This is a genomic window from Microbacterium sp. NPDC019599 (assembly GCF_040632175.1).
Classification (GTDB): domain Bacteria; phylum Actinomycetota; class Actinomycetes; order Actinomycetales; family Microbacteriaceae; genus Microbacterium.
Map to the genome: position 1 here is coordinate 113,110 of NZ_JBEYBL010000011.1, position 55,540 is coordinate 168,649.

The 55,540-nt window shown below is 70.1% G+C and carries 52 protein-coding genes (1 of these 52 cut by a window edge); 12 read left to right on the forward strand and 40 right to left on the reverse strand.

The window, feature by feature from the left end:
- On the reverse strand, positions 1-2,432 hold the 5' portion of the coding sequence (dnaE, locus tag ABZ477_RS17005; protein WP_360135598.1) for a DNA polymerase III subunit alpha. It extends 1,087 nt beyond the left edge of the window; 2,432 of the gene's 3,519 nt are visible here — the first part of the coding sequence; it begins with the start codon at positions 2,430-2,432; its stop codon lies off the left edge, out of view.
- Positions 2,433-2,793: 361 nt separating this feature from the next.
- Here dnaE and ABZ477_RS17010 point away from each other — a divergent pair, with 361 nt between their 5' ends.
- Positions 2,794-3,417, forward strand: a complete 624-nt coding sequence (locus tag ABZ477_RS17010) for a vitamin K epoxide reductase family protein (protein WP_360135600.1) — start codon at positions 2,794-2,796, stop codon at positions 3,415-3,417.
- A gap of 33 nt (positions 3,418-3,450) precedes the next feature.
- Here ABZ477_RS17010 and ABZ477_RS17015 read toward each other — a convergent pair whose 3' ends face one another.
- Complete coding sequence (locus ABZ477_RS17015) at positions 3,451-4,020, reverse strand: GNAT family N-acetyltransferase (protein WP_360135602.1); 570 nt, start codon at positions 4,018-4,020, stop codon at positions 3,451-3,453.
- 62 nt (positions 4,021-4,082) lie between these two features.
- Between ABZ477_RS17015 and ABZ477_RS17020 the strand changes: the two genes are divergently transcribed.
- On the forward strand, positions 4,083-4,565 hold the full coding sequence (locus tag ABZ477_RS17020; protein WP_360135604.1) for an NUDIX domain-containing protein: 483 nt from the start codon (positions 4,083-4,085) through the stop codon (positions 4,563-4,565).
- A gap of 147 nt (positions 4,566-4,712) precedes the next feature.
- On the opposite strand, the gene ABZ477_RS17025 is transcribed toward ABZ477_RS17020, so the two are convergent.
- The 20 genes from ABZ477_RS17025 to ABZ477_RS17120 all read right to left on the reverse strand — a co-directional run bounded on the left by ABZ477_RS17025 (position 4,713) and on the right by ABZ477_RS17120 (position 23,602).
- Positions 4,713-5,636, reverse strand: a complete 924-nt coding sequence (locus ABZ477_RS17025) for an RluA family pseudouridine synthase (protein WP_360135606.1) — start codon at positions 5,634-5,636, stop codon at positions 4,713-4,715.
- Positions 5,637-5,638: 2 nt separating this feature from the next.
- Positions 5,639-6,199 carry a signal peptidase II gene (lspA, locus tag ABZ477_RS17030; RefSeq protein WP_360135608.1) on the reverse strand — a complete coding sequence of 187 codons (561 nt, stop codon included), beginning with the start codon at positions 6,197-6,199 and terminating at the stop codon, positions 5,639-5,641.
- 9 nt (positions 6,200-6,208) lie between these two features.
- Complete coding sequence (locus ABZ477_RS17035; RefSeq protein ID WP_360135610.1) at positions 6,209-6,793, reverse strand: DivIVA domain-containing protein; 585 nt, start codon at positions 6,791-6,793, stop codon at positions 6,209-6,211.
- A 157-nt stretch (positions 6,794-6,950) separates the two neighbouring features.
- Positions 6,951-7,250 (reverse strand): YggT family protein, encoded by a 300-nt coding sequence (locus tag ABZ477_RS17040; protein WP_360135612.1) that lies wholly within the window; start codon positions 7,248-7,250, stop codon positions 6,951-6,953.
- 4 nt (positions 7,251-7,254) lie between these two features.
- Entirely contained in the window at positions 7,255-7,731 is a 477-nt protein-coding gene (gene sepF / locus ABZ477_RS17045; RefSeq protein WP_360135614.1) for a cell division protein SepF, read from the reverse strand.
- A 45-nt stretch (positions 7,732-7,776) separates the two neighbouring features.
- Positions 7,777-8,460 carry a YggS family pyridoxal phosphate-dependent enzyme gene (locus tag ABZ477_RS17050; RefSeq protein WP_360135616.1) on the reverse strand — a complete coding sequence of 228 codons (684 nt, stop codon included), beginning with the start codon at positions 8,458-8,460 and terminating at the stop codon, positions 7,777-7,779.
- A 9-nt stretch (positions 8,461-8,469) separates the two neighbouring features.
- The gene (gene ftsZ / locus ABZ477_RS17055) at positions 8,470-9,609 is read right to left on the reverse strand and encodes a cell division protein FtsZ (protein WP_360135618.1); all 1,140 of its coding nucleotides are present in this window, start codon (positions 9,607-9,609) and stop codon (positions 8,470-8,472) included.
- A gap of 183 nt (positions 9,610-9,792) precedes the next feature.
- Complete coding sequence (locus ABZ477_RS17060) at positions 9,793-10,761, reverse strand: FtsQ-type POTRA domain-containing protein (protein WP_360135620.1); 969 nt, start codon at positions 10,759-10,761, stop codon at positions 9,793-9,795.
- Between the two features lie 4 nt (positions 10,762-10,765).
- Positions 10,766-12,169, reverse strand: a complete 1,404-nt coding sequence (gene murC, locus ABZ477_RS17065) for a UDP-N-acetylmuramate--L-alanine ligase (RefSeq protein ID WP_360135622.1) — start codon at positions 12,167-12,169, stop codon at positions 10,766-10,768.
- A 62-nt stretch (positions 12,170-12,231) separates the two neighbouring features.
- Complete coding sequence (locus ABZ477_RS17070; RefSeq protein ID WP_360135624.1) at positions 12,232-12,639, reverse strand: hypothetical protein; 408 nt, start codon at positions 12,637-12,639, stop codon at positions 12,232-12,234.
- Positions 12,640-12,690: 51 nt separating this feature from the next.
- Positions 12,691-13,794 carry a UDP-N-acetylglucosamine--N-acetylmuramyl-(pentapeptide) pyrophosphoryl-undecaprenol N-acetylglucosamine transferase gene (locus tag ABZ477_RS17075; protein WP_360135626.1) on the reverse strand — a complete coding sequence of 368 codons (1,104 nt, stop codon included), beginning with the start codon at positions 13,792-13,794 and terminating at the stop codon, positions 12,691-12,693.
- A 68-nt stretch (positions 13,795-13,862) separates the two neighbouring features.
- A complete protein-coding gene (ftsW, locus tag ABZ477_RS17080; RefSeq protein WP_360135628.1) occupies positions 13,863-15,128 on the reverse strand; it encodes a putative lipid II flippase FtsW in 1,266 nt (421 codons plus the stop codon).
- On the reverse strand, positions 15,082-16,626 hold the full coding sequence (murD, locus tag ABZ477_RS17085; RefSeq protein WP_360135630.1) for a UDP-N-acetylmuramoyl-L-alanine--D-glutamate ligase: 1,545 nt from the start codon (positions 16,624-16,626) through the stop codon (positions 15,082-15,084). The genes ftsW and murD overlap by 47 nt, the downstream gene beginning before the upstream one ends.
- Positions 16,623-17,732 (reverse strand): phospho-N-acetylmuramoyl-pentapeptide-transferase, encoded by a 1,110-nt coding sequence (gene mraY / locus ABZ477_RS17090; RefSeq protein ID WP_360135632.1) that lies wholly within the window; start codon positions 17,730-17,732, stop codon positions 16,623-16,625. The genes murD and mraY overlap by 4 nt, the downstream gene beginning before the upstream one ends.
- A complete protein-coding gene (murF, locus tag ABZ477_RS17095; RefSeq protein ID WP_360135634.1) occupies positions 17,729-19,144 on the reverse strand; it encodes a UDP-N-acetylmuramoyl-tripeptide--D-alanyl-D-alanine ligase in 1,416 nt (471 codons plus the stop codon). The genes mraY and murF overlap by 4 nt, the downstream gene beginning before the upstream one ends.
- Positions 19,145-19,169: 25 nt before the next feature.
- A complete protein-coding gene (locus ABZ477_RS17100) occupies positions 19,170-20,954 on the reverse strand; it encodes a penicillin-binding protein 2 (RefSeq protein ID WP_360135636.1) in 1,785 nt (594 codons plus the stop codon).
- 4 nt (positions 20,955-20,958) lie between these two features.
- A complete protein-coding gene (locus ABZ477_RS17105; protein WP_360135638.1) occupies positions 20,959-21,555 on the reverse strand; it encodes a hypothetical protein in 597 nt (198 codons plus the stop codon).
- Positions 21,552-22,505 carry a 16S rRNA (cytosine(1402)-N(4))-methyltransferase RsmH gene (rsmH, locus tag ABZ477_RS17110; protein ID WP_360135640.1) on the reverse strand — a complete coding sequence of 318 codons (954 nt, stop codon included), beginning with the start codon at positions 22,503-22,505 and terminating at the stop codon, positions 21,552-21,554. The genes ABZ477_RS17105 and rsmH overlap by 4 nt, the downstream gene beginning before the upstream one ends.
- 108 nt (positions 22,506-22,613) lie before the next feature.
- Positions 22,614-23,045, reverse strand: coding sequence for a division/cell wall cluster transcriptional repressor MraZ (mraZ, locus tag ABZ477_RS17115; protein ID WP_360135709.1), 432 nt, complete (start codon positions 23,043-23,045; stop codon positions 22,614-22,616).
- 191 nt (positions 23,046-23,236) lie between these two features.
- Positions 23,237-23,602 carry a DUF3040 domain-containing protein gene (locus ABZ477_RS17120; protein WP_360135642.1) on the reverse strand — a complete coding sequence of 122 codons (366 nt, stop codon included), beginning with the start codon at positions 23,600-23,602 and terminating at the stop codon, positions 23,237-23,239.
- A 66-nt stretch (positions 23,603-23,668) separates the two neighbouring features.
- Between ABZ477_RS17120 and ABZ477_RS17125 the strand changes: the two genes are divergently transcribed.
- Positions 23,669-24,763 (forward strand): polyprenyl synthetase family protein, encoded by a 1,095-nt coding sequence (locus ABZ477_RS17125; RefSeq protein WP_360135644.1) that lies wholly within the window; start codon positions 23,669-23,671, stop codon positions 24,761-24,763.
- Between the two features lie 33 nt (positions 24,764-24,796).
- On the opposite strand, the gene ABZ477_RS17130 is transcribed toward ABZ477_RS17125, so the two are convergent.
- Entirely contained in the window at positions 24,797-25,147 is a 351-nt protein-coding gene (locus ABZ477_RS17130) for an Rv2175c family DNA-binding protein (RefSeq protein ID WP_360135646.1), read from the reverse strand.
- Positions 25,148-25,298: 151 nt separating this feature from the next.
- On the opposite strand from ABZ477_RS17130, the gene ABZ477_RS17135 reads away from it, so the two are divergent.
- Positions 25,299-26,534: a LysM peptidoglycan-binding domain-containing protein gene (locus ABZ477_RS17135; protein WP_360135648.1), complete on the forward strand. Its 1,236-nt coding sequence runs from the start codon at positions 25,299-25,301 to the stop codon at positions 26,532-26,534.
- Positions 26,535-26,606: 72 nt separating this feature from the next.
- On the forward strand, positions 26,607-28,544 hold the full coding sequence (gene pknB / locus ABZ477_RS17140) for a Stk1 family PASTA domain-containing Ser/Thr kinase (protein ID WP_360135650.1): 1,938 nt from the start codon (positions 26,607-26,609) through the stop codon (positions 28,542-28,544).
- An 85-nt stretch (positions 28,545-28,629) separates the two neighbouring features.
- Here pknB and ABZ477_RS17145 read toward each other — a convergent pair whose 3' ends face one another.
- From ABZ477_RS17145 to ABZ477_RS17160, 4 genes are all read right to left on the reverse strand, one after another.
- On the reverse strand, positions 28,630-29,295 hold the full coding sequence (locus ABZ477_RS17145; protein ID WP_360135652.1) for a hypothetical protein: 666 nt from the start codon (positions 29,293-29,295) through the stop codon (positions 28,630-28,632).
- A 439-nt stretch (positions 29,296-29,734) separates the two neighbouring features.
- Positions 29,735-31,072, reverse strand: coding sequence for a class II 3-deoxy-7-phosphoheptulonate synthase (locus ABZ477_RS17150; RefSeq protein ID WP_360135654.1), 1,338 nt, complete (start codon positions 31,070-31,072; stop codon positions 29,735-29,737).
- Between the two features lie 41 nt (positions 31,073-31,113).
- Entirely contained in the window at positions 31,114-31,815 is a 702-nt protein-coding gene (locus tag ABZ477_RS17155) for a lysophospholipid acyltransferase family protein (RefSeq protein ID WP_360135656.1), read from the reverse strand.
- Positions 31,816-31,857: 42 nt separating this feature from the next.
- On the reverse strand, positions 31,858-32,793 hold the full coding sequence (locus ABZ477_RS17160; RefSeq protein ID WP_360135658.1) for an ROK family glucokinase: 936 nt from the start codon (positions 32,791-32,793) through the stop codon (positions 31,858-31,860).
- Between the two features lie 167 nt (positions 32,794-32,960).
- Between ABZ477_RS17160 and ABZ477_RS17165 the strand changes: the two genes are divergently transcribed.
- Complete coding sequence (locus ABZ477_RS17165) at positions 32,961-34,790, forward strand: long-chain fatty acid--CoA ligase (RefSeq protein ID WP_360135660.1); 1,830 nt, start codon at positions 32,961-32,963, stop codon at positions 34,788-34,790.
- Positions 34,791-34,842: 52 nt separating this feature from the next.
- On the opposite strand, the gene def is transcribed toward ABZ477_RS17165, so the two are convergent.
- The 3 genes from def to ABZ477_RS17180 all read right to left on the reverse strand — a co-directional run bounded on the left by def (position 34,843) and on the right by ABZ477_RS17180 (position 40,397).
- On the reverse strand, positions 34,843-35,334 hold the full coding sequence (def, locus tag ABZ477_RS17170; protein WP_360135662.1) for a peptide deformylase: 492 nt from the start codon (positions 35,332-35,334) through the stop codon (positions 34,843-34,845).
- Between the two features lie 20 nt (positions 35,335-35,354).
- Positions 35,355-36,890: an AAA family ATPase gene (locus tag ABZ477_RS17175; RefSeq protein WP_360135664.1), complete on the reverse strand. Its 1,536-nt coding sequence runs from the start codon at positions 36,888-36,890 to the stop codon at positions 35,355-35,357.
- Positions 36,891-36,989: 99 nt separating this feature from the next.
- Positions 36,990-40,397 (reverse strand): pyruvate carboxylase, encoded by a 3,408-nt coding sequence (locus ABZ477_RS17180; protein WP_360135666.1) that lies wholly within the window; start codon positions 40,395-40,397, stop codon positions 36,990-36,992.
- Positions 40,398-40,472: 75 nt separating this feature from the next.
- Here ABZ477_RS17180 and ABZ477_RS17185 point away from each other — a divergent pair, with 75 nt between their 5' ends.
- Positions 40,473-41,282, forward strand: coding sequence for a ParA family protein (locus ABZ477_RS17185; RefSeq protein WP_133544325.1), 810 nt, complete (start codon positions 40,473-40,475; stop codon positions 41,280-41,282).
- Positions 41,283-41,540: 258 nt separating this feature from the next.
- On the opposite strand, the gene ABZ477_RS17190 is transcribed toward ABZ477_RS17185, so the two are convergent.
- From ABZ477_RS17190 to ABZ477_RS17200, 3 genes are all read right to left on the reverse strand, one after another.
- Positions 41,541-42,086, reverse strand: coding sequence for a MerR family transcriptional regulator (locus ABZ477_RS17190; protein WP_360135669.1), 546 nt, complete (start codon positions 42,084-42,086; stop codon positions 41,541-41,543).
- A gap of 112 nt (positions 42,087-42,198) precedes the next feature.
- On the reverse strand, positions 42,199-42,888 hold the full coding sequence (locus ABZ477_RS17195) for a MerR family transcriptional regulator (RefSeq protein ID WP_360135671.1): 690 nt from the start codon (positions 42,886-42,888) through the stop codon (positions 42,199-42,201).
- Positions 42,888-43,385, reverse strand: coding sequence for an FHA domain-containing protein (locus ABZ477_RS17200; protein WP_360135673.1), 498 nt, complete (start codon positions 43,383-43,385; stop codon positions 42,888-42,890). The genes ABZ477_RS17195 and ABZ477_RS17200 overlap by 1 nt, the downstream gene beginning before the upstream one ends.
- A gap of 169 nt (positions 43,386-43,554) precedes the next feature.
- Between ABZ477_RS17200 and ABZ477_RS17205 the strand changes: the two genes are divergently transcribed.
- A complete protein-coding gene (locus tag ABZ477_RS17205) occupies positions 43,555-43,902 on the forward strand; it encodes a hypothetical protein (protein WP_360135675.1) in 348 nt (115 codons plus the stop codon).
- 22 nt (positions 43,903-43,924) lie between these two features.
- On the opposite strand, the gene ABZ477_RS17210 is transcribed toward ABZ477_RS17205, so the two are convergent.
- Positions 43,925-44,326 (reverse strand): hypothetical protein, encoded by a 402-nt coding sequence (locus tag ABZ477_RS17210; RefSeq protein WP_360135677.1) that lies wholly within the window; start codon positions 44,324-44,326, stop codon positions 43,925-43,927.
- Positions 44,327-44,438: 112 nt separating this feature from the next.
- Between ABZ477_RS17210 and ABZ477_RS17215 the strand changes: the two genes are divergently transcribed.
- Both ABZ477_RS17215 and lpdA read left to right on the forward strand, forming a co-directional pair.
- Entirely contained in the window at positions 44,439-45,206 is a 768-nt protein-coding gene (locus ABZ477_RS17215; RefSeq protein WP_360135679.1) for a copper resistance CopC family protein, read from the forward strand.
- 9 nt (positions 45,207-45,215) lie between these two features.
- Positions 45,216-46,616: a dihydrolipoyl dehydrogenase gene (gene lpdA / locus ABZ477_RS17220; protein WP_360135681.1), complete on the forward strand. Its 1,401-nt coding sequence runs from the start codon at positions 45,216-45,218 to the stop codon at positions 46,614-46,616.
- A 157-nt stretch (positions 46,617-46,773) separates the two neighbouring features.
- Here the strand turns inward: lpdA and ABZ477_RS17225 are convergent, their stop codons facing one another.
- From ABZ477_RS17225 to ABZ477_RS17240, 4 genes are all read right to left on the reverse strand, one after another.
- On the reverse strand, positions 46,774-47,394 hold the full coding sequence (locus ABZ477_RS17225) for a CYTH domain-containing protein (protein WP_360135683.1): 621 nt from the start codon (positions 47,392-47,394) through the stop codon (positions 46,774-46,776).
- A gap of 4 nt (positions 47,395-47,398) precedes the next feature.
- Entirely contained in the window at positions 47,399-47,617 is a 219-nt protein-coding gene (locus tag ABZ477_RS17230) for a response regulator (RefSeq protein WP_360135685.1), read from the reverse strand.
- A 66-nt stretch (positions 47,618-47,683) separates the two neighbouring features.
- Entirely contained in the window at positions 47,684-49,213 is a 1,530-nt protein-coding gene (locus ABZ477_RS17235; protein ID WP_360135687.1) for a CoA-acylating methylmalonate-semialdehyde dehydrogenase, read from the reverse strand.
- Positions 49,214-49,243: 30 nt separating this feature from the next.
- Positions 49,244-50,182 carry an NAD(P)-binding domain-containing protein gene (locus ABZ477_RS17240; RefSeq protein ID WP_360135689.1) on the reverse strand — a complete coding sequence of 313 codons (939 nt, stop codon included), beginning with the start codon at positions 50,180-50,182 and terminating at the stop codon, positions 49,244-49,246.
- A 131-nt stretch (positions 50,183-50,313) separates the two neighbouring features.
- Between ABZ477_RS17240 and ABZ477_RS17245 the strand changes: the two genes are divergently transcribed.
- Complete coding sequence (locus tag ABZ477_RS17245; protein WP_360135691.1) at positions 50,314-51,186, forward strand: LysR family transcriptional regulator; 873 nt, start codon at positions 50,314-50,316, stop codon at positions 51,184-51,186.
- 144 nt (positions 51,187-51,330) lie between these two features.
- Here the strand turns inward: ABZ477_RS17245 and ABZ477_RS17250 are convergent, their stop codons facing one another.
- Positions 51,331-53,772, reverse strand: a complete 2,442-nt coding sequence (locus tag ABZ477_RS17250; RefSeq protein ID WP_360135711.1) for a glycogen/starch/alpha-glucan phosphorylase — start codon at positions 53,770-53,772, stop codon at positions 51,331-51,333.
- Between the two features lie 189 nt (positions 53,773-53,961).
- Here ABZ477_RS17250 and ABZ477_RS17255 point away from each other — a divergent pair, with 189 nt between their 5' ends.
- Positions 53,962-54,696, forward strand: a complete 735-nt coding sequence (locus ABZ477_RS17255) for a glutamine amidotransferase (protein WP_360135693.1) — start codon at positions 53,962-53,964, stop codon at positions 54,694-54,696.
- On the opposite strand, the gene ABZ477_RS17260 is transcribed toward ABZ477_RS17255, so the two are convergent.
- The gene (locus ABZ477_RS17260) at positions 54,681-55,268 is read right to left on the reverse strand and encodes a helix-turn-helix domain-containing protein (RefSeq protein ID WP_360135695.1); all 588 of its coding nucleotides are present in this window, start codon (positions 55,266-55,268) and stop codon (positions 54,681-54,683) included. The two genes, ABZ477_RS17255 and ABZ477_RS17260, sit on opposite strands and share 16 nt — an antisense overlap.
- Positions 55,269-55,540 lie beyond the last annotated feature (272 nt).

The following is a 55,540-nucleotide window of genomic DNA, read 5'->3' on the forward strand; positions in this document are numbered from 1 at the left end:
GAGTCGCCGACGCTTGTGAGGAGGGCTGCCATGTACTCGGCCGGATAGTGGGCCTTGAGGTACGCGGTCCAGTACGACACGAGGCCGTAGGCGGCGGAGTGCGCCTTGTTGAAGGCGTAGTCCGAGAACGGGAGCAGGATCTCCCACAGCTTCTGGACGGCGTCGTCCGAGTAGCCGTTGGCGTGCATGCCCGCCTGGAAGCCCTCGAACTGCTTGTCGAGCTCGGACTTCTTCTTCTTGCCCATCGCGCGACGGAGGATGTCGGCCTGACCCAGGCTGAAGCCGGCGACGCGCTGGGCGATGGCCATGACCTGCTCCTGATAGATGATCAGGCCGTAGCTCGTGTCGAGGATGTCGGCGAGCGACTCCTCGAACTCCTTGTGGATGGGGGTGATCTCCTGCTGGCCGTTCTTGCGCAGCGCGTAGTTGATGTGCGAGTTCGCACCCATGGGACCGGGCCGGTACAGCGCGATGACGGCCGAGATGTCCTCGAAGTTGTCGGGGCGCATGAGGCGCAGGAGCGAGCGCATCGGCCCGCCGTCGAGCTGGAAGACGCCGAGCGTGTCACCACGGGAGAGCAGGTCGTACGAGCCTGCGTCGTCGAGCCCCAGGTCCTCGAGCACGAGGGGCACGCCGCGGTTCGCCTCGATGTTGTCGAGGGCATCGTTGATGATCGTGAGGTTGCGCAGCCCCAGGAAATCCATCTTGATCAGGCCCAGGGATTCGCACGCGGGGTAGTCGAACTGCGTGACGATCTGCCCGTCCTGCTCGCGGCGCATGATCGGGATGATGTCGATGAGCGGCTCGCTCGACATGATGACGCCGGCGGCGTGCACGCCCCACTGCCGCTTGAGGTTCTCGAGTCCGACGGCCGTGTCGAAGACGGTCTTCGCCTCGGGGTCCGTGTCGATGAGCGCCCGGAACTCGGAGGCCTCCTTGTACCGGGGATGCTGGGGGTCGAACATGCCCTCGAGCGGCATGTCCTTGCCCATGACGGCCGGCGGCATCGCCTTCGTGAGCTTCTCGCCCATGCTGAAGGGGAACCCGAGGACGCGACCCGCGTCCTTGAGCGCCTGCTTGGCCTTGATCGTGCCGTACGTCACGATCTGCGCGACGCGCTCGTCGCCGTACTTCTCGGTGACGTACTGGATGACCTCGCCACGACGGCGGTCGTCGAAGTCGACGTCGAAGTCGGGCATCGAGACGCGGTCGGGGTTGAGGAACCGCTCGAAGATGAGGCCGTGCTGGAGCGGGTCGAGGTCGGTGATCTTCATGGCGTACGCCGCCATCGAGCCCGCACCCGAGCCTCGGCCGGGGCCCACCCGGATCCCGTTGCGCTTGGCCCAGTTGATGAAGTCGGCGACGACGAGGAAGTAGCCCGGGAAGCCCATCTGCGCGATGACCCCGGTCTCGTACTCGGCCTGCTTGCGGACCTCGTCGGGGATGCCGTTCGGGTACCGGTCGTGGAGGCCGTTCTCGACCTCCTTCACGAACCAGGACTCCTCCGTCTCGCCGTCGGGCACGGGGAATCGCGGCATGTAGTTGGCGCTCGTGTCGAACTCGACTTCGCACCGCTCCGCGATGAGGAGCGTGTTGTCGCACGCCTCGGGGTGGTCGCGGAAGATCTGGCGCATCTCGGCCGGCGTCTTGACGTAGTAGCCGTCGCCGTCGAACTTGAACCGCTTGGGGTCGTCGAGCGTCGAGCCCGACTGCACGCACAGCAGGGCCGCGTGGCTGTTCGCGTCGTGCTGGTGCGTGTAGTGCAGGTCGTTGGTCGCCACGAGCGGGATGCTGAGATCCTTGGCGATCTTCAGGAGATCGCCCATGACGCGCCGCTCGATGGACAGGCCGTGGTCCATGATCTCGGCGAAGTAGTTCTCCTTGCCGAACAGGTCCTGGAACTCCGCCGCCGCCGCGCGCGCCGCGTCGTACTGCCCGAGGCGCAGCCGGGTCTGGACCTCCCCCGATGGGCAGCCCGTCGTGGCGATGAGCCCATTGCTGTACTTCTGCAGCAGCTCGCGGTCCATTCGGGGCTTGAAGTAGTAGCCCTCCATGCTCGCGAGCGAGGACAGGCGGAACAGGTTGTGCATCCCCGTCGTCGACTGCGAGAGCAGCGTCATGTGGGTGTACGCGCCCGAGCCCGACACGTCGTCGTCGTTCTGCTCCGGCGTGCCCCAGCGCACGCGCGCCTTGTCGGCGCGGTGCGTGCCGGGCGTCACGTACGCCTCGATGCCGATGATCGGCTTGATGCCGGCTTCCTTCGCGTTCTTGTAGAACTCGTAGGCGGCGAATGTGTTGCCGTGGTCGGTCACGGCGATCGCCGGCATCTCGAGTCGCACGGCCTCCTGCACCATGGACCCGATGCGGGCCGCTCCGTCGAGCATCGAATACTCGCTGTGCACGTGCAGGTGTACGAAGGAGTCGGCTGCCACGCTACGAGTCTATGGACGGCTCCGGACACGCCGGTCGCCGAGGCGGCGGGTCTGCCGACCCGGCATCCCGAATCGGCTCACCTTCACCTGAAGGGTGAAGGTCCGGAGTTCTCCAGGCGCCTAGAGCTGGCTGCGTGCGTCCGGGTTGCCGCTCATGTCCACTCCCACCAGTGCCGACAGCGCCATGTCTCACCGAGCCGATGAGGATGCCGGCGACGCTGCTGATGGCCGACATCACCCGGGCGGGTTCATGAAGTCTACGACGCGACCCCTGCCCGCGCGGCGGGCCGGGTGCCTCCGAATCCGATTTCCACGGCCATCCGGAATGCGCCGCGGCGTCGGCGACGAGCACACTGACACAATGACGTCTGCAGCTGCCGTCGCATCACCGGCGACCGTGCGCCCTTCGCGCGGCCTCGCCGTCTTCTGGATCGTCGCGGGACTCTTCGGGGTCGCGACATCCTTCCTGCTCTACCTCGAATACGTCGGTCAGCTGACGGGTGCAGACCCGATCGTGTCGTGCAGCTTCAGCCCGATCGTCACGTGCGGGCCGAACCTGCTCTCCCCTGGCGGCAACCTCCTCGGATTCTCGAACTCGATCATCGGGGTCGTCCTGTTCTGGGGCCCGGTGTACGCCGGCGTGAGTTCGCTCGCGGCCCCGGGCGGCATGCGGCGCTGGTACTGGCGGGTCTACAGCCTCTTCATCGCGGGCGCCTTCCTCTTCGTCCACTTCCTCGCCTACCGCAGCGTCTTCGAGTACGGGTCACTGTGCCCCTGGTGCATGACGGTGTGGCTCGCGACGATCCCGCTGTTCTGGTTCACGGTGAGCTGGACGCTGCGCGAAGGCGTGTGGGGCACGGGCGCGGGGACCCGCCGGGTCGGCGCGGCGGTGTACTCGTGGGCGCTCCTGCTGACCGTCCTCGACTACGCCGTCATCGCGATCGCGGCGCAGCTCCGCCTCGACGTCATCGGCTCGCTCTTCTGACGCAGAGCCATCCGAGCCGCTCCGCGGTCGTCATCAGCGCAGGTCGAGCCGCATGAGGACGCGCGGGAAGCCATTGAGAACCGAGCTCGTGTCGGCGGCGCGGCGGAACCCGGCCTTCTCGAACAGCGCCCGCGTCCCGACGTACGCCATCGTGAGATCGACCTTCGCACCCTTGTTGTCGACGGGATAGCCCTCGACGGCCGGCGCGCCGCCCTCGCGCGCGAACTCGACGGCTCCCTCGAGCAGAGCGTGCGAGATGCCCTCGCCGCGATGGCCCGGCCGCACGCGGATGCACCAGACCGACCAGACGTCGAGGTCGTCGACGTGCGGGATCTTCCGGTTCGTCGCGAACGACGTGTCGGCGCGGGGATGCACAGCGGCCCATCCGACGACCTCGTCGCCGTCGTATGCCAGGACCCCCGGCGGGCCCTGCTTCATGAGCCGCTGCACGGCGCGCCAGCGATCCGTCTTGTGCAGCGCGACGTTCTCCTTCGCGGGGAGCCGGTAGCTGAGACACCAGCACACGTCCGCGTCGGGCCTCTTGGGCCCGACCATGGTCTTCACGTCGGCGAACACCATCGCGGGCTGCACCTCGATCGACATGTCCACACTCTGCCCCCGGCATCCGACATCGGCCACCCCTCCGGCAGCCCTATCGTGAAGGCATGCCGATCCCCGATTTCATCGTCGAGCTGCGCAGCAAGATCGGCGCCCATCCGCTCTCGCTCGCGGGGGTGACCGCGGTCGTGCTGCGCGGCCACGAGGTGCTGCTGGGGCGGCGCAGCGACAACGGGGTCCTCACGCCGATCACGGGCATCGTGGATCCCGGTGAGGAGCCTGCCGATGCCGCAGTGCGGGAGACCCTTGAGGAGGCGGGCGTCGTGTGCCGCGCCGAACGGCTCGCGTGGGTGCACCAGATCCCCCGCGTCGTGCACGCGAACGGCGACCAGGCCGATTACCTCGACCTCACGTTCCGGTGCGAGTGGATCTCCGGCGACCCGTACCCCGCCGACGGGGAGATGACCGAGGTGGGCTGGTACCCCGTCGAGCCGCTGCCCGACCTCGGCGACGACATGCGGCAGCGGATCGTCGCGGCGCTGTCGGCGGACGGCCGGACCCGCTTCGAGGGAGGCGCGAAACCGTTCTGACCCGGCGAATGTCATCCCCCCGCCCAGCTGTTCGGAGAACGGAGGCCAAGCCCTGACCTGACCCGGTCAGTCGCCCCGCAGCACCTCGAGTGCGTGTTCGTGTCTCGATACGGGCGCAGAGCGCCCTACTAGACAACCGGCTTCGTCTCAAGCTTCATCGCGGAGTACACGCAGTGCGTGTTCGAGGTCGGCAGGGTATTCCGACCGGAACGTCACCCAGTCCCCCGTGGCCGGATGCGCGAACGACAGCTCGTGCGCGTGCAGCCACTGGCGCGTGAGCCCGAGACGGGCGGACATCGTCGGGTCGGCGCCGTAGAGCGGATCGCCGACGCAGGGATGCCGGTGCGCGGCCATGTGCACGCGGATCTGGTGCGTGCGGCCCGTCTCGAGATGGATCTCCAGGAGCGAAGCGCCGGGGAAGGCCTCGAGGGTCTCGTAATGGGTGACGGAGTCCTTGCCCGTGGGCGTCACCGCGAACTTCCACGAGTGCGTCGGGTGGCGGCCGATCGGCGCGTCGATCGTGCCCGAGAGGGGATCGGGATGCCCCTGCACGACCGCGTGGTAGATCTTGTCGACCTCGCGCTCCTTGAAGGCGCGCTTGAGCGCCGTGTACCCGCGCTCGGTCTTCGCGACGACCATGAGACCGCTCGTCCCGACGTCGAGCCGGTGGACGACGCCCTGGCGCTCGGCGGCCCCGGTCGTCGCGATGCGGAACCCTCCGGCAGCGAGAGCGCCGAGCACGGTCGGTCCCTCCCAGCCGATCGACGGATGTGCCGCGACGCCGGCCGGCTTGTCGACGACGACGATGTCGTCATCGTCGTACGCGATGCCGAGCTCCGGGACGTCGACCGGGATGATCTCGGGGTCGCGGCGCGCCTCCCACTCGACCTCGAGCCATGCGCCCGCTCGCAGCTTGTCGGACTTCGCGAGGCTCCGCCCGTCCATGCGGACTCCGCCCGCGTCGGCGATGTCGGCCGCGAAGGTGCGCGAGAACCCGAGCATCTTGGCGAGCGCGGCATCGACGCGCAGTCCATCGAGCCCGTCCGGGACGATGAGGCTCCGGGAGTCCACGATCAGTCGGCGTCTTCCGCGGCCGGGGTCGCTTCGGCCTCCGCCTGCTTGCGCGGGCGGGTTCCGTCCAGGTGCGGGCCGGCCAGGACGAGCAGAGCGACGGCGATCATCATCGAGACGATGAAGATGTCGGCGACGTTGTAGATCGCGGGCATCATCCACGGAGTGTTGATGAAGTCGACCACGTGGCCGACCGGGAACCCGGGCTCGCGGAACATGCGGTCGGTGAGGTTGCCCAGGACACCGCCGAGCAGGAGGCCCAGGGCGACCGCCCACAGCCGGGACCGGACACGTGTCGCGGCGAGCCAGACGATGATGGCCGCGACGACCGCGAGGGCGATCGTGAAGATCCAGGTGACGCCCTCACCCATCGAGAACGCGGCCCCGGGGTTGCGGATGAGATAGAAGATCAGGAAGTCCCCGATGACGTGGACCGGCTCCTCGGGCGGCAGGTTCTCGATCGCGAGGTACTTGGTGAACTGGTCGGCGGCCAGCACCAGCACCGCGAGTGTCGCGATGATGATGCCGGCCTCCGCCTGACGAAGGGGGGCTCGGCCTGTCAAAGGCTGGGCCTAGAGACCGATGGCCGACACCGGCGCGGGGCCGGAGGCGTTCGCCGTCGTCTCGAGGTCGCGCAGGTGGCCTTCGATGTAGGTGCGCAGCTGCTGACGGTAGTCGCGCTCGAAGTTGCGCAGCTCGGTGATGCGGCCCTCGAGGGTCGCGCGCTCGCGCTCGAGGCGCGCGAGCTCGTCGCGGCCCTTGGCCTCGGCGTCGGCCACGATCGATGCAGCCTGCGCCTGGGCGTCGGCGACGAGCTGGTCGCGCTTGGCGCGGCCCTCGGCGACGTGCTCGTCGTGCAGGCGCTGGGCGAGCTCGATGATGCCCGCGCTGGCCGCGGCGGGCGGAGCACCGGCGGGGGCGGGGGCGGGGGCCTCTGCGACGGGCGCAGGAGCGGGTGCGGGGGCGGCTGCGGCGGGCGCGGCGCCGGACTCGAGTTCGGCGACCCGGGCCTTCAGCTCTTCGTTCTCCGCGATGGTCTTGCGCCACTCGACGACGATCTCGTCCAGGAAGTCGTCGACCTCGTCCGGGTCGAAGCCCTCCTTGAACCGGACGTGCTGGAACTGCTTGGTGACGACGTCATCGGGGGTCAATGCCATTGTGATTCCTCTTTCGAGCGCTCAGGTCGCCGGCTTTCGGAGCGGTTCGCCCCTGGGGCGGGCGGACCGTCCCAGGAAAGCATAGTCGCCGCACTTTGGAGGTGCGAGGTCGCGCGACCCGGTTCGAAACGGTCTCGCAGGTCGGCGCGGAAGTTCGTCAGCCGGCGATCGAACGGGTGATCGAAAGCAGGACGAGACACAGCAGCATCGTGATCGCGAAGCCGAAGTCGAGGGCGATCTGACCGACGCGCAGGGGCGGGATGAGACGGCGGAAGAGCTTCAGCGGAGGGTCGGTGACGGTGTACACGACCTCGGCTGCGACGAGACCCGCACCCCGTGGACGCCATTCCCGGTTGAAGAACGGGATCCAGTCGAGGATGAGCCTCACGAGGAGGAACAGGACGTAGACGAGCAGGAGGGCGTTGAGAACCCCCGCGATGACGCGGACGGCGTCCACGGTGCTACGGCGCGAACGGGACCGACTCGGCGTCGGGCTGCGCCACCGAGCCGTCGCCGGAGACGTTGACGCTCTCGGGCGAGAGCAGGAACACCTTGCTCGTCACCCGCTCGATCCGGCCGTAGAGGCCGAGCGAGAGTCCGCTCGCGAAGTCGATCAGGCGCCGCGCGTCGGCGTCGCTCATCTGCGAGAGGTTGATGATGACGGGGATGCCGTCACGGAAGTTCTCGGCGATCACCTGCGCGTCGCGGTACTGCTTGGGGTGCACCGTCAGGATCTCGCTGATCGCGGCCGGCGCGGGCTGGCGCACGACGGCGGGTCGATGCAGGGGGGTCACGGGCGCCGCGGGCTTCTCCACCGGCTGCACCGCCTTTCGGCTCGACGGCTGGGGGCCTCCTGAGCTCGTCGAAGGGTCCTCGTAGACCTCTTCCTCGTCGGCGAGGCCGAGATACACCATGGTCTTCTTGAGCGGGTTCGACATCGCATCCTCCGTGTGGGCTCGCCGTCTTGCTCGTCTCTACCGAGGCTAGCCTCGGGGAGGCCTCGGTCCTGTGATTGCAGAGCCGATGCGCAGGTGTGTCGCACCCGCGGCGATCGCCTCGGCGAAATCCGCCGTCATCCCGGCCGAGATCCAGGTCGCTTCCGGCGCAAAGAGGCGCACGCGCGCCCCGCTCTCGGCGAGGCGCTCGAAGGCGGGGCCGGGCGGCTCGTCCAGCGGCGCGACGCCCATGACGCCGCGCACGCGCAGGGTCGCGCACGACGCGACGTGCTCCGCGAGCCGCTCGACGTCGTCGGGCGCGACGCCGCCGCGACCGGGGTCCTCCGTGAGGTTCACCTGCAGCAGGACGTCGAGGAGCGGCATCCCCTCCCCTGCCGCGTCGAGCGCGTCGGCGAGGCGTGCGCGATCGACCGAGTGGACGACGGATGCCGCAGCCCGGATCGCCCGCGCCTTGTTGGTCTGCGCCTGACCGATGTAGTGCCACGCGAGTCCCTCGCGGGGGCCGACTTCGCGGGCCTTCGCGGTGAGCTCCTGCTGCCGGTTCTCGCCGAGGTCGCGCACGCCGAGCTCGTACAGCTCGTCGACGAGCGACGCGGGGTGGAACTTCGTCACGACGATCCTGGTCAGCGCACGCGGATCGCGGCCCGCCGCGTGTGCGGCGTCCGCGATCCGGGCGTCGACCTCGGCGAGACGGTCGGCGAGGTCGGTCACGTCGCGTGGTTACTTCAGGAAGTCGGGGATGTCGAGATCATCGTCCCCGAACGTCGAGTCGAAACCCGAATCGGTCGAGACGCTCACCGACACCGGCTCGCGGTCGAGCTCCTTCACGACCTCCTCGGCGGACGTCGTCGGCAGCGCGGGCGCCACGGGGACGACGCGCGCCGTCGTGATGGGCTCCAGGCGCGCCTGCGGTTCGCCGCCGTCGAAGCCCGCCGCGATGACGGTGACCCGCACCTCGTCGCCGAGCGTGTCGTCGATGACGGTTCCGAAGATGATGTTCGCCTCGGGGTGCGCGGCCTCCTTGACGAGCTGCGCCGCGTCATTGATCTCGAAGATGCCGAGGTTCGACCCGCCCTGGATCGACAGCAGGACGCCGTGCGCGCCTTCGATCGAGGCTTCGAGGAGCGGCGATTCGACGGCGAGCTCCGCGGCCTTGATCGCCCGGTCGGCGCCACGCGCCGAGCCGATGCCCATGAGTGCCGAGCCTGCGCCCTGCATGACGGACTTGACGTCGGCGAAGTCGAGGTTGATGAGACCCGGCGTCGTGATGAGGTCCGTGATGCCCTGGACACCGGCGAGGAGCACCTGGTCGGCCGTCGCGAACGCCTCGATCATCGAGATGCCGCGATCGCTGATCTCGAGGAGGCGGTCGTTCGGCACGACGATGAGGGTGTCGACCTCTTCCTTGAGGCGTGCGACGCCCGTCTCTGCCTGCTGCTGGCGGCGGCGGCCCTCGAACGAGAAGGGCTTCGTGACGACACCGATGGTCAGTGCGCCGATCGACTTCGCGATCTTCGCGACGACGGGCGCGCCGCCCGTGCCGGTTCCACCTCCCTCGCCCGCCGTGACGAAGACCATGTCGGCGCCGCGCAGGGCCTCTTCGATCTCCTCCGCGTGGTCCTCCGCGGCACGGCGACCCACTTCGGGATCGGCGCCCGCGCCGAGCCCGCGAGTGAGCTCGCGGCCCACGTCGAGCTTGACGTCGGCGTCGCTCATGAGGAGCGCCTGCGCGTCGGTGTTGATCGCGATGAACTCCACTCCGCGCAGGCCGAGGTCGATCATGCGGTTGACCGCGTTGACTCCACCGCCGCCGACACCGACGACCTTGATCACGGCGAGGTAGTTCTGGTTCTGGCTCATGCCGGCCTCCGTCTTTCCCGAACCCCGAAACCTTCAACCTCTAGTAGAGGTATAAAGAATTGCCCGGTATGCAATTCCTGATTTCGAAGGTAAGCGGGAGCCCCCGCCGCACGCGGAGCCGCTTGGGCGTGTCGCGACATCGCGATCGACATCCGTCCGGTCGACGGGGTGATCCGCTTCGGGTCAGCGCACGACGACGGCGTGCGGCGACGAGACGTCGTACGCGCTGACCGTCTCGGGAGGGCGCTGCTTCATGACCTTCTCGAGCACGAGGGCCTTCATGGCGGAGTCCTCCGCGCTCCCCCACACGACGTCGCAGTTCGAGCCGCCGAGGGTCAGGGTCACGTCGTCGGCGGTGCTCGCCGAGATCGCGGTCACCTGATCGCGGATGGACGCCGGGAGCGTCCGCATGACCTGTCCGACCGCCTCGAAGGCCGGCGAGTCCGTGCCGCCCGAGATCGTGAGGAGCGGCCGGCCCGGCGCGGGCGTCTCGGTCGTCGAGAGGGCCACGCCCGCGGCATCGACGAGCGTGTAGCCCGCGCGTGACCGGACGAGTCCGATCGGGAGCCGCTCGACGATGCGCACGACGAGCTCGTGCGGCGGACGCGCCTCGAGCGAGTACGACTGGACGAGCGGGAACGCGATGAGCGCGGCCTTGACGGCGCTCTCGTCGACGAGCGGCAGCGGCGTGCCGACCTGATCCGCGAGGGCGTCCTCGACGGCGGCGGGATCCAGGAGCGAGGTCCCGACGACCGTCACGCGCTCGACGCCGAAGAGCGGGCTGTACGCCGCCGCGAGCGTCGTGAGGACGAGGAGCAGGACGGATGCCGCGACCCCGAGCCACAGCATCCGCCGACGTCGCTGGCGCACCGTGAAGCGGCGCACCTCCGCGCGAAGAGCGCGGCGGCGGGCGCGGGCGGCGCTCCACACGTCACGGAGGCGGACGGGGTCATCGTCTTCCTCGGGAGGCGTGACCATCGGGATGACGGGCGCGAGCGACTCCTGGTCGGGCGGCGAGACGATGACGCTCGGCGCGACCTCGACGCCCTCGGGGGCGGGCCGCTCAGGCTCGCCCTCCGGCTCCCGCTCCTTCTCGCGCTCGTCCGCGGCGGCCGGGCGGGCCGGCGGCGGAAGCGGAGAGGGCCGACGCACGCGGCTACTCCCCCGGCGCCGTCCGCGCGAGCGCGTCGAGCACCTGCGGGATGATCCGGTAGACGTCGCCGCATCCCAGGGTCACGACGAAGTCGCCGTCGCGCGCGACGGAGGCGGTGTAGTCGGCGGCGGCCTGCCAGTCCGCGACGTAGTGGACGTGCGAGGCGTCGTGGAACGCGCCGCTGACGAGCTCACCCGTGACGCCCGGGACGGGATCCTCGCGCGCCCCGTACACGTCGAGCACGATCGTGTGGTCGGCCTGCTGCTCGAGCACCTCGGCGAACTCGCGGAACATGTGCTGCGTGCGGGAGTACGTGTGCGGCTGGTGGACGGCGATGATGCGTCCCGCGCCGACGACGGTGCGTGCGGCGCTCAGCGCCGCGGCGACCTCGGTCGGGTGGTGCGCGTAGTCGTCGAAGACGCTCACGCCGCGCTCCACGCCGTGCAGCTCGAAGCGGCGCACCGTGCCGGAGAAGCCCTCGACGGCGCGGACGGCGGGCTCGAGCGCGAACCCGAGAGTCAGGAGCACCGCGACGGCGCCCGCGGCGTTGACCGCGTTGTGCTCTCCCGGCACGAGGAGCCGGCCCGCGGCCGTCTCGCCGCGATAGGTCAGCGTGAACGAGACGGGGCCTTCGGTGCGGATGTCGCCGACGCGGACGTCTGCGGCATCCGACGTCCCGAATGTCAAGACGTTCGGATGCGTGAGGCTCGACGCGACGCGGAGCGCGCCGGGGTCGTCCGCCGAGATGACGACGGCCTCGCGCGCCTCGTTCGCGAAGGTCGCGAAGCCGGCGTAGAACGCCTCGTCACTGCCCCAGTGATCGAGGTGGTCGGGGTCGACGTTCGTGATGAGGGCGATCGACGTGTCGTACAGCAGGAACGTGCCGTCCGACTCGTCGGCCTCGATGACGAAGAGCTCGTCCGCGCCCGTTCCGCTCGACACGCCGAGCTGGGCGATGACGCCGCCGCTCACGAAGCTCGGGTCGGCGCGGAGCGACTGCAGCGCCGTGACGATCATCCCCGTCGAGGTCGTCTTGCCGTGGGCGCCGGCGACCGACACGAGCCGCCGGCCGCCGATGAGCCAGTAGAGGGCCTGCGAGCGGTGGATGACCGGCATCCCCCGCTCCTTGGCCGTCACGAACTCGGGGTTCTCTGGCCAGATGGCGCCCGTGTGGATCACGGTGTCGGCGTCGCCGAGGTTCGCGGCGTCGTGACCGACATGGACGCGCGCGCCGAGCGCAGCGAGATCGCGCAGCGCCTGGCTGTCGGCGCGGTCGGAGCCGGACACGCGGATGCCGCGCTCGAGGAACATGCGGGCCAGGCCCGACATGCCCGAGCCGCCGATTCCGATGAAATGCGCGGCTTCGATGGTCTCGGGAATGGGGAGGCTCAGGTCGGGTCTGATCATGACCCGACAAGTCTAGGTTGGGGTTCCCGAGCAGGTGCGCAGGCCCTCCGCGCGCCCGAGCCTCACTCCATCGGCTCGTCGGTGCAGGTGCCCATGTCGTCCATCGAGACGGCGTCGGGGCATAGGGCGTGCGACCAGCCCCCGCCGAAGCTGTCCTCCGACATGTCGGTGAAGACCTCCCACCCGCCCTGCGGCAGGATGCGGTAGTAGGTCGTGATGGGGTCTCCCTCGACCGTCGGGGCGACGACGACGAGCTCGGCGCCGTCGTCGCCGGCATCCGCGACGCAGTCGAGCGCGTCGGACGGGATGCTGTCCCCCTGGTCGAGCTCGACGGTGCCGCAGGACGGCAGCTGTGCGCGGCTCTGGAACTCGGCCGGACCGTCCGTCGCCTGTGCGGCCGGCGTGCAGCCGGTCGATCCCGCCATCGCGACGATCGCAGCGACGGCGAGCGGAATGCGGATCGCGTTCATGACTCCTCCTCGAGCCCTCGACCTGAGAGTGTCGACGCGCGACCGATCGTCTCAGCCCGCGAGCGCGGCGTCGATCATCGCGACGACGTTCTCGGTGCCCGTGCGGGTGCCGACGGTCTCTGCGGCGATGCGCATCGCCGCGAGGCGCGTCTCGTCGCCGAGGAGCGGCACGATGTCGCTGCGGACGCGGTCGGCGGTGAACTCGTCGTCGGGGATGAGGAGAGCCGCACCCGCACGGACGGCCGATCCCGCGTTGAGCGCCTGCTCGCCGTTGCCCACGGCGTACGGCACGTACACGGCGGGGATGCCGAGGGCGCTGACCTCGCTGACGGTGGCGGCACCCGACCGCGACACGATGAGCTCGGCGAGGGCGAAGGCGAGGTCCATCCGGTCGACATAGCGCCGCAGCGCGTAGCCGGCCGCTTCCGGGTCGGCGAGCTCGGACTTCTCGCCCGTCACGTGCAGGAGCTGCCATCCCGCGTCGAGGACGTCCTGCCACGCCCCGCCGAACGCGTCGTTGAGGCGCTGTGCGCCGAGGGATCCGCCGAAGACGAGGAGTGTCGGCCGGGCGGGGTCGAGCCCGAAGTGCTCCGCCGCCTCGGCGCGCAGCGCGTCGCGGTCGAGCGTCACGATCTCGCGGCGGAGCGGCATCCCGACCACCGTGCTGCGCTTGAGCGGCGTGCCCTCGAACGCGACGCCCGTCCCGGCTGCGCGGCGCGCGCCCAGGACGTTGGCCAGGCCCGGCCGCGCGTTCGCCTCGTGCACGACGAACGGGACGCGGGCACGGCTCGCCGCGACATAGGCGGGCGCCGAGGCGTAGCCGCCGAACCCGACGACGACGTCGACTCCGCGCGTGCCGAGGTGCTCGCGCACCTGGCCGACGGCGCGGCGGAAGCGCGCCGGGAACGCCGCGGCGGCGCGGTTCGGCCGACGCGGGAACGGCACCTTGTCGACGAAGAGCAGCTCGTAGCCGCGCAGGGGCACGAGGCGCGCCTCGAGCCCTTCGCGCGTGCCGAGCACGAGGACCTCGGCGTCGGGCTCGCGCTCCCGGAGGGCGTCGGCGACGGCGAGGAGCGGATTGACGTGGCCGGCCGTGCCGCCTCCTGCCAGGAGGTACGTGCGGGGGTTCGAGGCGGCGTCGGGCGCGTTCGTCACCTCGGAATCTTCGCACGCGCCGGGCGCGGCATCCGCACCGGGCGCATGTGCGCGGACTCCGTGTTAGGTCACCCCGGAATCTTCGCACGCGCCGGGCGCGGCATCCGCACCGGTCGCATGTGCGCGGATTCGGGCAGCGACCGCGCGAAGGACAGCAGGACGCCGCCGGCGACGAGCACGGACAGCAGCGAGGTGCCGCCCTGCGACATGAACGGCAGCGGCACGCCGAGCACGGGGAAGACTCGCAGCACGACGCCGATGTTGATGAGCGCCTGACCGACGATCCACACCGTGATGGCGCCCGCGACGATCCGCACGAAGGGGTCGTGGGTCTTGCGGACGATGTGCAGCGCGCCGATCGCGAAGAGCGCGAACAGGCCCAGCACGACGATGCAGCCGATGAGGCCGAGCTCCTCGCCGACGATCGCGAAGATGTAGTCGTTCGCGGCCGCGGGCAGCCAGTCGTACTTCTCCTTCGAGTTGCCAAGGCCCAGTCCGAAGATCCCGCCGCCCGCGAGACCCCAGATGCCGTGCAGCGGCTGGTAGCACGAGTCGAAGTAGTCCGCGAGGCAGTTCGTGTCGAGGAAGCTCATGATGCGGCGCACGCGGTTGGGGCTCATCGCGGCGAAGACGGCCGCGCCGATGAGGCCCAGGATCGCCGGGAGGATGAAGATCCGAAGCTTGACGCCGGAGAAGAAGAGCGCGCCGAGCGCCGTGATCGCGATGACCATCGCGGTGCCCATGTCGTCACCGGCCATGACGGCCGCCAGCACGAGCACCGTGACCGGCACGAGCGGGATGAAGACGTGCGTCCAGGACCCCAGGAGCGTGCGCTTGCGGTAGAGGATGAAGCCGATCCACAGCGCGAGGGCGAGCTTGAGGAACTCGGACGGCTGCGCCTGGACGCCGCCGATCATGATCCAGTTGCGATTGCCGTACGCCTCGACGCCCAGCGGCGTGAAGACGAGCAGCTGCAGCGCGAGCGCCAGGATGAGCGCGGGCCACGCGATCTTGCGCCAGAACGCGATTGGCAGCCGGCTCGCGATGAACATGAGCGGGATGCCGAGCACGGCGAAGGTCGCCTGCTTGAGGACGTCCTCGTACGGCGCCTGTCCTTCGGCCGTCGTCGTCGCCGAGGTGGCGGACAGGATCATGACGAGCCCGAACCCCGTCAGCAGGAGCGCCGTCGAGGCGATCAGGAGGAACTCGACCGGCACGGGCGAGAAGACCTTGCCGAGATTGACGCGCGCCGCGAGGCCGCGCTTGGGCGAAGCCGCCGTCGCCGGCTCAGGCGCCGTCCGCGGTCGGGTCGGCGTCGTCGTCGTGCTCGCCATGGGCCCCCCTCGCGAACCTCTCCCTCACGGCGGCCGCAAACTTCCGGCCCCGGTCTGCGTAGGACGAGAACTGGTCGAAGGATGCGGCGGCGGGGGCGAGAAGAACGACGTCCCCGTCACGCGCGATGCCTGCGGCCAGTTCGACGACCCGCGTCATGACCTGTTCAGTCTCATCGGCCTCGACTTCGAACACGGGCACCCCGGGCGCGTGTCGCGAGAACGCGGTGATGACGGCATCCCGTTCCGCACCGATGACGATCGCCGCCTTGGCCGCCGTTCCGCGTCCGGCGACGAGCTCGGAGATGTCGACGCCCTTGAGGAGGCCGCCGACGACCCACACGGCGCCGGGGTAGGCGGCGAGGGAGGATGCCGCGGCATGCGGGTTCGTCGCCTTCGAATCGTCGACCCACGTGACGCCCTCGACGACGGCGACGACCTCGATGCGGTGCGGGTCGAGGCGGAAGCCGCGCAGCGCATCGCGGATGGCGGCGGGAGGGACCTCGAGCGAGCGCGCGAGGGCGCTCGCGGCGAGGACGTTCGCGACGATGTGCGGCGCCGCGAGGCCCGCCTGCGCGAGCTCCTGGACGGTCGTGAGCTCGAGCGCGCTCGTGCGGCGGTCCTCGAGGAAGGCGCGATCGACGAGGATCCCCTCGATGACGCCGAGGTCGCTGGGTCCTGGCACGCCGAGGTCGAAGCCGATGGCGCGCGCGCCCTCGACGACCTCGGCATCCTCGACCATCCGCATCGTCGCCTCGTCGGCCTTGTTGTACACGCACGCGACGCGCGTGTGGTCGTAGACGTGGGCCTTCGCGTCGCGGTAGGCGTCGGCCGACCCGTGCCATTCGAGATGGTCGTCGGCGAGATTGAGGCACGCGCTCGCGTGCGGCGAGACGGGATCCGGCCCGCTCTGCAGCCCGAGGTACCAGAGCTGGTGGCTCGACAGCTCGACGACGAGCGCGTCGAAGCCGGCGGGGTCGCGGACGGCGTCCAGGACGGGGGTGCCGATGTTGCCGACGGGCGCGGCGCGGAGGCCGCCCTCGACGAGCATCGTCGCGGTCAGGCGCGTCGTCGTGGTCTTGCCGTTGGTCCCCGTGATGAGGATCCAGTCGGCCGGGGTGCCGTCGGCGCGGACGACCTTGTCGCGCACGCGCCACGCGAGCTCGACATCGCCCCACAGGGCGATGCCCGACTCCTGCACCCACGAGATGACGGGATGCCCCGGCGCGAAGCCGGGCGAGGCGATGACGACGTCGGGGGCGAAGTCGGCGAGCTCGCCCGGAACCGTGTCGAGCGGGCCCGTCCACAGCCGCGCGCCGATGACGGGGAGAAGACGCTCGTACTCCTCGTCGGCCTTCTCGGTCACGACGAGGACGTCGGCGCCGAGCTCGGCGAGCGTGTCGGCGACGGAGAAGCCCGTGACGGACAGGCCGAGCACGGCGGCGCGCAGGCCCTTCCAGTCCGCGTTCCAGCTGGTGAGGGCATCCAAGCGAGAGGTCATGTTCGTGCGAGCCATTCGACGTAGAACGCGCCGACGCCTGTGACGGCCAGCATCCCCGCGATGATCCACATCCGGACGACGATCGTCGTCTCCGGCCAGCCGCGCATCTCGAGGTGGTGGTGGAAGGGGCTCATGAGGAACAGGCGCTTTCCGCGCGTGAGCTTGAAGTAGTACCGCTGCAGGATCACCGAGCCGGGGCCGATGATGAAGACGCCCGCGACGATGACGGCGAGGATCTCGGTGCGCGACAGGATCGACATCGCCGCGATGACGCCGCCGATCGCCATCGAGCCGACGTCGCCCATGAAGACCTGCGCCTTCGGCGCGTTCCACCACAGGAATCCGACGAGAGCCCCGACGAACGCCGCGGCGACGATCGTGAGATCGAGCGGGTTGCGGGTGCCGTAGCACGCCGTCTGGAAGCTCGCGACGAGGTCGGACGAGTCGCACCGCTGCTGGAACTGCCAGAACGTGATGAGGCTCATGGCGGCGACGGTGAAGATGCCGGATCCCGCCGCGAGGCCGTCGAGGCCGTCCGTCACGTTCGTGCTGTTCGACCACGCGACGCCGATGAACGTCACCCACAGGATGTACAGGATCCAGCCGACGATCAGGCCGAGCGCCATGAACGACAGGACGGGGATGTCGCGGAAGAACGAGACGTAGGGCGACGCGGGCGTCTGCCCCGCCGGGTTCGGGAAGTTCAGCGACACGATGGCCCACGGCACGATCACGATGACCTGCCCGAGCACCTTGCGCCAGCCCGTGAGGCCGAGGCTGCGCTGGCGGTGGACCTTCATGTAGTCGTCGATGAATCCGACGACGCCGAACCCCACCATCATCCACAGGACCAGCAGGCCCGAGATCGTGGGCGGGAAGTTGCCGGCGTAGGTGCCGATGAAGTACCCGACGAGCGTGCCGAGGATGAAGATGACGCCGCCCATCGTGGGCGTGCCGCGCTTGGCCTCATGGGGCGGGATGTTCCCGTCCTCGGGCGTGCGGATGATCTGCCCCCAGCCCCACCGGCGGAACAGCCGCAGGAAGACGGGCGTCAGGAAGAGGGTGAATGCCAGCGAGATCGCCGCCGCGGTAAGGAGTGATCTCACGAGAAGGATTCTCCCAGACGATCTCCGAGGAACCGCAGGCCCGCCGAGTTGGACGACTTCACGAGGACCCGGTCGCCGTCGCGCAGTTCCGTCAGTAGGTAGTCGAACGCCTCGTCGGCCGTCGCGAAGAAGACGGCCTCGCCGTCCCACGAGCCCTGGGCGATCGCCTCGAGGAACATGCGGCGCGCGTCGGGGCCGACGACGACGATCCGCTGGATGCCCAGGCGCACGGCGAGCAGGCCTACGCGGTCATGCTCCTCTTCGGCGTACTCCCCCAGCTCGCTCATGGCGCCGAGGACGGCGACGGTGCGCTCCCCCGGTCCCGTGATCTGCGCGAGCGTGCGAAGCGCCGCCGACATGGAGTCGGGGCTCGCGTTGTACGCGTCGTTGATGATCCGGATGCTGTCGGAGCCGAGCGGCTGCATGCGCCAGCGCTCCGCGATGTCGACGGTCTCGAGCCGCTCGACGCACGTCTCGAGCGGGACGCCCAGCGCCGTCGCGGCGGCGATCGCGGCGAGGGCGTTCATGACGTGGTGCTCGCCGAGGACGCGGAGGTGGAGCGCCGCGCTCACGCCGTCCGCCGTCACGATCGAGCGGGTTCCGGATGCTGTCACCTCGACGTCGTCCGCGCGCACATCCGCGGCGCGCTCTCCGCGTCCGAACCAGCGGATGGCAGCATCCCGTTCGTTCGCGATGGAGGCCATGGACGCGACGCGCGCGTCGTCGGCGTTGAGGACGGCGATGCCTCCGGGTCGGAGCGCCCGCACGAGCTCGGACTTCGCGGCGAGCGTCGCCTCGATGCCGCCGAAGCCGCCGGCGTGCGCCATGCCGACCATGAGGACGACCCCGACGTCGGGATCGACGAGGCCCGCGAGTCGGGCGATCTCGCCGGGGCCGCTCGCGCCGAACTCGCTCACGAGGAATCGCGTGGAGTGCGTCACGCGCAACATCGTCAGGGGCGCGCCGACCTCGTTGTTGAAGGAGGCGCGGGGCGAGACCGTCTCGCCCTCGCCCTCGAGGATCCGGGCCAGGAGGTTCTTCGTCGTCGTCTTGCCGTTCGAGCCGGTGATGCCGACGACCCGCAGGTCGCCTCCCGCCCGCACGCGCGCGACGACCTCGCGGGCGAGGTCGGCGAGGGCCGCGACGACGTCGGTCACGACGATCTGCGTGACGGCGCTCTCGACCGGCCGCTCGACGAGCGCGAGGACGGCGCCGCGCTCGACCGCGGCGTCGACGAACAGGTGCCCGTCGGTGACCTCGCCGGGCTTGGCGGCGAAGATGCCGCCCGGCTCCATGAGCCGCGAGTCGGTGTCGACGACCCCCGAGACGACGGTGTCGGCGGTGTCTCCTTCGGCGAGCCGGAGCTCGCCCGAGACGGCGTGTGCAAGCTGAGAGAGTGTGAGGTCGATCATGTCTTCGAGGCCGGTCGGGCGCTGGTCAGCCGAACTTGGGGAGCAGCGTCGGCTCCACGGTGGAGGGCATGACGCGGTACGTCTTGAGCACCTGCGTCATCGCCTTCTGCCACGCGGAGGCGTTGGCACCCGACGACTTTATCCGAGTCGGCTCGTCGAGGGTGACCGCGACGACGTACTGCGGGTCCTCCGCCGGTGCGAACCCGATCATCGTCGTGAAGTACACGCCGCTCTTGTAGTGGCCGTTGCCGTCGGTCTTCTCACCGGTTCCCGTCTTGTCGGCGACGTTGTAGCCGGGGACGGCGATCTGCGGCGCGAGCGTGCTCTGCAGCGCCACGTTCTCCATCATCTGCTGCACCGCGACCGCCGTGGATTCCTTCACGACCTGCGACGTCGCGCCCTGCTCGGGCTCGACGACCGTCCCGTCGGAGTTCGTGCACGACTGGATGAGCGACAGCGGGACCTTGAGGCCGTCGTTCGCGATCGCCTGGTACGCACCGACGAGTTCGGGGATCGTCGTCGAGACGCCCTGTCCGAAGGCGATGTTGTAGTAGCTCTGGTTGTCCCAGTTCTCCGGTGTCGGCAGGTAGCCCGTCGGCTGGCCGTAGAAGTCGATCTCGCTTCCGTCGCCGATTCCGAACTTCTTGAGGTAGTCGTACCGCGTCTGGGCGCTCACCCGCTCGGCGAACTTCGAGATGCCGACGTTCGACGAGTCGATGAGCACGCCCGCGAGCGTGTACTCGTAGGCGGGATGCTGGAACGCGTCGCCGACGCGCGCGCCGTTGGGGAAGGACTCCCGCGACGAGGCGTTCACGGTCGACGTGGGCGTCTGCCCGCCCGCGTCGATCAAGGTCGCGGCGGTGAGCGGCTTGAACGTCGAGCCCGGCTCGAACGAGTTGAGGAAGATGCGGCTGCCGCGGTCGTCCGGGTCGGACGCCCCCACGTCGTTGGGGTCGACCGTCGGGTAGTCCGCCGCGGCGCGGATCTTGCCCGTCTTGGCCTCGACGACGGTGATCGTGCCGGAGAGTGCCCCCATGTCCTGCACCTGCTCGGCGATTAGCTGCTGCAGGTACCACTGGAGGTCGCGGTTGATCGTGAGCTGGAGCGTCCCGCCGTCGACGGCCGGGGTCTCGACCTCGGTGCCGGGGATCACTACACCGTCCTTGCCCTTCTCGTAGGTCATCTTGCCGTCGGTGGCCGTGAGGCAGTCGTTCTCACGCTGCTCGAGCCCGCCGAGCGCCGCGCCGTCCGAGCCCATGTATCCCACGAGGTTGCCCGCCACGGCGCCGTCCGGGTACATCCGCGACGGGTGCGGGTCGAAGTAGAGGAACGGGATGCCGAGCGCTGCGAGGTCGCGGTACTGCTCGGTCGACAGGCCCCGCTTGAGCTGGGCGTACTGCGAGTCGGGGTCGGAGGCGAGCGCGTCGTCGACGACGGCCTGGATCTCTTCGGCCGTCTGGCCCGTGATCTCGCCGATCTCGGCCGCCATCTGCGCCCAGGTCACCTCTTCCTTCTCGCCGTCGTCGTTCTCGCGCGTGATGTCGCGGACGTTCGACGGGTCCAGCTGCGCGTCGTAGAGCAGGATGCTGCCCGCCAGCGTCTGCCCCGTCTCGTCGATGATCGAGCCGCGCGTGCCGTAGAGCGGCCGCGAGCTGCCGAGCGCCGTCGCGAGCGAGTCCTCGATGTGCTCGCGGGCGCTCACGACCTGGATGTCGACAAGGCGCACGATGAACCCAGCGAGGATCGCGAGGACGACGGCGAGGGCGACCACGGTACGGCGGCGCGGGCTGCGGGTGCTTCTCGTGGTCATGATCTCAGTGCGTGGTCGGGGTCGGGAGTCCGTCGGTGATGGGAGGGGGTGTGTTCACGGCATGCGTCCCGCCGTCCGCGGCCGCCTCGTCCGCCGGCGGCGCCTCGAGGGGCAGGCCCTGGATCGTCGCGTCGGGGTCGGTGACGAGCGGCGTGTCGGTGATGAGGGCGTTGGGCACGGCGCCGCGGTTGATCGCGTCGACCGAGGAGGCTCCGAGTGCGACCTGGCTCGCGCCGAGGATCGCGCCGTCTGAGAGCCGCAGGTAGCTGGGCGACTCGTTGATCACCATGCCGAGCGCCGAGGCGTTGGCCGCGAGGTACTGCGGCGAGCTGAGCCCCGCGACGTCGTCATAGAGCATCTGCTTCTCCCACGACAGCTCGCGCTGCTGGCTCGTGAGCTCGGCGATCTGGTACGAGCTCTGCGTCGTCAGGACCGACAGCGCCATCTGGGCCGCGCCGATGGCGACGGCGCCCGCGACCGCGACGATCGCGTACATGACCTTCGGCCGGCGTCGGCGGGCCGGCGCGCCGAGGAGCCGGAGCCTGCGCGCCGGGCTCTCCTGCCGGACCGGCGCGAGCGTGGTCTGTGCTGCGAGGCTCATGCCGCCTCCCTGACGCGCTCGACGGCGCGCAGCCGCACCGGGGTCGCCCGCGGGTTGCGCGCGATCTCCTCCTCGGACGCGAGCTCGGCGCCCTTCACGAGCAGCCGGAAGCGCGGTGCGTGCTCGGGCAGCTCGACGGGGAGCCCGGCGGGCGCCGTCGAGGCCACAGCATCCGCGAACACCCGCTTGACCAGGCGGTCCTCGAGGGACTGGTACGACATGACGACGAGCCGACCGCCGACGGGCAGCAGGTCCATCGCGGCGGGGATGGCGCGCTCGAGCACCGCGAGCTCGGCGTTGACCTCGATCCGCAGCGCCTGGAACACGCGCTTGGCCGGGTGGCCCGTCCGCTGCGCGGCGTAGGGGGTCGCAGCGACGAGCACCTCGACGAGCTGCGACGACCGCAGGATCGGGGCTTGGGCCCGTGCCGCGATGATGGCCCGCGCGTAGCGGCCGGCGAGCTTCTCCTCGCCGTAGCGCTCGAAGATGCGCCGGAGCTGTCCTTCGCTGTAGGTCGCCAGCACATCGGCGGCCGTCATCCCGGAGGACTGGTCCATGCGCATGTCCAGAGGCGCGTCCTGCGAATAGGCGAATCCGCGCCCGGCGACGTCGAGCTGGAGGGACGAGACCCCGAGGTCGAACAGGATGCCGTCGACGTGGTGGAGGCCAGTGGAGGAGACTGCGCCGGCGATCCCGTCGTACACCGTGTGCACGAGCGTCACGCGGTCACCGAACGGCGCGAGCCGCTCCGCCGCGATGCGCAGGGCGTCCTGGTCGCGGTCGACGCCGATGAGACGTATGCCGGGGAACCGCTCGAGGAGCGCCTCCGAGTGCCCGCCCATGCCGAGCGTCGCGTCGACGAGGACGGCGCCCTCGCGCTCGAAGGCAGGTGCAAGCAGCTCGACGCAGCGCTCGAGCAGGACGGGGGTGTGGATGTCGCGGAGGTTCATGATGTGTGGGTCTGCCGAGTGCTCCCTCGGCCCTGATCCCCATCCGCTCTGACCTGGCACCGGGGAAGTGCGCCAGGGCGGGAGCGGCTGGGAGTCACAGTCGAGGGCTCAGAACAGACCCGGAATCACCTCCTGCTCCATCTCCGAGTAGCTGTCTTCGTTGCTTTCCGCATACGCGTTCCACGCGTCGGCGTTCCAGATCTCCGCATGCGCGCCGACACCCGTCACGACGAGGTCGCGCTCGAGCCCCGCGTACGTCCGCAGATGCGGCGGGATCGTGACGCGGTTCTGGCTGTCGGGCTTCTCCGCGCTCGCACCCGAGAGGAACATGCGCTGGAAGTCGCGGGCCTGCTTGTTGGTGAGCGGCGCCTCGCGGATCCGCTCGTACACGCGCTCGAACTCCACCGTGCTGAACACGTAGAGGCAGCGCTCCTGGCCCCGGGTGACGACGACGCCGCCGCCGAGGTCGTCCCGGAACTTCGAGGGGAGGATGACGCGCCCCTTCTCGTCGAGCTTGGGAGTGTGCGTGCCCAACAGCATCGGCACATCACCCCCCTTCGTTCGGCCCCCCGACGGGTTGTGGCCCCACGCTACTCCACTTACCTCCACTTTGCCACCCATTCGCACCACGATCCGGTGTACAGCCCCGGACGTCGCGCGTCAGCCCCGGTTCCCAGGCAACAAAAAAGCACCGACCCGAAGGTCGGTGCTCTCAGTGGATCAGCGGACGGTCAGCGGTCTTCCTGCCGACGGTCCCAGCGATCGTTCATGCGATCCATGAACGACGACGACGATCGCGTCTTGGCGGGCTTGTCCGGATCGGCCGGCATGCGGCCAGGTCCGCGCGTGGGGGTGACGGCGAGGACCACGCCCCCCAGCATCACGATGAAGCCGAGGACGCCCACGACGACGAGATCGGTCGAGACGCCGATGATCAGTCCGCCGAGGCCCAGCAGCACGAGGATCGTGCCGTAGACGATGTTGCGGTAGCTCAGGGTGCGGCCATCGCGCGGCGCACTGACGACGTCGGCGTCGTTGTGCATGAGATGGCGTTCCATCTCGTCGAGCAGTCGCTGCTCCTGTTCGGAGAGTGGCATGCATCCCCCTCTTGCGGTCCCGGACGCGTCGATTGTACGCGTGCCCTCGATCACTAGGCTAGGCCCGTGTCACCCTCAGCGGACCCGGTCGCGGCGATTTCCCAGCGACTGGATACCTTCATCTCGGGTGAGCGCGACGCGACAGCCGAGCTGGGGTCCGAAGCGGCACTGTTCGTCGAGGCTGCAGCCGTCGCGCTGAGCGGCGGAAAGCGGCTTCGCGGGCGCTTCTGCATCGCGGGACACCGGGCGGTCACGGAGTTCGGCGGCGGCCGATCGGACCTTTCGGACGAGCTCGTCTCGGCGGCGGCGGCGCTCGAGGTCTTCCACGTCGCGGCCCTCGTCCACGACGACGTCATCGACAACTCCGACACCCGTCGCGGCCGCCCCGCCGCCCACCGTGCGCTCGAGGAGTCGCATCGCTCCGCCGGCTGGGCCGGCCACGCCGCGGCGTTCGGCACCTCGGGCGCGATCCTCCTCGGCGACCTGCTCGTCGCGTGGAGCGACGACCTGCTCGAGCAGGGGCTTGCGACAGCATCCCCCTCCGTCGCCTCCGCCGCGCGGACCGAGTACGCGAGGATGCGCCGGGACGTGACCGTCGGGCAGTTCCTCGACATCGCCGAGGAGTCTGCGTTCCTCTCCGAGCCGGACGATCGCCACGCGGAGCGGGCGCTGCGCGTGGCCTCTTATAAGTCGGCCCGCTACAGCGTGCAGCAGCCGCTCGCGATCGGCGCCGCGCTGGCCGGGGCGGATGCCGCGCAGCAGGCGGCCCTCGCGGCGTTCGGGCATCCGCTCGGAATGGCCTTCCAGCTGCGCGACGACGTGCTGGGGGTCTTCGGCGACGAGGCCCAGACCGGAAAGCCCTCCGGCGACGACCTGCGGGAGGGCAAGCGCACCGTGCTCGTCGCGTACACGCGCGAGCGACTGGATGCCTCGGCCCGCCGGATCGTCGACGAGCTCGTCGGGGATCCGGACCTGGACCCCGAGCAGATCGCCTGGCTGCAGCGCACGATCGTCGACACGGGTGCCCTCGACCGCGTCGAGGGGCTCATCGCCGACTACGCGCGGGAGGCCGAGCGGGCGCTGTCAGGAGCGAGGCTCGGCGACGCCGCCGTCAACGACCTGCGGGAGCTCGCGCGCGCCGCGACAGTGCGCGCGAACTGACGCCGGGACGGCCGGCTCAGGCCGGCAGGCGGTTCAGGCGAGCGCCTGAGCGACGCGACGGACCTCGCTCTTGCGGCCCGCGAGGAGCGCCTCGATGGGCGCGACGCCGATCGAGTCGTCCTCCGTGAGCAGCCAGTCGATCGCCTCGTCGTCGTCGAAGCCCGCGTCGTGGAGGACGAACACGGTCCCCCGCAGCGACGTGAGCGGCCGGCCGTCGACGATGAAGATCGCGGGGACTTTGAGAGCGCCGTCGCGGCGCGATCCGACGAGCTGGAACTCGTCCAGCAGCCGTCGCACGCGGCCCAGCGGTTCGCCGAGGACCTCGACGAGTTCGGGAAGTGTCAGCCAATCGGTCTCGACGCGAGGCGCGGGTACAGCGGTCACCAAGCCACTATCTCACCCTGCCGCCGGTCGCGTCTCGCCCTGCTTTCGAGATGACTTCAGCCACATCAATCACATTGGCACCTCCTTTATCACCTGTTGACACTGATTGACTTCCGTGACACGGTGTGGTGGTCACAGAGGGGGGACACTCGTGCGACACACCGACCGCAAGTCCATGGCAGCCGCGGCTGTCGTGCCCGCCGCCGTTGCGGGATCGATCGCGCTCATGCTGACCGCACCGCCGGCGGCCGCCGTGGAGCGAGAGGCCGAGATGCGGCCCGCGCTCATGCCCAAGCTGGGTGTCACGGGCGCCGTCGTGCCGCGCGCCGTCCGGACCGCCGTCGCGGTCCCCGCGACCCACACCGTGCAGCGCGGCGACACCGTTTTCGGCATCGCGATGCGCTACGGGCTGCGGACGGCCGACGTCCTCGCCCTCAACGGACTGACGTCCGCCTCGATCATCCAGCCCGGCCAGGTGCTCAAGCTCACGGGCAAGGCGCCGTCGGCACAGCCCGCCCCAGCGGCGCCCGCGCCCTCGGCCGGTTCGTACACGGTGCAGAAGGGCGACACGCTCTCTGCGATCGCGGTGCGCCATGGCATCACCGTCCAGGCGCTGTTCGCGGCGAACGGGCTCGGCTGGTCGTCGATCATCTACCCGGGCCAGAAGATCAAGATCTCCGGGAAGGCCGCCGCCGCGGCTCCTGGCGTGCCTGCGGCACCCGCTGCCCCGGCCGCTCCCGCTGCGCCGGGGGCAGCATCCGGAACCCACGTCGTCGTGGCGGGCGACACCCTCACGGCGATCGCGGGGAAGCACGGCGTGACCGTGAAGGCCCTCTTCGCGGCGAACGGGCTCGGCTGGTCGTCGATCATCTACCCCGGCCAGAAGATCACCATCCCCGGCGCCTCGACGCCGTCACCGTCGCCGGCGCCGGCACAGACCTCCGCGCCCGGCTCCGAGCCGCGGCAGGAGCCCGTCCCGCAACTGGACGAGACTCAGATCGCCCACGTGCAGCGGATCATCCGGATCGGGCGCGAGCTCGGCGTCCCCGACCGCGGGATCGCGATCGCACTCGGCGCCGCGATGCAGGAGTCGTCGCTGCGCAACCTCGATTGGGGCGACCGCGATTCGCTCGGCCTCTTCCAGCAGCGCCCGAGCGCGGGCTGGGGCACCAAGAAGCAGGTCCGCAACGCCGACCGCGCGACACGCGCCTTCTACGGCGGGCGCTCCGACCCCAACGGCGCGAACTCGCGCGGGCTCCTCGACATCCCCGGGTGGCAGAAGCTGTCCTTCACCGAGGCCGCGCAGGCCGTGCAGATCTCGGCGTACCCGGACGCCTACGCCAAGTGGGAGACGGCCGCGAAGACGTGGCTCGCGACCTACGGGTGAGCCGCAGACAGGCCCGCCGGGCGGGTGAGGCGCTCCGCGGGGTCCCGGGCTCTCGTCCGTAGACTCTGAGCCGTGAGCACGAGTCAGCAGGCCGACCCGCTGATCGGACGTCTCGTCGACGGCCGATACCGGGTCCGCGCGCGCATCGCGCGCGGCGGCATGGCGACCGTGTACGTCGCGACCGACTTGCGGCTCGAGCGGCGGATCGCCCTCAAGGTCATGCACGGCCACCTGAGCGACGACACCGTGTTCCAGAGCCGGTTCATCCAGGAGGCGCGCGCCGCCGCGAGGCTCGCCGATCCGCACGTCGTCAACGTCTTCGACCAGGGTCAGGACGGCGACATGGCGTACCTCGTCATGGAGTACCTGCCGGGCATCACGCTGCGCGAGCTCCTCCGCGAGCAGAAGCGGCTCACGATCGCGCAGACGATCACGATCATGGATGCTGTCCTCTCCGGCCTCGCCGCGGCGCACCGCGCCGGCATCGTGCACCGCGACGTCAAGCCCGAGAACGTGCTCCTCGCGGAGGACGGGCGCATCAAGATCGGCGACTTCGGGCTCGCGCGCGCAACGACGGCGAACACCGCGACGGGTTCTCAGCTGCTCGGCACGATCGCGTACCTCGCACCCGAGCTCGTCACCCGCGGCACGGCCGACGCGCGCAGCGACATCTACTCGCTGGGCATCATGCTGTACGAGATGCTGGCGGGCGAGCAGCCGTACCAGGGCGAGCAGCCCATGCAGATCGCGTTCCAGCACGCGACGGACTCCGTGCCGAGGCCGAGCGTCAAGAATCCGGGCGTGCCCGAGCAGCTGGACGAGCTCGTCCTGTGGGCGACGGAGAAGGCGCCCGACGAGCGGCCGGCGGATGCGCGCGAGATGCTCGACCGGCTGCGCGAGATCGAGCACGAGCTCGGCATCCAGCCGCAGGTGGCGCGGACGGCGCCCACGAGCGTCATCCGCGACGAAGGCGGCGCGCAGGCCGAGCTCACGAAGGTGCTGCCGGCCGCGATCACCGGACCCATGGCCGCGATCGACGACGTCGACAACGCCGCGCGACTGCGGACCGCGACCAAGCGGCGCGCCCGCCGGGGCGGCTGGCTCTTCGCGCTCGTCGTCGTGCTGGCGCTGATCGCCGCCGGCATCGGGTGGTTCTTCGGGTCGGGTCCCGGCTCGCAGGTCGCGGTGCCGGATGTCGCGGACATGACGTTCGAGCAGGCCCAGGGTGTGCTCGCCGCCGACGGGCTCGTCGCCGCGCAGAAGGACGTCTTCGACTTCGACATCGCCGCCGGCACGACCGTCGGATCCGAGCCGGGCGCGGGCGCGCGTGTCGACAAGGAGTCGACCGTCACGGTGCTCGTCTCGAAGGGCCCGCAGGATCACGACATCGCGCAGCTGAACGGGCTCCCCTCCGATCAGGCCCGTGCGGCGCTGCAGGGCGCCAAGGTCGTCGTCGGCGATGACGAGCAGTACTTCACCGATCAGGCCGAGAACACGACGATCGGTGCGACCGTGACGCCGCGCTCCGGCGCCGAGGCGATCGACTGCGGCGCCGGGTGCACCGTCCACGAGGGCGACTCCGCGGTCCTGGCCGTCTCGGTCGGGCCGGTTCCGGATGTCGCGGGCCAGAGCGTCGGCGACGCGACGGCCGCCCTCAACGCCAAGGGCCTGAAGATCGCCGGCACCGCCGACGAGACGAGCGAGTCCCTCGCGGTGGGCCTCGTCATCCGGATCGCCGACCGCGAGGGCGGCGGCTCGTGGCGTCCCGGCGAGGCCGTGACGCTCATCGTGTCGTCCGGTCCCCCGCTGTTCCCCGTGCCGAACGTGGTCGGCATGACGCGCGATCAGGCCAAGGCGGCGCTTGACGAGGCGGGCTTCCAGTTCGACTACAACACGAGCTGGGACCTGTTCCCCGACCAGGTCACCGAGGTCGAGGCGCAGGACCCCGAGGCGGACTCGATGCACACCAAGGGCACCGTCGTCTCGATGCGCATCCGCGCCGCCCTCTGACGCCGCCCCGCGCGGCCGGTGCGCGAAACTTCACAAATGTCACGCCTGGCGTGCCCCAGCGTCACATTCGTGAAGTCTCGCGGAGTCACGAGCCGTAGTGGCGGCCGTTGAGCGCGCGACGGACACGTGTGGCGAGCGCTCGGCAACCGGATTCGAGATCCGCGGCGCCGACGAGGAAGACCTGGTATCCGGCATCCTGGAAGAGTTGCACGCGCGTGAGGTCCTCGAGCCATTGGGCGCGGTCCAAACGATGATGGTCGCCTAGATATTCGAGGAGAACGCGTTCCGCTGGATAGCCGAGATCAGCGTGGCGCAGTCCTTGAGCGGTCAGGATCGGAACCTGGACATCAGGCTCAGGCAAACCAGCCCGGACGAGGTCGAGCCGCAGCTGCGTCTCCTTCGGCGATTGTGCGCCTGCTCTGATCAGGTCGAGTGCCAACCGGAGCGCCTTCGCGCCGCGCTTACCCCGACGGCGCGCGACTGCGGAGACGAGATCCTGGACTGTGCAGAGGGGAACTCTTCCGCCCGCCCGCTTGGGGCCCGTGAGCAGATAATCGCCGACCGCAACAAGCCGATCTGCGCTCAGCATCAACTTCCGCCCGGTCTCCGGATCGACCCCCGTAGCCCCGGGAGTCGCGAGCTGACACCAGACGTCGGCCGGAGCCAGCACCGGAAGCAGACCCAGCATGCCGCGCGGAGTGTCGCGTTCCTCGGTCTCCCAGCCGATGACGCCGGGACGACGAAGCGGCACAGCGTCGTTCAGGGCGGTGATGTGAAGCGGCTCGTCGGACGTCCATCCAAGGGGCAGCGGGCATCCCCACGCGCGTGCGCCCGTGAGGTGGCTGACCCAGTGCTCGTCACTCAGGAGAGGAACGAGCCGTTCGCACGCCTCGATGACGTCCGCTGGCGGACCCATCGGATCGTAGAGACCGTGGAACGGATGCTCGAGTCCAGGACCGCGAAGCCTTCGGCGTGAGACGCCGGATACCACGGCCTCCGCATAGCGGAAGGGGCCGAGCGAGAGCGAATCGGGCAGAGGCGAGAGTCGCGGCATCCCGCGATCATCGCGGCCTCGCGCCTCACACCGTGCGCTCTCTCCCTGGGGAGGAGAGGAGAACCACGCGAGACTTCACAAATGTCACGCAACTGGGGCCAGAGGCGGACATTCGTGAAGTTTCGCGCATCTGGGGTTAGAGGCGCTCGAGCTCCTCGGCGACGAGGAATGCGAGCTCGAGGCTCTGCATGTGGTTGAGTCGCGGGTCGCACAGGGACTCGTAGCGCGTCGCGAGGGTCGCCTCGTCGATCTGCTCCGAGCCGCCCAGGCACTCCGTCACGTCGTCGCCCGTGAGCTCGACGTGGATGCCCCCGGGGAACGTGCCGACCGCGCGGTGCGCCTCGAAGAAGCCGCGGACCTCGTCCACGACGTCGTCGAAACGGCGCGTCTTGTAGCCCGTGGGCGTCGTGATGCCATTGCCGTGCATGGGGTCGGTGACCCACAGCGGAGTGGCGCCCGAGTCCTTGACGGCCTGGAGCAGCGGCGGCAGCGCATCGCGGATCCTGCCCGCGCCCATGCGCGTGATGAAGGTCAGGCGTCCCGGCTCGCGCTCGGGGTCGAGCTTGTCGATCAGCTCGAGCGTCGTCTCAGGCGACGTCGTCGGGCCGAGCTTGACGCCGATGGGGTTGCGGATGCGCGAGAAGTAATCGACGTGCGCGCCGTCCAGGTCGCGCGTGCGCTCGCCGATCCACACGAAGTGCGCCGACGTGTTGTACGGCGTTCCGGTGCGCGAGTCGATGCGGGTCATGGGGCGCTCGTAGTCCATCAGCAGACCCTCGTGGCCCGTGTAGAACTCGACGCGGCGGAGCTCGTCGAAGTCGGCGCCGGCCGCCTCCATGAACTTGATGGCGCGGTCGATCTCGGTGGCGAGGCGCTCGTACTGCTGGTTGGCGGGGTTCTGCGCGAAGCCCTTGTTCCACGAGTGCACCTCGCGGAGGTCGGCGAAGCCACCCTGCGTGAACGCGCGGATCAGATTGATCGTCGACGCGGCCGTGTGGTAGCCCTTCAGCAGTCGGGCCGGGTCCGGCTGCCGGGATGCCTCGGTGAAGTCGTAGCCGTTGACGATGTCGCCGCGGTACGCCGGCAGCGTCACCTCGCCGCGCGTCTCGGTGTCGCTCGATCGCGGCTTGGCGAACTGGCCCGCCATGCGGCCCATCTTCACGATGGGCATCGACGCGCCGTAGGTCAGCACGACCGCCATCTGCAGGACGGTCTTGATGCGGTTGCGGATCTGCTCGGCCGTCGCACCCGCGAACGTCTCTGCGCAGTCGCCGCCCTGGAGCAGGAACGCCTTGCCCGCCGCCGCGCGCGCGAGGCGCTCGCGGAGGAGGTCGACCTCGCCCGCGAACACGAGCGGCGGCAGCGTCGCGATCTCGGCCGAGACGGCGGCGACGGCATCCCGGTCATACCACTCGGGCTGCTGCTTGATGGGCAGAGTCCGCCAGTGGTCGAGGGTGTCGAGCTGCTGAAGCATCCGGCAAGTCTATCGGCGCGGATGCCGCACCCGGTCCCCTGCTACGCCTGGGCGGGACGCGGCTTCTTGGGCAGCCGGTCCTTCACGGTCGAGGCGTAGACGTCCTCGTACTCCTGCTCGCCGATCCGCTGCAGCGCGACCATGATCTCGTCGGTCACGGAGCGGAGGATGTAGCGATCGCCCTCCATGCCCTCGAAGCGCGAGAAGTCCAGCGGCTCGCCGATCACGATGCCCACGCGGACGATCCGCGGCCAGTGCGTGCCGATCGGCAGCATCGTGTCGGTGTCGACCATGACGACCGGGACGACGGGGACGCGCGCCTCGAGCGCCATCCGGGCCAGGCCCGTCCGGCCCCGGTAGAGCTTCCCGTCGGGGCTGCGCGTGCCCTCCGGGTAGATTCCGAGGAGATCCCCGCGGCCCAGCACCTGAAGGCCCGTGTTGAGGGATGCCTCGGACGCCTTGCCGCCCGACCGGTCGATCGGGATCTGCCCGGACATCTTGAAGAACATGCGGGTGGCCCGGCCCTTGATGCCCTTGCCCGTGAAGTAGTCGCTCTTGGCGAGGAACGAGACGGGCCGGTCGATCATGAGCGGCAGGAAGATCGAGTCGACGAACGACAGATGGTTGCTCGCCAGGATCGCGCCGCCGGATGCTGGAATGTTCCGTCGCCCGACTATCCAGGGTCGCCAGATCGCCTTCGTGATCGGTCCGATCACGATGTACTTCATGAACCAGTAGAACATCGCCAGAAACAGCCTCCGATGCGCCCTATGGGCAGTATGACGCTACGCGCCGCCTCCGGCGAGGTCCGCGGCGCCGATGATGCCGGCGTCGTTGCCCATCCGGGCGATCGCGAATTCCGCGATCGGCCGGTCGCCGTAGCCCGGGAGGGCCGTCTCGTAGGCGAGGCGGACGGGCTCGAGCAGGAGGTCGCCCAGCTGCGCGACGCCTCCGCCGATGACGAAGAGCGACGGGTCGAGGACCGCCTGGAACCCGCCGCACGCCTCGCCGAGCGCCGTCGCGACTCGCCTCAGCGCCTCGACGGCGCCGGGGTCTCCGGCCAGGACGAGCCGCGACACGGCCGGTCCGCTGATGTTGCCCTTCTCCGCACGGTGCGCGGCGAGGGCCTCGCCGATCCCGCCGCCGTCCGCGATCTCGTTGGCCTCGCGCTGGAGTGCCCGGCCCGACGCGTACTGCTCGAGGCATCCGCTCTGCCCGCAGCCGCAGGGACGGCCGTCGCGGATGAAGCGCATGTGGCCGAGCTCGGCGCCGATGCCGTGGCCGCCGCGGTAGAGCTTGCCGCCGAGCACGATGGCGCCGCCGACGCCCGTGCCGAGCGTAAGCATGACCATGTCGTCCACGCCGGCGCCGCCGCCGAACCGGTACTCCGCCCAGCCCGCCGCGTTCGCGTCGTTCTCGATCGTGACGGGAGTGCTCAGCCGCGCCTCGAGCTTCTCCTTGAGCGGCTCGTTGCGCCAGGCGATGTTCGGCGCGTGGATGATGACGGCGCCGTCCTTGTCGACGAAGCCGGCCGCCGCGACACCGACCGCAGTGACCTCGTGGCTGTCGGAGAAGTGCCGCACCATGTCCACGACGGCGTCTTCGAGCGCCGCGATGTCGACGGGAGTGTCGACGCGGAGCTGCTCGACGATGTGCCCATCGTCGTCGACCACACCGCCCGCGATCTTCGTCCCGCCGATGTCGATTCCGACCTTGAGCACCGCACTCCCTTCCCGCGCGTCGCGACGCGACGGCGCGTTGAAGTCTATCGGCGGCGCACCCACCGCATGCGGCCCCATGACACCCGTGCCGGACCGATGCGGGCGGGATCGTGCGCTTAGACTCGGACCATACCCCCGCCTCCCAGATCGGTACCGAAGGAGTTGCCGTGATCCAATTCGAAGTCCCCGCGATCGTTCCCGCAGACCCGCAGGCGAACGTCACAGATCTTCTCGTGGAGCGGGTGAAGAAGACACCGGATCGCGCCCTCTTCGCCGTTCCCGAAGGCGACGGATGGCGCGACATCACCGCCGCGGAGTTCCAGCGCCAGGTCATCGCCCTCGCCAAAGGCTTCGCCGCCGCAGGCGTCGAGCCCGGTGACAAGGTCGGCTTCATCGCCCGCACGACGTACGACTGGACCCTCGTCGACTTCGCCCTCTTCTACGCGGGCGCCGTCATGGTGCCCATCTACGAGACGAGCTCGCCCGCGCAGATCGCGTGGGCCCTGACCGACTCGGGTGCCGTCGCATGCATCACGGAGGGCCCGGACCACTCGGCGCGCCTCGACGAGGCACGTGCGGAGCTGCCGCTCCTCCGGTCGACCTGGACCATGCACGGCGGCGACCTCGCGAAGCTCGTCGAGCAGGGCAAGGAGGTCTCGGATGACGAGATCGAGCGGCGCCGCAACATCGCGAACGGCGCCGACATCGCGACGCTCATCTACACGTCGGGTTCGACGGGCCGCCCCAAGGGCTGCGTCCTGACGCACAGCAACTTCGTCGAGCTGAGCCGCAACGCCGCCAAGGCGCTGTCCGACGTCGTCGAGGCGCCCGGAGCGTCGACGCTCCTCTTCATCACGACGGCGCACGTCTTCGCGCGGTTCATCTCGATCCTCGCCGTCCACTCGGGCGTCAAGACAGGTCACCAGCCCGACACGAAGCAGCTGCTGCCTGCCCTGGGCTCGTTCAAGCCGACGTTCCTGCTCGCGGTCCCCCGCGTCTTCGAGAAGGTCTACAACTCTGCCGAGCAGAAGGCCGAAGCGGGCGGAAAGGGCAAGATCTTCCGCTCCGCCGCCAAGACCGCCGTCGAGCACTCGCAGCTCGAGCAGGACGGCAAGAAGATCCCGCTCGGCACGAAGCTCAAGTTCGCCCTGTTCGACCGCCTCGTCTACAGCAAGCTGCGCGAGGCCATGGGCGGCCGCGTGTCGTACGCCGTCTCGGGCTCCGCTCCCCTCGGCCCGCGGCTCGGGCACTTCTTCCACAGCCTCGGCGTCGTGATCCTCGAGGGCTACGGCCTCACCGAGACGACGGCGCCCGCGACGGTGAACCTCGCGACGAAGTCGAAGATCGGCACCGTCGGCCCCGCCCTCCCCGGCGTCGGCATCCGGCTCGCCGACGACGGCGAGATCCAGGTGCGCGGCATCAACGTCTTCAAGGAGTACTGGCGCAACCCCGAGGCGACCGCGGCGACGTTCGACGGCGAGTGGTTCAAGACTGGCGACCTCGGCTCGTTCGACGACGAGGGCTTCCTCAGCATCACGGGCCGTAAGAAGGAGATCATCGTGACCGCCGGAGGCAAGAACGTCGCCCCCGCCGCCCTCGAGGACCCCATCCGCGCCAACCCGATCGTCGGTCAGGTCGTCGTCGTCGGCGACCAGAAGCCGTTCATCTCGGCGCTCGTGACGCTCGACCCGGAGATGCTCCCGACGTGGCTCGCCAACAACGGGCTGCCCGGCGACATGTCTCTCACCGACGCCGCGAAGAACAGCGCCGTCCGCGCCGAGGTGCAGAAGGCGATCGACCACGCCAACAAGGCCGTCTCGCGCGCCGAGTCGATCCGCAAGTTCACGATCCTCCCGACGGAGTGGACCGAGGCGAGCGGGCATCTCACGCCGAAGATGAGCATCAAGCGCAACGTCATCCTGGAGGACTTCGCGGGCGAGATCGACGAGCTCTACAACGTCCCCGTCTCGACGACGAACGTCTCGCTCGGCGGGTGACCGAGCGGTGACACCGAAGCGGCCCCGCGCGATGCGCGGGGCCGCTTCGATGTCAGAGCCAGTCCGACTCGCGGATCTCGCGCATCGCGATCTTGCGGTCCTCCGGTGAGAGACGCTGGAGGTACAGCATCCCGTCCAGATGATCGGTCTCGTGCTGCAGAGCCTGCGCAAGCAGACCGTCGCCCTCGAGCACGACCTCCTGCCCGTCGAGATCCATGCCCACGACCTTCGCGTGCGGATGCCGCAGCGCATCGTGCCAGAGCCCCGGGACGGAGAGGCATCCCTCTCCCGTCGGCCCGAGCTCTCCGGAGACCTCGACGACCTCGGGATTGAGGATGTAGCCGATGTCGCCGTCGATGTTGTAGCTGAACGCGCGCAGGCCCACGCCGATCTGCGGAGCCGCGACGCCCGCGCGACCGGGGAGCGCGACGGTGTCGAGCAGATCCTGCACGAGGGCGCGCACGCCGTCGTCGATCACGGTGATGGGCGCGCTCGGGGCGCGCAGAACGGGGTCGCCGAAGAGGCGGATGGGCCTTACAGTCATGTCAAGCCGCCACCGTCACGTCAGGCCGCCGACGCGAGCGAGCGCAGTCCCTCGACGACGTTCGCAGCGAGCTCGCGGGCCGCGAGGCGCGTCTCGGGACGCAGGTCGCGGAACGTGATGGCGGTGCCGGCCCCGATGTGCGGGTCGTACGGCACCCGCACGACGGAGCGCACCCGAGTGCGGAAGTGCGTCTCGAGCTCGTCGAGGCGCACGAGCGGCGTGCCGGGGCGCGCGCTGTTGAGCACGACGATGGCGTTGCGCACCTGCTCCGAGTAGCCGTTCGTCTCGAGCCAGGTCAGCGTCTCGGACGCGAGGCGCGCCTCGTCGACGCTCAGCCCCGAGACGATGACGAGCTGGTCGGCGAGTTCGAGCGTCGCCTGCATGACGGAGTGGACGATGCCCGTCCCGGTGTCGGTAAGGACGATCGAGTAGTAGTGCGCCGCGAGGGCCGCCACGTCGTGATAGTCGCGGTCGCTGAACGCCTCGGACACGCGGGGGTCGGCATCCGATGCCAGGACGTCGAGGCGCGTGTCGTCGCGCGCGACGACCGACGAGATGCCGGCGTAGCCCGAGATGTCGGCGCGGTCGCGGACGAGGTCGCGGACGGTCTTGCCGTTCTTGTGCGCGATGCGGTCGGCGAGGGTGCCGCGGTCGGGGTTGGCGTCGACGGCGATGACGCGGTCGTCGCGGGCATCCGCGAGCGCCATGCCGAGGAGCGTCGTGATCGTGGTCTTGCCGACGCCGCCCTTGCGGGACATGACGGGCACGAATCGGGCGCCGACGCCGAGCGGAGCGGAGATGCGCCGGTCGAGCTCCTTGCGGGCGCGTGCGCGCTTGCCGTCGCCGAGGTTGATGCGGTGGCCGCTGATCGAGTAGAGGAAGTGCTGCCACGCGCCCTCGGGCTCCGGCCGCACGACCTGGTGCGGGTCGAGCAGGCGGTCGGCCGTCAGGAGGTCGGCCGACTCGCGCCCCGGCTCGAACTCGCCGAGGCGCTTGGACGTCAGCGCGACGTCGGGTCGCGTCGGCGCGACGCGCTCGACGGCGTGTGCACGCTCGAGGCGCTCGGAAGTGTCGGCGTGCGCCTCGCGCCGCGTCGCCGGCGTCGAACCCGTCGTGGTCGGCACGGCGTCGGTCCCTGGGCTCGCGGGGGTCGCGGGGGGAAGGTATGCCGTCCACGACTCGTCGCGGTCGGATGCTGCCTGTTCGCTCACGATCTCGGCCTCCATACTCGACTCGGTCGGGTCGGTGGCGACGAGGTCATCCAGATCCTCGTCGACGATCTCCTCGGCGTCCACGACCTCTGCGTCGACGACATCCGGGACAGCTGCTTCGAAGGTTTCTGCGGCCGGCTCCTCGACGATCGCCGCCTCGGGCTCCAGGTTCGACGAGAGGTCGTCGCCGTGGAGGATGTCGAACACCTCGACCTCGTCGCCGATGACGTCGTCATCGTCGATGTCGTCCTCGTCGCCGACGGGGAACTCGACGCTCACCTGCTCCGTCGCACCGTCCAGGATGCCGAAGCCGGCGGTGTTGATCGCGCCGGTGTCGGCGAGCACGCCGTTCTCAGGCTGTTCGTCAGGTGTCGGTTCATTGCGGTCGGGCGTCACTGCATGGTCTCCAGGGGGTGGATCGGGCGTCGTGCCCCTCCACCCAGGCTACTGGGCGGGACGTATGACGACCAAAAGGTCACCCGCGTCCACCTGCTGCGTGCCCGAGAAGGCGAGCCGCTCCACGACGCCGTCGACGGGCGCAGTGATGGCGGCCTCCATCTTCATCGCCTCGATCGCGGCCACCGGCTGTCCTGCCGTCACTGTGTCTCCGACCTCGACCTTGACGGTCACGGCTCCCGAGAACGGGGCGGCGACCTGGCCGGGCTTCGAGGTGTCGGCGCGCTCGGCGGCGACCGTCTCGACCTTGATCGAGCGGTCGCGCACGTAGACGGGCCGCAGCTGGCCGTTGAGCGTCGTCATGACGGTGCGCATGCCCTTGGCATCCGCGGCGCCGATCGCCTCGAGTCCGACGTAGAGCTGCACGCCCGGATCGATCTCGGCGACGTGCTCCTCGCCCGGCGTGAGGCCGTAGAGGTAGTCGGGAGTCCCGAGCGCCGACAGGTCGCCGTACGCCTCGCGGGTCTCCTCGAACTGCTTCGTCGGCGCGGGGAAGAGCAGCCGGTTGAGCGTCCGCCGACGCGTCGCCGCGTCGCCCGCGAGCCCCTCCTCCTCGGCCTCGGTCAGTGCGGGGATGTCGATGGACACCTCGCGGCCCGCGAGCACCTTCGATCGGAACGGCTCGGGCCATCCTCCCGGGAGGTCACCCAGCTCACCCGCCATGAACCCGACGACCGAGTCCGGGATGTCGTAGTTCTGCGGGTTCGCCTCGAAGTCGGCGGGATCGGCCCGCACCGCGACGAGCGCGAGCGCGAGGTCGCCGACGACCTTCGACGACGGCGTCACCTTGGGGATCCGGCCGAGGATGCGGTCGGCGGCGGCGTACATGTCCTCGATGAGCTCGAAGTCGTCCTCGAGGCCGAGGGCGATCGCCTGCTGACGCAGATTCGACAGCTGCCCGCCCGGGATCTCGTGGTGGTACACGCGGCCCGTGGGGCCCGGGAGCCCCGACTCGAACGGCCGGTACAGGTGGCGCACGGCCTCCCAGTACGGCTCGAGGTCGCTGACCGCCTGCAGGTCCAGCCCTGTGTCGCGCTCGGTGTGCGCGAGCGCCGCGACGAGAGCCGACAGCGACGGCTGGCTCGTCGTGCCCGCAAGGGGCGCGGCCGCGGCGTCGACAGCATCCGCCCCCGCTGCGCTCGCGGCGAGCAGGGTCGCGAGCTGGCCGCCCGCCGTGTCGTGCGTGTGCACGTGCACGGGCTGGTCGAAGCGCTCGCGCAGCGCCGCCACGAGCTTCGCAGCCGCGCCGGGGCGCAGGAGCCCCGCCATGTCCTTGATCGCGATGATGTGCGCGCCGGACTCGACGATCTCCTCCGCGAGCCGCAGGTAGTAGTCGAGCGTGTACAGCGGCTCGGCGGGGTCGAGGAGGTCTCCCGTGTAGCACATGGCGACTTCGGCGACAGCGGTGCCGGTGCCGACGACCGCCTCGATCGCCGGCCGCATCTGGGAGACGTCGTTGAGGGCGTCGAAGATGCGGAAGATGTCGACGCCGGTCGCGGCGGCCTCGCGGACGAACGCGTCGGTCACGGTGACGGGCCGCGGCGTGTAGCCGACGGTGTTGCGCCCGCGCAGGAGCATCTGGATCGGCACGTTCGGCATCGCCGCGCGCAGGGCCTCGAGGCGCTCCCACGGGTCCTCTGCGAGGAAGCGCAGCGCGACGTCGTACGTCGCGCCGCCCCACGCCTCGACCGAGAGCAGCTGCGGCGTCATGCGCGCGAGGTGCGGCCCGACGCGGACGAGGTCGCGCGTGCGCACGCGCGTCGCCAGCAGCGACTGGTGGGCGTCGCGGAAGGTCGTCTCGGTGACGGCGAGCGCGGTCTGGGCGCGCAGGCTCCGTGCGAACTCCGCGGGGCCGAGCTCGCGCAGCCGGTCGAGCGTGCCCGCGGGCGGCGGCGACGTGAGGTCGATGTCCGGGAGCTTGCTGCCCGGCGACACAGACAGCGGCTTCTCGCCGTACGGGCGGTTGACCGTGACGTCGGCGAGCCAGTTGAGCAGCTTCGTGGCGCGGTCGCGCGAGGGGTGGCTCGTGAGGAGCTCGGGCCGCTCGTCGATGAACGACGTGCTGAGATCGCCCGCGACGAAGGCGGGGTCCTCGAGCACGGCCCGCAGGAACGGGATGTTGGTCGAAACGCCGCGGATGCGGAACTCGGCGAGGGCGCGCTTGGCGCGGGCGACCGCCGCCGGGAAGTCACGGCCGCGGCACGTGAGCTTGGCGAGCATCGAGTCGAAGTGCGGGCTGATCTGCGAGCCCGCCGCCGTCGTGCCGCCATCGAGACGGATGCCGGCGCCACCGGGTGAGCGGTAGGTCGTGATGCGGCCCGTGTCGGGGCGGAAGCCCTGCGCGGGGTCCTCCGTCGTGATGCGGCACTGCAGGGCGGCGCCGCGGAGCGTGATGTCCTTCTGCTCGAGGCCGAGCTCGCGCAGCGTGGCCCCCGCGGCGATGCGCATCTGCGACTGCACGAGGTCGACATCCGTCACCTCTTCGGTGACCGTGTGCTCGACCTGGATGCGCGGGTTCATCTCGATGAAGACGTGCTGGCCGGCGCGCTCCCCCGCCGTGTCGACGAGGAACTCGACGGTCCCCGCGTTGACGTAGGAGATCGAGCGCGCGAACGCGACGGCGTCGCGGTGGATCTTCTGACGCAGCTCGTCGTCGAGGTTCGGCGCGGGCGCGATCTCGATGACCTTCTGGTGGCGGCGCTGAACCGAGCAGTCGCGCTCGAAGAGGTGCACCGTCTCGCCCGTGGCGTCGGCGAGGATCTGGACCTCGATGTGACGGGGGCGGACGACGGCCTGCTCGAGGAAGACGCGGGGGTCGCCGAAAGCGGCGCCCGCCTCGCGCATCGCCTCCGCGATCGCGGGCGGCAGCTCGCCGGGGGTCTCGACGCGGCGCATGCCGCGTCCGCCGCCGCCGGCGACCGCCTTGACGAAGATCGGGAACCCGATCTCGGCTGCCTGCGCGACGAGCCCGTCGACGTCGTCGGACGCCTCGGTCGAGGCCAGCACGGGAACGCCCGCGGCGATCGCGTGCTCCTTGGCCGTCACCTTGTTGCCCGCCATGCCGAGCACGGTCGAGGAAGGGCCGATGAACGTGATGCCGTTCTCGGCCGCGCGCGCGGCCAGGTCGGGGTTCTCCGACAGGAAGCCGTAGCCGGGGTAGATCGCGTCGGCGCCGGACTGCAGCGCGACGCGGATGATCTCGTCGACATCGAGGTAGGCGCGGACGGGATGCCCGCGCTCGCCGATCTCGTACGACTCGTCGGCCTTCTGCCGGTGGAGGGATCCGCGATCCTCGTACGGGAACACCGCGACTGTGCGCGCTCCCAGTTCGAATGCTGCGCGGAACGCGCGAATCGCGATCTCGCCGCGGTTGGCTACCAGTATCTTCCGGAACATGCGCACCTCGTTGGGGCCGGCGTCAAGTGGGGGCGGAGTGTGCTCTCAGCCTAGGGGAAGGTAACGTAGACCCTCGTGCACGTACTCTCGGTCAGCTCGCTGAAGGGCGGCGTCGGCAAGACGACGGTCACGCTCGGCCTCGCCTCGGCGGCTTTCGCACGCGGAGTCCGCACGCTCGTCGTCGACCTCGACCCGCAGTCCGACGTGTCGACCGGCATGGACATCCAGGTCGCCGGGCGCCTCAACGTCGCCGACGTCCTGGCCAACCCCAAGGAGAAGGTCGTCCGTCAGGCGATCACGTCCAGCGGGTGGGCCAAGGTGCACCCCGGCACGATCGACGTCATGATCGGCAGCCCGTCGGCCATCAACTTCGACGGCCCGCACCCGAGCGTCCGCGACGTGTGGAAGCTCGAGGAGGCGCTCGCGACGATCGAGGCCGACTACGACCTCGTGCTCATCGACTGCGCCCCGTCGCTCAACGCGCTCACGCGCACGGCGTGGGCCGCGAGCGACCGCGTCATCGTCGTGACCGAGCCCGGCCTGTTCTCTGTGGCAGCGGCCGATCGCGCCCTGCGCGCGATCGAGGAGATCCGCCGGGGCCTCTCCCCCCGCCTCCAGCCGCTCGGCATCGTGGTGAACCGCGTGCGTCCGCAGTCGATCGAGCACCAGTTCCGCATCAAGGAGCTGCGCGACATGTTCGGCCCGCTCGTCCTCTCGCCGCAGCTGCCCGAGCGCACATCGCTGCAGCAGGCGCAGGGAGCGGCCAAGCCGCTGCACATCTGGCCCGGCGACTCCGCTCAGGAGCTCGCCGCCGACTTCGACGCGCTTCTGGACCGCGTCATGCGCACCGGCCGCATCCCGGTCCCCGGCGAAGCCCGCGCGTAAGGTCGGGCCCCGCCCGCGCTGCGCGCCACAGCGCCGCAGATGACCACAACGCCGGACGCCAGCATCCCGAATCGTGTGACGAAACGGCGATCCGCGACAATACGCCGACGGACGGATGCCGCGCCCCGGCCGCGCTGCGCGCCACAGCGTCGCAGATAACCACAACGCCGGACGCCGGCATCCCGAATCGTGTGACGATGCGGTGATCCGTGACGATACGGCGACGCACGGATGCCGCTTCCCGGCCGGTCCCGCGGGTCAGGCGCTGCGGGCGGTCCGGCGTGCCGCGAGCTCGTCGACGGGGTCCGGCGCCTGCGGGTCGAACTCGACGAGCGAGGACTCGACCTCGCGCAGGACGTTGCCGACCGCGATGCCGAAGACGCCCTGACCGCGGCTGATGAGGTCGATGACCTCGTCGTTGGACGTGCAGAGGTAGACGGATGCCCCATCGCTCATGAGCGTCGTGCCCGTGAGGTCGCGGATACCCGCGGCGCGGAGCTGGTCGACGGCGGTGCGGATCTGCTGGAGCGAGATCCCCGTGTCGAGGAGGCGCTTGACGAGCTTCAGGACGAGGATGTCGCGGAAGCCGTAGAGCCGCTGCGAGCCTGATCCCGTCGCGCCGCGGACGGTCGGCTCGACGAGCTCGGTCCGCGCCCAGTAGTCCAGCTGGCGGTACGTGATGCCGGCGGCGCGGGCTGCGACGGCGCCGCGGTAGCCGACCTCGTCGTCCATCGCCGGAAGGCCGTCTGTGAAGAGGAGGTCGGCGACGTACTGCGGTTCGTCGGACGCTTCGCGAGCGGTCATGCGGTGCCTCCTCCCCGACCCGATACCTCCACGCTAGAACAGCCCTGCAGGGCGGGCAACGACATCCGCTCGGAGCGCCCCGGCGTGTCGCGCCGTGAGCACTCTCGAGGACTCACGTCAGACCGCGCTCCAGCGCGTCGCGGACGAAGATGCCGCGCAGCTCCTCGAGCCGCTTCGCGAGCTCCGGCGCGAGCTCGTGCGCGCGGGCCCGGGACGCGGCATCCGTCCTGCGCAGGAGGGGTGCGAGGGCTGACTCGACCAGCGCGACGTCGCGCTCGGCGCTCTGCCGCAGCGTCCGCACATGGCGCGGCTCGATGCCGTGCCGGTCCAGCGCGACGAGGGCCCGGAGGATCGCGACGTGCTGGTCGGTGTAGGCGTCGGAGCCCGCCAGCACACCCGTGCTGATGGCGTCGTTGAGGAGCTGCGGAGCGGCGCCGGCGGCCGAGAGCAGCTCGTCGCGCCGGTATCGACGGGGTGCCGGCACGATCGACGGCGGCGTCGCGGCAGGCGGCGCGGGATCGCGGCCCGCGTCGAGGTCCTCGAGGTACTCGCGGATGACGACGAGCGGCAGATAGTGGTCGCGCTGCAGCGTGAGCGCCAGGCGCAGCCGCTCGAGATCCGTCGTCGAGAACTTCCGGTAGCCGGACTCGGTGCGCACGGGCGTCACGATTCCCTGCACCTCGAGGAAGCGCAGCTTGCTCGACGTGAGGGTCGGGAACTCCGGGGCCAGGCGCGCCAGCACCTGTCCAATGCTCAGGAGACCCGCGGACGCAGAGCGTTCGCGGGCGGAGGCCGTCGACATCAGCGGTCCGCGGCCTGCGCCAGGTCGGAGGGCGAGACGAAGAAGTTCAGCCGGAACTTTCCGATCCGCACTTCGGATCCGTTCACGAGCCTGGCGCGGTCGACACGTTCGCCGTTGACATAGGTGCCGTTGAGCGAGCGCTGGTCGACGATCTGGAAGGTCGAGGCATCCCGCGTGATCTCGGCGTGGCGGCGCGACACCGTGACGTCGTCGAAGAAGATGTCCGCTTCGGGATGCCGCCCCACGGTCGTGACGTCGGTGTCGAGAAGGTAGCGGGCACCGGCCGTCGGACCCGAGCGGACGAGGAGGATCGCAGACCGCGACGGGAGCGCGTCGATCGCCTCGAGCTCGGCGGTCGAGAGGTCGGCGCCGAACGGCACGAAGGACAGATCGGAGTCGTGCCCGAACGTCTGGGTCGTGTCGGCCGGCCGGTCTCCCGGGGTCTCGCCGGAGCCCGCAGCGCGGCGGATGTCGTCCGGTCGGCGGTTGTCGTCCACGCTGCTCCTCCTCTTCGCCCAGCCTATCGGATCACCTCGGCGTGCGATGTGGCCATCCGGGGTTCGACACGACGTTCCGCAATGTTGCGCCGTGTGTCACCTGACGTGCCTTCGCCCCCGAGGTTCCCTAGCCTTGCGAGTAATCGAACCTACTGACAAGGAGCCAGCCGTGTCGACCCCGCACTCCCACATCCCGCCCCTCCAGGTGCGTGAGCGTGCGGCGTGCATGTGCGTCCACGGCCGGGCCTGCTCGACGTTCGCTCCCGGGCACGCGCTGCACCTCATCCAGTCGCGCCTCGCGGCCGCGACGCCGTCGGACTGGGTCGACGCGATCGTCGAGGCGTCGCACGAGGACGGCACCGTCGTCCTCCGGACGATCGAGGGCGCCCCGCTCACGGTCTGGAGCGGTTCCGGCGCGGCCCGCGAAGTGGCCTCGGGTGCGCCGGTCGCGCTTCACGAGCGCTACAACGTGCTTGCGGTGGGCTCGCAGCGCTTCAACGTCGCGCCGCTGTCCTGAGTCTCTCTGGAAAGGCGAGGGCTCAGCCCATCGCCATCATCGAGTCCTTCATCGCCATGCAGGCGTCCATGCACGCCTTGCAGGCCTGAGCGCACATCTTGCAGACCTCGCTGTGGTCGGCGTGCTCCATGCACTCGTCCATGCACAACTGGCACATCGCGATGCACGCGTCGAGCATCGACATCATCGTGGCCATGTTCATGCCCTGCATGCGCATCATGGCGCGCATCATCGTGTTGCACATGTCCGCGCAGTTCATGCACGCGGGGGCGCACGACATCATCTGCGTCGAGCACACCGTGCAGGCCTGCTCGCAAGCCGAGCAGGCGTCCATACACGCCTGCATGAGCGACATGTCCATCATGTCCATGCCGGGCATCATCTTCATGTCCTTGGACATCATGTCCATCATCATCGAGTCCATTTCGCGACCCTCCCGGGGAATGTGACGTCGTGTTTCGCAGCCGATCCGCTGCGCCTGCCGCCATGCTATTGCGGCCCGCCGTCCCATAGAAGAGCGAGATAGGCTCTGCCGGGTGTCGTCACACGGAATTCACAAACGGACCCTCGCCCGCGCAGTCGGAACGGCCTTCGCGGCGGGGTCGGTCGCAGCGTCGGTCGCAGCGGCGGTCGCAGCGGCGGTCGCGGCATCCGTCTTCCTCGCTGCGTCGCCCGCGAGCGCGCACGACGAGCTGCTCACCACCGATCCCGCGGCCGACTCCACTCTGACGGCGCTTCCCGACGCCCTGACGCTCGCCTTCAGCGGCGTGCTCGCGACGGACGCCGGCGCGAGCGAGGTGTCGGTGACGGATGCCGCCGGCACGCAGTTCGCCGACGGCGCTCCGGTCGCCGCCGACACCGTGCTGACGCAGGCGCTGAGCGGGGAGGCATCCGGTGTCGTCACGGTGCTCTGGAAGGTCGTCTCGAGCGACGGCCACCCGATCTCAGGCGAATACACGTTCATGGTGGATGCCCCGGTTCCCACCGAGACCGCGACGCCGACCCCGATCGAGACCGCGACGCCGACCCCGATCGAGACCGCGACGGCGACGCCCACGCCTCCTGCCGAGCCCACGACGACGGCATCCCCTGCATCTCCGGCCGACGACGCCGAGACGGCCGACCTGCGGCCGTGGTTCATCGGCGCCCTCGTGCTGCTCCTCGCCGTCGCGGGCGCGGTGCTCTACCTCCTCGTGTCGCGCGCACGCCGCGAGCGGGCCCTCGCGGAGGGGTCGCGGACGGCGCCGGATGCCGCGGCGGAACCGGGTCCCGCGCCGGGATCGGAGCCTCCGGCCGACCGATAGGCTGGAGGCATGCCTCACTACGACGTCGTCATCCTCGGTGCCGGCCCCGGCGGTTATGTCGCGGCCGTCCGCAGCGCTCAGCTCGGCCTGTCTGTCGCGATCATCGAAGAGAAGTACTGGGGCGGCGTCTGCCTCAACGTCGGGTGCATCCCGTCGAAGGCGCTCCTGAAGAACGCCGACCTCGCGCACCAGTTCCACCACAAGGCGGCGCTGTTCGGCATCTCGGGCGACGTGTCCTTCGACTACGGCGTCGCGTGGGACCGCAGCCGCACGGTCGCAGGCGGCCACGTCAAGGGCATCCACTTCCTCATGAAGAAGAACAAGGTGACCGAGTACGAGGGGCGCGGCTCGTTCACGGGCCCGAACGCCATCCGGGTCACCAAGGCGGACGGCGGGACCGAGGACGTCACCTTCGACAACGCGATCATCGCGACGGGCTCGAAGGTGCGCACGCTTCCCGGCGTCTCGATCGGCGGCAACATCGTGACGTACGAGGAGCAGATCCTCACGCGCGAACTGCCCGAGTCGATCGTCATCGTCGGCGCCGGCGCGATCGGCATGGAGTTCGGGTTCGTCATGACGAACTACGGCGTCAAGGTCACGATCATCGAGTACCTCGACCGTGCCCTGCCCAACGAGGACGTCGACGTCTCGAAGGAGATCACCAAGCAGTACAAGGGCTACGGCGTCGACATCCTGACCTCGATGAAGGTCGAGACCGTGACCGACCACGGCGACAGGGTCACCGTGACCTACACGCCGGTCGCGGGTGGCGAGACGCAGACGATCGAGGCCGACAAGGTCATGATGTCCGTCGGCTTCGCGCCCAACATCGAGGGCTTCGGACTCGAGAACACGGGCATCAAGCCCACGGAGCGCGGCGCGATCGACATCGACGACCACATGCGCACGTCGGTCCCCCACATCTACGCGATCGGCGACGTGACGGCGAAGCTGCAGCTCGCGCACGTGGCCGAGGCGCAGGCCGTCGTCGCGGCGGAGACCATCGGCAAGGCCGAGACCCAGACGCTGGGCGATTACCGCAACATGCCGCGCGCGACGTTCTGCTCGCCGCAGGTCGCCTCGTTCGGCCTCACGGAGCAGCAGGCGCGCGACGCCGGCTACGACGTCAAGGTCGCGAAGTTCCCCTTCTCGGCCAACGGCAAGGCCAACGGCCTCGGCGAGCCCATCGGCTTCGTCAAGCTCATCGCCGACGGCGAGCACCTCGAGCTGCTCGGCGGCCACCTCATCGGCCCCGACGTGTCGGAGCTGCTTCCCGAGCTGACGCTCGCGCAGAAGTGGGACCTCACGGCCCTCGAGGCGGCCCGCAACGTGCACACGCACCCGACGCTGTCCGAGGCGCTCCAGGAAGCGTTCCACGGCCTCGCCGGGCACATGATCAACCTCTGATCAGGCTTTCGGAAAGCCCGGGTTCCCCCGCGCCTTTCCCTTTCCCCCGGGCAAGTCCCCAGGGCTCCGCCCCCAGCCGCGAGACTTCACAAATGTCACGCGATCGCCGCCAATGCGTGACATACGTGAAGTTTCGCGCAGGTGGTGTGCGCGGGGGTCAGTGGCCGAGGGTGCGGGCGAGCTTGGAATCGGATGCCGCGGGGCGGGCGCCCGTCGCGTGCACTGCGAGCCCGGCAGCGGTGAAGAACGACTCAGGGTCGGCGGGGGCAGCCTCGCCGAGCTCGAGCTCCCACTCGCGCCACGTGCGCTCGGTGCCGGAGCGCTCGTCGGTCGCCCGGACGTGGTCGTCGACGAACTCTGCGATCACTCCCCCTTCGGCGTCGAGCAGGTGGTACGCCGTGCGGTGATTGCGGATGCGTGCGAGCGGGGTGAGTTCGGCCTCCGTCACCGTCCTCGCCGCGTCGCGGACAGCATCCGGCAGTCGATCGTCGTCGCCGAGGGGCCAGTGCCACTCGGTGCGTGCGTCGCCTGTGCGCGGGCCCTTGATGTGCCAGCCGGCGTCGGGCCCGCCCGTGCGGCGGCGCAGCGCGTAGCCGGCGTGCGCGAGCGCGAGGTCGTCCGTGTCGAGGTAGCGGGCGTCGAGCTCGCGGACCTCGGGCTCGGACACCGAGGCGACGCCCGGCACCGCCGTCCAGTCGGGCAGGGGCGTGTCGAGGTCGACGTCGAACTTGAGCTCGATCTCGACCGAGTGCGAGGAGTTGGGGTCGGGGGCTCCCACGGTCTCAGTCGTCGGCCGCGTTGCCGATGTCGTCGGTGGCCTCGACGAACCAGAACTCGGCCTCGGTCGGGCCGTCGTCGCCGCCCGTGTGGGCGAGCCCGCCGTCGCGGCGGTAGACGATCTGACCTTCGCCGTAGGGGACGATGAGCGAGTCGAGCTCGGGCTTCTGCAGCGGGAGCAGCTGCCCGTCGAGCGGTCCGCCGTGAAGTCGTGCGATAGCCATGAGGACCTCCTATCGGCCCAGCCTAGACCGCGGCCTCGCGGCCGAGGCCGAGGTCCGCACAGCGTGTCAGTGCGTCGGGAATCCGAGGTGGATCTGGCTCTCGCTCGGCTCGGGCCAGCGCGTCGTCACGACCTTGCGGCGCGTATAGAAGTTGAACGCCTCCGGCCCGTACATGTGCGTGTCGCCGAAGAGCGAGTCCTTCCAGCCGCCGAACGAGAATGCTCCGACCGGCACCGGGATCGGCACGTTGATGCCGACCATGCCCACCTCGATGTCGAACTCGAACTGCCGCGCCGTCTTGCCGTCGCGCGTGAAGACCGCGGTGCCGTTGGCGTACTTGTTCGAGTTGATGAGGTCGATCGCCTCGTCGTAGCTCGCGACGCGCACGACCGAGAGGACGGGTCCGAAGATCTCCTCGTCGTAGACGCGCATGCCGGGCTTGACGTCGTCCACGAGCGACGCGCCGATGAAGAACCCGTCGCCCTCGAACTCCTTCTCACGGCCGTCGACGACCACCTTCGCGCCCTCGTCGGGCGCGCCGGAGACGAAGCCCGCGACGCGCTCGCGTGCGTCGCGCGTGATGAGCGGGCCCATCTCGGACTGGGGGTCGGTGCCGTCGCCGATGCGCAGGTTGCCGATGCGGTCCGAGACCTTGCCGACGAGCTCGTCCGCGACCCCGCCGACCGCGACGACGACCGAGACTGCCATGCAGCGTTCCCCCGCCGAGCCGTAGGCGGCCGACACGGCGGCGTCCGCCGCGGCGTCGAGGTCGGCATCCGGCATGACGATCATGTGGTTCTTCGCACCGCCGAGCGCCTGGACGCGCTTGCCGTTGGCTGCCGCGCGCGCGTAGATGTACTTCGCGATGGGGGTCGACCCGACGAACGAGACGGCGCGGATGATCGGCTCGTCGAGAATCGCGTCGACGGCCTCCTTGTCGCCGTGCACGACGTTGAAGATGCCCTCGGGCAGCCCCGCTTCGCGCCACGCGTCCGCGAGCCACACCGCGGCGGAGGGGTCGCGCTCGGACGGCTTGAGGATGACGGCGTTGCCCGCCGCGATCGCCGTCGTGACCATCCACAGCGGCACCATGGCCGGGAAGTTGAACGGCGTGATGCACGCGACGACGCCGAGCGGCTGGCGCACCTGGTGCACGTCGATGCCGGTCGAGACCTGCTCGGAGTACTCGCCCTTGAGGTGGTGCATGAGGCCCGTGCAGAACTCGACGTTCTCGAGGCCCCGCGCGACCTCGCCCATGGCGTCGGCGACGGTCTTGCCGTGCTCGGACGTGATGACGCGGGCGAGCTCCTCGGCGCGCGACGCGATGATCTCGCGCAGCTTGAAGATGACGGCCGAGCGCTTCGCGAGACCCGTCTCGCGCCACGCGGGCTGCGCCGCCTTGGCCTTCTCGGCGGCCTCGCGTACGAAGTCGGCCGTCGCGAAGGCGACCTCCGCCGTCTGCCGGCCCGTCGCGGGGTTGTAGACGGCGCCGCGGCGCCCCTCGGGCGCGAGGCGCTCTCCGCCGACGACGTGCGGGATGGTCGGCAGCGTCTCGGATGCTGCGTCCTGGGTCTTCTCGATCGTGGGGGTGCTCATGATGCTCCTGTCGGTTCCGGCGGGGATGATTCAGGCGTTCGCGGGTGAGCGGTCGTGGCTCGGATCGTACCCCCGCAGCACGCCGTCCGGGGTGGCGAAGAGGGTGACGAGGGTGCAGTCCTTGCCGCCGAGGCCGCGGTCGACGAGCTCGTCGAGCTGCGACAGCGCGAGCTGCGCGGCGGGCAGGTGGACGCCGGTGGCCTGCCCTGCCTGCACCGCGAGACTGCAGTCCTTGCGGGCGAGGTCGACCGAGAACGTCGCGTCGAAGTTGCGGTTCGCAGCCGCCGACGGCACGACGTCGGGGACGGGCCACCACACGCGCTGGGGCCACGAGCCGCCGGACGAGGCGTTCGCGACCTCCCAGAAGACCTTCTGGTCGAGGCCGAGCTGCTCCGCGAGCTGCGAGCCCTCGGCGGTGGCCATGACGGCGATGAACAGCATCATGTTGTTGACGAGCTTCGCCGAGATGCCGGCCGTCGCGGCGCCGCACGCGATCACGTTGCCCGCCATCGGCGCGACGAGCTCCTTCGCCCGCTCGACGTCCTCCGAGCGGCCGCCGAGCATGAAGGTCAGGGTGTGCGCCTCGGCGCCGGCAGTGCCGCCCGAGATCGGCGAGTCGACGAAGACGAAGCCGCGCGCCTCGGACTCGTCGTGGCACCAGCGCGACGTCTCGACGTCGACGGTCGAGGTGTCCAGCAGCAGGGTTCCCGGCGCCGCGTGGGCCCAGATGCCCTCGGGACCGTCGTACACCCCGCGCACGTGCTGCGGCATGGGCAGCGATGTGAAGCACGCCTCGGCTCCGTCCAGCGCCTCGGCGATCGACGACACGACGGTGACGCCGCGGGATGCCGCGGCCTCCGCCGCAGCCGGGTTGAGGTCGACGCCGCGCACGGTGTGGCCCGCGGCGACGAGATTGGCGGTCATGGGCGCACCCATGTGGCCGAGGCCGATCCAGGCGATCGTGGACATGCTGGTCCTCACGTGTTCGAGGGCGCGACGGTGCGCCTCGGTGCCAGGATAAGCACGCACCGCACTCGCGATCAATGCACGCAGCAGCGCCAATCTTGCACCTCGGCCGTGCATTGATGCACACTGCGAGCATGCCGCCCCGCGAACCGCAGCTCGACGCGCTCATGACGTTCCTCGCGGCGGCGCGCCTCGGGCGCTACACCGCCGCCGCCGAGGTTCTGGGCGTCAACCACTCGACTGTGTCGCGCCGGATCGCGTCGCTCGAGGACGCGATGGGCGGCCGCGTGCTCGTGCGCACGGCCGCGGGCTGGGAGGTCACGCCGCTCGGGCGACGCGCACTCGCCGTCGCCGAGAGGATCGAGGCATCCGTCCGCGAGCTCGCGGAGGAGGGGGGCACCGCCGTCCAGGGCATGGTGCGGATCGCCGCTCCCGAGGCGTTCACATCCGTCTTCCTCGTGCCCGCCCTGGCGGCGCTGCAGGAGCGGCATCCCGCTCTCGCCGTCGAACTCATCGCGGCGACGCAGCGGGTGCGGCAGAACCGGTCGGGCGTCGACCTCGAGATCGTCGTGGGCCGGCCGTCCGTGCACCGCGCGTTCGCGACCCCGATCAGCGCGTATTCACTGCGGCTCTACGCGACGCCGGCGTACCTCGAGCGCGCCGGCGCCCCGGCGTCGATCGCGGAGCTGGAACTGCATCCGCTCATCTACTACATCGAGTCGTCGCTGCAGGTGGACGAGCTCGACCTCGCCGTGCAGGTGCTGCCCGCCTCGCCCGCGTCGATCCGCTCGACGAGCGTCTTCGCGCACGTCGAGGCCGCCGCGGCGGGCGCGGGGATCGGGCTGCTCCCCGACTTCCTCGCGGATGCCGACCCCCGCCTCGTGCGCGTGCTCGACGGCATCTACTCGCACCCGCTGGCGTACTGGGCCGTGACCCGGGACGAGGGCCCGCGGAATCCGGTGGTCGCGGAGGCGCTCGGCGCGATCCGCGAGCACCTCGCCCGCTGATCGGCACAGCCCGCGGAATCCGGTGGTCGCGGAGGCGCTCGGCGCGATCCGCGAGCACCTCGCCCGCTGATCGGCACAGCCCGCGGAACCCGGTGGTCGCGGAGGCGCTCGGCGCCATCCGCGACCACCTCTCGAGGTGATCCCCTACGAGACCGGGGGCGTGTGCCAGATGCGGTCGATGTAGTCGCGGATCGAGCGGTCGGATGAGAAGAAGCCCGTGCGGGCGACGTTGAGGATCGCCTTGCGGGTCCACTCGTCCTGGTCCGCGTACGCCTCGTCGACGCGCGCCTGCGCCTGGATGTAGGAGGAGTAGTCCGCGAGCACCATGAACCGGTCGTCGTACAGGAGGTTCGACACGATCGGCTCGAACACCGAGCGGTCGCCGCCCGAGAACGCGCCCGACGCGATGAGGTCCATCGCGGCGCGCAGGTCCTCGTCGGACTGGTAGTACTCGGAGGGCGTGTAGCCCTTCGCCCACAGCGCCTCGACCTCGGGCTCGGCCATGCCGAAGAGGAAGAAGTTGTCGTCGCCGACCAGCTCGCGGATCTCGACGTTGGCGCCGTCGTCCGTTCCGATCGTGAGGGCGCCGTTCAGCGCGAACTTCATGTTGCCCGTGCCCGAGGCCTCCTTGCCCGCGAGCGAGATCTGCTCGGACAGGTCGGCGGCGGGGATGACGCGCTCGGCGAGCGTGACGTTGTAGTTCGGCGGGAAGAGCACCTTCAGGCGGCCCTCGACGCGCGGGTCGTCGTTGACGACCTCGCCGACGGCGTTGATGAGGTGGATGATGCGCTTGGCCATCGCGTAGCCGGGCGCCGCCTTCGCGCCGAAGACGAACGTGCGAGGAGTGATGTCGGATGCCGCAGCACGGCCCGACACGACCTTCTCGTACTCCGTCACGATGTGCAGGACCTTGAGCATCTGACGCTTGTACTCGTGCAGGCGCTTGACCATGACGTCGAGCATGTGGCCGTCGCCGACGGCGAGGCCGTCGCGCTCGTGCAGGACCTCGGCGAGGCGCTTCTTGTTGCCGGCCTTCACGGCGGCGAACTGCGCGCGGAACTCGGGATCGGCGGCGAAGGCCTCAAGGCCCCGGAGCCGCTCGAGGTCGACGGTCCAGCCGGCGCCGAGGGCCTCGGTGATGAGCGATGCGAGGTCGGGGTTCGCGAGGCGGATGAAGCGGCGCGGAGTCACGCCGTTCGTGACGTTCGTGAACTTGCCCGGGTAGAACTCGTCGAAGTCGTGTAGCACCTTGTCGCGCAGCAGCTGCGAGTGCAGCTCCGCGACGCCGTTGACCTTGGAGCCGGCGACGGTCGCGAGGTGGGCCATGCGGACCGAGCGGAGCGGGTGCTCGCCGATGATCGACATCGCGCGGATCTTCAGCTCGTCGTCGCCGAAGCGCTCGCGCACAGCCTCGAGGAAGTCGTCGTTGATGCGGTAGATGATCTCGAGGTGGCGGGGCAGCAGGCGGCCGAGCAGGTCGACGGGCCAGACCTCGAGAGCCTCCGGCAGCAGCGTGTGGCAGGTGTACGCGAAGCACTGCTGCGTGATCTCCCACGCGGCATCCCACTCCAGGTGCTTCTCGTCGACCAGCACGCGCATGAGTTCGGGCACCGCGATGACGGGGTGCGTGTCGTTGAGCTGGAAGATGACCCGCTCGGGCAGCTTCGTGAGGTCGTAGCCCTCGGCGAGGACGTTCTCGAGGAAGTCGCCGATGGATGCCGCCACGAAGAAGTACTGCTGCTGGAGGCGCAGCTCCTTGCCCTGGGGCGTCGAATCCTCGGGATAGAGGACCTTGGAGATATTCTCGGCGAAGGTCTGCGCGCGGACGGCCTCTTCGTAGTCGCCCGAGTTGAAGACGCGCAGGTCGAAGCTGTTGGTCGCGACGGCGCTCCACAGTCGCAGCGTGTTGACGCGACCGTTGTGGTAGCCGGGAACCATGTAGTTGTAGGGCACGGCCTGGACGTTCCAGCCTGGAACCCAGCGCGAGCGGGTCACGCCCTCGTCGTCGTACTTCTCGGTGTGGCCGCCGAACGAGATCTGCTGCGCCGCCTCGGGGTGCGGGAACTCCCACGGCGAACCCAGCCGCAGCCACGCGTCGGGCTGCTCGACCTGCTGGCCGTCCTCGAAGGTCTGGCGGAAGATGCCGTACTCGTAGCGGATGCCGTAGCCGATGCTCGGGACGCCGATCGTCGCGAGCGAGTCGATGAAGCAGGCCGCGAGGCGTCCGAGGCCGCCGTTTCCGAGGCCGGGCTCGACCTCGAGCTGGCGGAGCTCTTCGAGCTCGATGCCGCACTGCTTGAGAGCATCCGTCGCGATGTCGGTCAGGCGGGATGCGAGGAGGTTGTTGTCGAGCTGGCGGCCGAGGAGGTATTCGGCCGAGAGGTAGCAGACGCCCTTCGCCTGCACCTCCTTCTGGCGGCGCTGGTCGTCGAGCCAGCGGGCCATGAGGTAGTCCCGGACCGTGACGGCCAGCGCGAGGTACTGGTCGTTCGTGCTCGAGTGCGAGAGGGACACGCCCACGTCGAAGTTGAGGTTCAGCAGGAACTGCTTCACGAATCCGTCGACGCTCGCGGCGGGCGAGGTCACGGGAGCGAGGGCGAGAGGGTGCGTCGCGCCGAGCGGATGCGAGGTCGCGCGCGTTTCGATGTCTTGCGGCACGGTGCCACGCTATCGAAGCGCACCTCCGAGGAACCTCCACGGGCGCGATCCTGGGGAGAGAGTTTGCACGCTGGAAACATGCGCGTACGCCTCGTGCGGGGCTCTAGGGTGGTCGCCATGAAGCCGTTCGTGCTCCTCGCCACGCGAGCGGAGGACCGCCCCGCCGACGAGGAGTACGAGCTCTTCCTGCGCTACACGGGTCTCGACGAGGGGCAGCTGCACCGGGTGCGGCTCGAAGCCGGTCCCATGCCGGACTTCGACCTCGACGAGCTGTCCGGGATCTTCGTCGGCGGCGGCCCGTTCAACGCATCCGACCCGCCCGAGACGAAGTCCGCCGTGCAGCATCGCGTCGAGGCCGAGTTCCAGGCGCTGCTCGAGAGGGTCGTCGCCCGGGACTTCCCGTTCCTGGGCGCGTGCTACGGCGTCGGCACCGTCGGCGCGTATCTAGGGGCGACGATCGACCGGACTGTCGGAGAGCCGATCAGCGTCGTGCCCGTGACGCTCACCGATGCCGGGGCGTCCGACCCCCTGCTGGCGGGGATGCCGCAGACGTTCGAGGCTTTCGTGGGCCATAAGGAAGGCATCAGCTCGCTGCCGGCGCCGGCCGTGCTGCTCGGATCGTCCCCGGACTGCCCCGTGCAGATGTTCCGCGTCGCTGCGAACGTGTACGCGACGCAGTTCCACCCCGAGCTCGACGTCGACGGCATCACGACGCGCATCCACGCGTACGCCGGCTACGGCTACTTCGCGTCGGACGAGCTCGAGCTGACGCTCGCCGCCGTCCGGCGCGCCGCGGTGTCGCACCCGAGCCGGATCCTGCGGACCTTCGTCGAGCGCTACGCCGTCGACTGACCCGACGCACGCTCGCGCAGCGGCATGCGGGGCGCATTCTCCGGGCGCAGGCCGTCGAGCACGATGGCGCGCAGCCGGGCGAGGACGGTCGCGCGCCGCGGCTCGGGCAGGTCGACGAGGCCGGACAGCAGGGCGGGCACGTACTGCAGGTCGTCGAGGTCGACGTCGTCGCGCAGCGAGCCCTCGGCCCAGGCGCGGTCGATGATCGCGCTCATCGCCTCCTCGGCGGACTCGTCCAGCGGGACGAGCTGCCGCGCGCGCGGGCGGATCGCGACGAGCCACGGCATGTCGACGTACATGGCGACGACGCCGTCGATGTAGACGAGGATCGCGTCCCACGCGGAGGCGACGGATGCCGCCTCCTCACCGATCTCGGCGAACCGGGCGCGTGCACGCTCGCCGAGGCCGACGATGACAGCATCCCGATCCGCGAAGTGACGGTAGAGCGTGCCCTTGCCGACGCCGGCGCGCTCCGCGATGAGAGCGAACGGCGCTTCGACGCCCTGCTCCGCGAAGAGTCCGGCCGCCGCGTCCAGCAGCTTCTCGCGATTGGCCTCGGCATCTGCGCGCATGTGCGTCCCTCCCCCAGGACGTCCGACTCTATGTGTGCGCGTGGTTCCACGACGACGCGCGATCGCACGATAGTGTTCTTTCTAATCGGACTCTCATGTCCGGTTAAAAGGTGATGCCGAGGGTGGGGGCCCTCGTCGCACGGGGCATGCACGTCGACGTGACATCACCTGCCGCGGTGGGGGCCCGCGCCCGGCGCCCCCCCCCCGCCCACCCACGCCGGGGGGCGGGACCCCCCGCGGGGCGCGGTAGGAAGAGCGGGGGGGGGGGGAAG

Coding starts and splice junctions, on each gene's coding strand:
- murD (WP_360135630.1), bottom strand. CDS start 16,626: ATGACCTCTCGCTTGGATGCCCTCACCAGCTGGAACGCGGACTGGAAG.
- ABZ477_RS17020 (WP_360135604.1), top strand. CDS start 4,083: ATGCCGATCCCCGATTTCATCGTCGAGCTGCGCAGCAAGATCGGCGCC.
- lpdA (WP_360135681.1), top strand. CDS start 45,216: ATGCCTCACTACGACGTCGTCATCCTCGGTGCCGGCCCCGGCGGTTAT.
- ABZ477_RS17180 (WP_360135666.1), bottom strand. CDS start 40,397: ATGTTCCGGAAGATACTGGTAGCCAACCGCGGCGAGATCGCGATTCGC.
- ABZ477_RS17190 (WP_360135669.1), bottom strand. CDS start 42,086: ATGACCGCTCGCGAAGCGTCCGACGAACCGCAGTACGTCGCCGACCTC.
- ABZ477_RS17235 (WP_360135687.1), bottom strand. CDS start 49,213: ATGAGCACCCCCACGATCGAGAAGACCCAGGACGCAGCATCCGAGACG.
- ABZ477_RS17245 (WP_360135691.1), top strand. CDS start 50,314: ATGCCGCCCCGCGAACCGCAGCTCGACGCGCTCATGACGTTCCTCGCG.
- ABZ477_RS17120 (WP_360135642.1), bottom strand. CDS start 23,602: ATGCCACTCTCCGAACAGGAGCAGCGACTGCTCGACGAGATGGAACGC.
- rsmH (WP_360135640.1), bottom strand. CDS start 22,505: ATGAACCTCCGCGACATCCACACCCCCGTCCTGCTCGAGCGCTGCGTC.
- mraZ (WP_360135709.1), bottom strand. CDS start 23,045: ATGCTGTTGGGCACGCACACTCCCAAGCTCGACGAGAAGGGGCGCGTC.
- ftsW (WP_360135628.1), bottom strand. CDS start 15,128: ATGGCGAGCACGACGACGACGCCGACCCGACCGCGGACGGCGCCTGAG.
- ABZ477_RS17105 (WP_360135638.1), bottom strand. CDS start 21,555: ATGAGCCTCGCAGCACAGACCACGCTCGCGCCGGTCCGGCAGGAGAGC.
- ABZ477_RS17230 (WP_360135685.1), bottom strand. CDS start 47,617: ATGGCTATCGCACGACTTCACGGCGGACCGCTCGACGGGCAGCTGCTC.
- ABZ477_RS17260 (WP_360135695.1), bottom strand. CDS start 55,268: ATGCGCGCAGATGCCGAGGCCAATCGCGAGAAGCTGCTGGACGCGGCG.
- ABZ477_RS17010 (WP_360135600.1), top strand. CDS start 2,794: ATGACGTCTGCAGCTGCCGTCGCATCACCGGCGACCGTGCGCCCTTCG.
- ABZ477_RS17240 (WP_360135689.1), bottom strand. CDS start 50,182: ATGTCCACGATCGCCTGGATCGGCCTCGGCCACATGGGTGCGCCCATG.
- ABZ477_RS17070 (WP_360135624.1), bottom strand. CDS start 12,639: ATGAACGCGATCCGCATTCCGCTCGCCGTCGCTGCGATCGTCGCGATG.
- murC (WP_360135622.1), bottom strand. CDS start 12,169: ATGATCAGACCCGACCTGAGCCTCCCCATTCCCGAGACCATCGAAGCC.
- murF (WP_360135634.1), bottom strand. CDS start 19,144: ATGATCGACCTCACACTCTCTCAGCTTGCACACGCCGTCTCGGGCGAG.
- ABZ477_RS17195 (WP_360135671.1), bottom strand. CDS start 42,888: ATGTCGACGGCCTCCGCCCGCGAACGCTCTGCGTCCGCGGGTCTCCTG.
- ABZ477_RS17100 (WP_360135636.1), bottom strand. CDS start 20,954: ATGACCACGAGAAGCACCCGCAGCCCGCGCCGCCGTACCGTGGTCGCC.
- ABZ477_RS17210 (WP_360135677.1), bottom strand. CDS start 44,326: ATGGACTCGATGATGATGGACATGATGTCCAAGGACATGAAGATGATG.
- ABZ477_RS17150 (WP_360135654.1), bottom strand. CDS start 31,072: ATGCTTCAGCAGCTCGACACCCTCGACCACTGGCGGACTCTGCCCATC.
- ftsZ (WP_360135618.1), bottom strand. CDS start 9,609: ATGAGCCAGAACCAGAACTACCTCGCCGTGATCAAGGTCGTCGGTGTC.
- ABZ477_RS17035 (WP_360135610.1), bottom strand. CDS start 6,793: ATGGCATTGACCCCCGATGACGTCGTCACCAAGCAGTTCCAGCACGTC.
- def (WP_360135662.1), bottom strand. CDS start 35,334: ATGACTGTAAGGCCCATCCGCCTCTTCGGCGACCCCGTTCTGCGCGCC.
- ABZ477_RS17255 (WP_360135693.1), top strand. CDS start 53,962: ATGAAGCCGTTCGTGCTCCTCGCCACGCGAGCGGAGGACCGCCCCGCC.
- ABZ477_RS17015 (WP_360135602.1), bottom strand. CDS start 4,020: ATGTCGATCGAGGTGCAGCCCGCGATGGTGTTCGCCGACGTGAAGACC.
- sepF (WP_360135614.1), bottom strand. CDS start 7,731: ATGTCGAACCCGCTCAAGAAGACCATGGTGTATCTCGGCCTCGCCGAC.
- ABZ477_RS17155 (WP_360135656.1), bottom strand. CDS start 31,815: ATGTTCTACTGGTTCATGAAGTACATCGTGATCGGACCGATCACGAAG.